The organism is Nocardia sp. NPDC047648, assembly GCF_040642815.1.
Classification (GTDB): Bacteria; Actinomycetota; Actinomycetes; order Mycobacteriales; family Mycobacteriaceae; genus Nocardia; species Nocardia gamkensis.
The window spans coordinates 1-57,671 of the sequence record NZ_JBEYSX010000017.1 but is presented as its reverse complement, the minus strand read 5'-3'; the positions used below and the strand labels follow the sequence as shown (position 1 = coordinate 57,671).

The 57,671-nt window shown below is 70.8% G+C and carries 42 protein-coding genes and 1 pseudogene (1 of these 43 running past the window's edge); 18 read left to right on the top strand and 25 right to left on the bottom strand.

Annotation, left to right across the window (positions count from 1 at the left end; translation table 11 throughout):
* Positions 1–44, top strand: partial view of a hypothetical protein gene (locus ABZ803_RS29290; RefSeq protein ID WP_357044203.1) — the final stretch only. Its footprint begins 763 nt before the window's first position; only the last 44 of its 807 coding nucleotides appear in the window; its start codon lies beyond the left edge, outside the window; its stop codon occupies positions 42–44.
* Between the two features lie 108 nt (positions 45–152).
* On the opposite strand, the gene ABZ803_RS29285 is transcribed toward ABZ803_RS29290, so the two are convergent.
* Together ABZ803_RS29285 and ABZ803_RS29280 are read right to left on the bottom strand one after the other, a co-directional pair.
* On the bottom strand, positions 153–1,487 hold the full coding sequence (locus ABZ803_RS29285) for an NtaA/DmoA family FMN-dependent monooxygenase (RefSeq protein WP_357044201.1): 1,335 nt from the start codon (positions 1,485–1,487) through the stop codon (positions 153–155).
* An 83-nt stretch (positions 1,488–1,570) separates the two neighbouring features.
* Positions 1,571–1,741, bottom strand: coding sequence for a hypothetical protein (locus ABZ803_RS29280; protein ID WP_357044199.1), 171 nt, complete (start codon positions 1,739–1,741; stop codon positions 1,571–1,573).
* Positions 1,742–1,922: 181 nt separating this feature from the next.
* Between ABZ803_RS29280 and ABZ803_RS29275 the strand changes: the two genes are divergently transcribed.
* Entirely contained in the window at positions 1,923–2,186 is a 264-nt protein-coding gene (locus ABZ803_RS29275; protein WP_357044197.1) for a hypothetical protein, read from the top strand.
* A gap of 32 nt (positions 2,187–2,218) precedes the next feature.
* Here the strand turns inward: ABZ803_RS29275 and ABZ803_RS29270 are convergent, their stop codons facing one another.
* The gene (locus tag ABZ803_RS29270) at positions 2,219–2,857 is read right to left on the bottom strand and encodes a TetR family transcriptional regulator (protein ID WP_357044195.1); all 639 of its coding nucleotides are present in this window, start codon (positions 2,855–2,857) and stop codon (positions 2,219–2,221) included.
* A 61-nt stretch (positions 2,858–2,918) separates the two neighbouring features.
* On the opposite strand from ABZ803_RS29270, the gene ABZ803_RS29265 reads away from it, so the two are divergent.
* A complete protein-coding gene (locus ABZ803_RS29265) occupies positions 2,919–3,437 on the top strand; it encodes a VOC family protein (RefSeq protein WP_357044193.1) in 519 nt (172 codons plus the stop codon).
* A 148-nt stretch (positions 3,438–3,585) separates the two neighbouring features.
* Entirely contained in the window at positions 3,586–4,461 is an 876-nt protein-coding gene (locus ABZ803_RS29260) for a TIGR03619 family F420-dependent LLM class oxidoreductase (protein WP_357044191.1), read from the top strand.
* Here ABZ803_RS29260 and ABZ803_RS29255 read toward each other — a convergent pair.
* From ABZ803_RS29255 to ABZ803_RS29245, 3 genes are all read right to left on the bottom strand, one after another.
* Positions 4,439–5,332, bottom strand: coding sequence for a fructosamine kinase family protein (locus ABZ803_RS29255; RefSeq protein WP_357044189.1), 894 nt, complete (start codon positions 5,330–5,332; stop codon positions 4,439–4,441). The two genes, ABZ803_RS29260 and ABZ803_RS29255, sit on opposite strands and share 23 nt — an antisense overlap.
* Complete coding sequence (locus ABZ803_RS29250; RefSeq protein ID WP_357044187.1) at positions 5,329–6,108, bottom strand: helix-turn-helix transcriptional regulator; 780 nt, start codon at positions 6,106–6,108, stop codon at positions 5,329–5,331. The genes ABZ803_RS29255 and ABZ803_RS29250 overlap by 4 nt, the downstream gene beginning before the upstream one ends.
* Before the next feature lie 121 nt (positions 6,109–6,229).
* On the bottom strand, positions 6,230–6,853 hold the full coding sequence (locus ABZ803_RS29245; protein ID WP_357044185.1) for a hypothetical protein: 624 nt from the start codon (positions 6,851–6,853) through the stop codon (positions 6,230–6,232).
* A gap of 168 nt (positions 6,854–7,021) precedes the next feature.
* On the opposite strand from ABZ803_RS29245, the gene ABZ803_RS29240 reads away from it, so the two are divergent.
* Both ABZ803_RS29240 and ABZ803_RS29235 read left to right on the top strand, forming a co-directional pair.
* A complete protein-coding gene (locus ABZ803_RS29240; RefSeq protein WP_357044183.1) occupies positions 7,022–7,450 on the top strand; it encodes a hypothetical protein in 429 nt (142 codons plus the stop codon).
* A gap of 135 nt (positions 7,451–7,585) precedes the next feature.
* Positions 7,586–7,816 (top strand): DUF6480 family protein, encoded by a 231-nt coding sequence (locus tag ABZ803_RS29235; protein ID WP_062970613.1) that lies wholly within the window; start codon positions 7,586–7,588, stop codon positions 7,814–7,816.
* A gap of 60 nt (positions 7,817–7,876) precedes the next feature.
* On the opposite strand, the gene ABZ803_RS29230 is transcribed toward ABZ803_RS29235, so the two are convergent.
* From ABZ803_RS29230 to ABZ803_RS29210, 5 genes are all read right to left on the bottom strand, one after another.
* Complete coding sequence (locus ABZ803_RS29230; RefSeq protein WP_062970615.1) at positions 7,877–8,716, bottom strand: SDR family oxidoreductase; 840 nt, start codon at positions 8,714–8,716, stop codon at positions 7,877–7,879.
* A 40-nt stretch (positions 8,717–8,756) separates the two neighbouring features.
* Positions 8,757–9,317 (bottom strand): hemerythrin domain-containing protein, encoded by a 561-nt coding sequence (locus ABZ803_RS29225; protein ID WP_357044181.1) that lies wholly within the window; start codon positions 9,315–9,317, stop codon positions 8,757–8,759.
* A gap of 19 nt (positions 9,318–9,336) precedes the next feature.
* A complete protein-coding gene (locus ABZ803_RS29220) occupies positions 9,337–11,118 on the bottom strand; it encodes a thiamine pyrophosphate-requiring protein (RefSeq protein WP_357044179.1) in 1,782 nt (593 codons plus the stop codon).
* A 70-nt stretch (positions 11,119–11,188) separates the two neighbouring features.
* A complete protein-coding gene (locus ABZ803_RS29215) occupies positions 11,189–15,835 on the bottom strand; it encodes an HAD-IC family P-type ATPase (RefSeq protein WP_357044177.1) in 4,647 nt (1,548 codons plus the stop codon).
* Between the two features lie 80 nt (positions 15,836–15,915).
* Complete coding sequence (locus ABZ803_RS29210; RefSeq protein ID WP_357044175.1) at positions 15,916–17,109, bottom strand: alcohol dehydrogenase catalytic domain-containing protein; 1,194 nt, start codon at positions 17,107–17,109, stop codon at positions 15,916–15,918.
* Between the two features lie 365 nt (positions 17,110–17,474).
* Between ABZ803_RS29210 and ABZ803_RS29205 the strand changes: the two genes are divergently transcribed.
* Positions 17,475–18,938 (top strand): ornithine decarboxylase, encoded by a 1,464-nt coding sequence (locus ABZ803_RS29205; RefSeq protein WP_357044173.1) that lies wholly within the window; start codon positions 17,475–17,477, stop codon positions 18,936–18,938.
* Positions 18,939–18,971: 33 nt separating this feature from the next.
* Positions 18,972–19,583, top strand: coding sequence for an NAD(P)H-dependent oxidoreductase (locus ABZ803_RS29200; protein ID WP_357044171.1), 612 nt, complete (start codon positions 18,972–18,974; stop codon positions 19,581–19,583).
* Between the two features lie 61 nt (positions 19,584–19,644).
* Here the strand turns inward: ABZ803_RS29200 and ABZ803_RS29195 are convergent, their stop codons facing one another.
* Positions 19,645–20,145, bottom strand: coding sequence for a hemerythrin domain-containing protein (locus ABZ803_RS29195; protein ID WP_357044169.1), 501 nt, complete (start codon positions 20,143–20,145; stop codon positions 19,645–19,647).
* A gap of 135 nt (positions 20,146–20,280) precedes the next feature.
* Between ABZ803_RS29195 and ABZ803_RS29190 the strand changes: the two genes are divergently transcribed.
* Positions 20,281–20,769 (top strand): CinA family protein, encoded by a 489-nt coding sequence (locus ABZ803_RS29190; protein ID WP_357044167.1) that lies wholly within the window; start codon positions 20,281–20,283, stop codon positions 20,767–20,769.
* 7 nt (positions 20,770–20,776) lie between these two features.
* Here ABZ803_RS29190 and ABZ803_RS29185 read toward each other — a convergent pair whose 3' ends face one another.
* The 4 genes from ABZ803_RS29185 to ABZ803_RS29170 form a co-directional block, all read right to left on the bottom strand.
* A complete protein-coding gene (locus ABZ803_RS29185; RefSeq protein ID WP_357044165.1) occupies positions 20,777–20,950 on the bottom strand; it encodes a CDGSH iron-sulfur domain-containing protein in 174 nt (57 codons plus the stop codon).
* Positions 20,951–20,963: 13 nt separating this feature from the next.
* Positions 20,964–21,683, bottom strand: coding sequence for a HemK2/MTQ2 family protein methyltransferase (locus ABZ803_RS29180; RefSeq protein ID WP_357044163.1), 720 nt, complete (start codon positions 21,681–21,683; stop codon positions 20,964–20,966).
* Entirely contained in the window at positions 21,649–22,665 is a 1,017-nt protein-coding gene (locus tag ABZ803_RS29175; RefSeq protein ID WP_357044161.1) for an iron-containing redox enzyme family protein, read from the bottom strand. The genes ABZ803_RS29180 and ABZ803_RS29175 overlap by 35 nt, the downstream gene beginning before the upstream one ends.
* A gap of 126 nt (positions 22,666–22,791) precedes the next feature.
* Entirely contained in the window at positions 22,792–23,127 is a 336-nt protein-coding gene (locus ABZ803_RS29170) for an Lsr2 family protein (RefSeq protein ID WP_357044159.1), read from the bottom strand.
* Between the two features lie 785 nt (positions 23,128–23,912).
* On the opposite strand from ABZ803_RS29170, the gene ABZ803_RS29165 reads away from it, so the two are divergent.
* The 5 genes from ABZ803_RS29165 to ABZ803_RS29145 all read left to right on the top strand — a co-directional run bounded on the left by ABZ803_RS29165 (position 23,913) and on the right by ABZ803_RS29145 (position 39,972).
* Positions 23,913–25,205, top strand: coding sequence for a glycosyltransferase (locus ABZ803_RS29165; RefSeq protein WP_357044157.1), 1,293 nt, complete (start codon positions 23,913–23,915; stop codon positions 25,203–25,205).
* Between the two features lie 88 nt (positions 25,206–25,293).
* On the top strand, positions 25,294–35,367 hold the full coding sequence (locus ABZ803_RS29160; protein ID WP_357044155.1) for an HAD-IIIC family phosphatase: 10,074 nt from the start codon (positions 25,294–25,296) through the stop codon (positions 35,365–35,367).
* 23 nt (positions 35,368–35,390) lie between these two features.
* Positions 35,391–37,640, top strand: a complete 2,250-nt coding sequence (locus ABZ803_RS29155) for a thioester reductase domain-containing protein (protein ID WP_357044153.1) — start codon at positions 35,391–35,393, stop codon at positions 37,638–37,640.
* A complete protein-coding gene (locus ABZ803_RS29150; protein WP_357044151.1) occupies positions 37,640–38,734 on the top strand; it encodes an alpha/beta fold hydrolase in 1,095 nt (364 codons plus the stop codon). Before ABZ803_RS29155 ends, ABZ803_RS29150 begins: the two co-directional genes overlap by 1 nt.
* Positions 38,731–39,972 carry a glycosyltransferase gene (locus ABZ803_RS29145; protein ID WP_357044149.1) on the top strand — a complete coding sequence of 414 codons (1,242 nt, stop codon included), beginning with the start codon at positions 38,731–38,733 and terminating at the stop codon, positions 39,970–39,972. Before ABZ803_RS29150 ends, ABZ803_RS29145 begins: the two co-directional genes overlap by 4 nt.
* Here the strand turns inward: ABZ803_RS29145 and ABZ803_RS29140 are convergent.
* A complete protein-coding gene (locus ABZ803_RS29140) occupies positions 39,955–40,953 on the bottom strand; it encodes a Gfo/Idh/MocA family oxidoreductase (protein ID WP_357044147.1) in 999 nt (332 codons plus the stop codon). The genes ABZ803_RS29145 and ABZ803_RS29140 overlap by 18 nt on opposite strands.
* Before the next feature lie 46 nt (positions 40,954–40,999).
* Positions 41,000–41,644: a TetR/AcrR family transcriptional regulator gene (locus ABZ803_RS29135; RefSeq protein WP_357044145.1), complete on the bottom strand. Its 645-nt coding sequence runs from the start codon at positions 41,642–41,644 to the stop codon at positions 41,000–41,002.
* Between the two features lie 159 nt (positions 41,645–41,803).
* On the opposite strand from ABZ803_RS29135, the gene ABZ803_RS29130 reads away from it, so the two are divergent.
* Entirely contained in the window at positions 41,804–43,216 is a 1,413-nt protein-coding gene (locus tag ABZ803_RS29130; protein WP_357044143.1) for an NAD(P)/FAD-dependent oxidoreductase, read from the top strand.
* Positions 43,209–44,999, top strand: coding sequence for an FAD-dependent oxidoreductase (locus ABZ803_RS29125; RefSeq protein ID WP_357044141.1), 1,791 nt, complete (start codon positions 43,209–43,211; stop codon positions 44,997–44,999). The genes ABZ803_RS29130 and ABZ803_RS29125 overlap by 8 nt, the downstream gene beginning before the upstream one ends.
* A 53-nt stretch (positions 45,000–45,052) precedes the next feature.
* Here ABZ803_RS29125 and ABZ803_RS29120 read toward each other — a convergent pair whose 3' ends face one another.
* Together ABZ803_RS29120 and ABZ803_RS29115 are read right to left on the bottom strand one after the other, a co-directional pair.
* Positions 45,053–45,832 carry an alpha/beta hydrolase gene (locus ABZ803_RS29120; RefSeq protein ID WP_357044139.1) on the bottom strand — a complete coding sequence of 260 codons (780 nt, stop codon included), beginning with the start codon at positions 45,830–45,832 and terminating at the stop codon, positions 45,053–45,055.
* Positions 45,833–46,120: 288 nt separating this feature from the next.
* Positions 46,121–46,534, bottom strand: a complete 414-nt coding sequence (locus tag ABZ803_RS29115) for a hypothetical protein (protein ID WP_357044137.1) — start codon at positions 46,532–46,534, stop codon at positions 46,121–46,123.
* A gap of 225 nt (positions 46,535–46,759) precedes the next feature.
* Here ABZ803_RS29115 and ABZ803_RS29110 point away from each other — a divergent pair, with 225 nt between their 5' ends.
* Both ABZ803_RS29110 and ABZ803_RS29105 read left to right on the top strand, forming a co-directional pair.
* The gene (locus tag ABZ803_RS29110) at positions 46,760–49,378 is read left to right on the top strand and encodes a LuxR C-terminal-related transcriptional regulator (RefSeq protein WP_357044135.1); all 2,619 of its coding nucleotides are present in this window, start codon (positions 46,760–46,762) and stop codon (positions 49,376–49,378) included.
* A 56-nt stretch (positions 49,379–49,434) separates the two neighbouring features.
* Positions 49,435–51,090: an alkaline phosphatase D family protein gene (locus ABZ803_RS29105; RefSeq protein ID WP_357044133.1), complete on the top strand. Its 1,656-nt coding sequence runs from the start codon at positions 49,435–49,437 to the stop codon at positions 51,088–51,090.
* 27 nt (positions 51,091–51,117) lie between these two features.
* Here the strand turns inward: ABZ803_RS29105 and ABZ803_RS29100 are convergent, their stop codons facing one another.
* The 5 genes and pseudogenes from ABZ803_RS29100 to ABZ803_RS29080 all read right to left on the bottom strand — a co-directional run.
* Positions 51,118–52,260, bottom strand: coding sequence for a metallophosphoesterase (locus ABZ803_RS29100; RefSeq protein WP_357044131.1), 1,143 nt, complete (start codon positions 52,258–52,260; stop codon positions 51,118–51,120).
* A gap of 76 nt (positions 52,261–52,336) precedes the next feature.
* Positions 52,337–53,578, bottom strand: a complete 1,242-nt coding sequence (gene trpB / locus ABZ803_RS29095) for a tryptophan synthase subunit beta (RefSeq protein ID WP_357044129.1) — start codon at positions 53,576–53,578, stop codon at positions 52,337–52,339.
* A gap of 168 nt (positions 53,579–53,746) precedes the next feature.
* A complete protein-coding gene (locus ABZ803_RS29090; RefSeq protein ID WP_357044127.1) occupies positions 53,747–54,970 on the bottom strand; it encodes a serine hydrolase in 1,224 nt (407 codons plus the stop codon).
* A 175-nt stretch (positions 54,971–55,145) separates the two neighbouring features.
* Complete coding sequence (locus tag ABZ803_RS29085) at positions 55,146–56,402, bottom strand: hypothetical protein (RefSeq protein ID WP_357044125.1); 1,257 nt, start codon at positions 56,400–56,402, stop codon at positions 55,146–55,148.
* A gap of 561 nt (positions 56,403–56,963) precedes the next feature.
* Positions 56,964–57,671 (bottom strand): annotated as a pseudogene (locus ABZ803_RS29080) (lytic transglycosylase); the annotation flags it as partial.

Below are 57,671 nucleotides of genomic sequence, written 5' to 3'. Positions count from 1 at the left end.
GCGAAACCTCGGCTCACCGTTCGACGCCGGTCCTCACCCGGTAGCGGTCGGCGGCTCGCCTGTCGCGCGGCTGTGCTCGCTTATCAGGCGGCCACAACGGGCGGGATCTCCGGATGAGCCCCACCGCCTCGATGGCGAACACGGCTGTGGGTTCATCTCGCCGAGGGGTGTGAGTGCGCCTCGGGCAGCCGGTCCGGTAGCGGGGGAAGTTCGAGGTTTTCACGGAAGGTCGCGCCGACGTAGTCGGAGCCGACGATGCCGCGGCGGCGCAGTTCGGGCAGCAGTCCGTTGAGGAGGAAGTCACGGGTGCGTTCGTCGGCGAGTCCGCCGAGGGAGATCACGTCGAGGACGCCCGCGTCGTAGCGTTCTTCGATCGCGTCGGCGAGTTGCTCGGGTGTTCCGACGGCCGCCCAGTGGCCGGTGTCCTTGGCGGCGATGATGAGTTCGCGCAGTGTTTTTCCCGATCGGGCGAAGTTGCTGAAGATCTCCACGCGGCCGCGTCTGCGGTGCACGGACGTCACGTCGGGCAGCAGGCTCTCCGGCAGTGGCTTGTCCAACGGCAGGCCGGACAGGTCGACGCCGCCGCCGAGCATGTCGGCGAGGGCGGCTCGCCCGGCTTCGAAGTCGGTGGCCTCCGCTTGTTCCCGCGCCAGGCGCCTGGCTTCGGATTCCGTGGCGCCGTAGGTGGCGTGGAAGGAACTCATGATCAACGGCAGGCCGTCGGCGCGGCCGAGTTCGTTCGCACGGGCGCGGATGCGCTTGGTGTAGGTCACCGCGTCTTCGAGGGTCGGCAGCGAGGTGAACACGACTTCGGCGAATCGCGCGCCCAGTTCGATGCCGCCGGCCGACTGCCCTGCCTGGAACTGGACCGGCCTGCGCTGCGGCAGGGGCGGGATGTTCAGCGGCCCGCGCACGGTGAAGTACCGCCCGGTGTGCTCGATGGGCCGCACTCGGGTGGGGTGCAGGATCGCGCCACCGTGCCCGTCGGCGCTCAGGGCGCCTGGCTGCCAGCTGTCGAACAGGGCGTTGACCACCTCGAGGGATTCGGTGGCGCGGGCATAGCGGTCTTCGGGGCTCGGCAGTTCCTGGTCGCCGTAGTTCTCCTCGCCCACCGAGGAGGTGACGGCGTTCCAGGCCGCCCGGCCGTTGCTGATGTGGTCGAGGGTGCCGAAGAGCCGGGCGAGATTGTAGGGGTGGTGGAAGGTGGTGGTCACCGTCGCGATGAGCCCGACGTGCGAGGTCACAGCGCTCAACGCGGACAGGAAGATCAGTGGTTCCTGCGCGCCGATCGCACCCTGCGCACCGAAACTCAGGAGGTCGGCGGCGAACAGAGCGTCGAACTTGTGACGCTCGGCGATCTTCGCGACCTCGATCGATGACGCGACCGTGGTCGCGTCCGGATCGATGGCCGCCGCGTACACGCCGACCGCGCCGCTGACTCCGGTGACGGTCTTCAGCGGCCGCCGCCGCCCACCAGCATTTACCATTGCGGCGACGCTACCGGCGCGCACCGCCGAGGTAACGGTTTGCGATCAGCGAGATGTTTTCCGCGCGAGCGGGATCCGAAGTGTCATGCCTGCTCCGGCTGGTCGCCGGCGGTGGGTGGCTGCGCGGGCGGCACCCGGACCACGCCGGTGTCGAGATCGATGTCGAACCGCGGCGTGTAGGCCTGTCCGTCGCTGTCCTCGCTGCCCTCGTGGGTCAGCTTCTTACCTGGGAACAGCTCCCCGATGACGCCCATACGATCACGATACGCCGGGAGCGCGATGGCGAGTCGCCACGCGATAGCCGAGAGACGGTTCCATTTCGGCACCTGTGGGGCTGGGGCTCGGTTAGCATCAGTTTGCTCCGATCGGCCGAGGACCGCGGCACGGGAGTACTGGGCGACCGACACCGTAATCGAACGACAGATCGGCCACCGCATGGAACAAGACGCCGACCTCGCCCAGGCCCGGGTCTTCTTGGAGTTGCTCACCCGGCGAGCCCAGACATTGGCGCGGGATATCGAATTCTCCTATCGCGGCGATCCCGCCGCACGTCATGAGTTGCACAGCGAGTTGTGTGCCGTGCGCCGTTTCATCGACCGGTTGCACCGCAGATTCCCGGAAGCCGCGCAGCCGCAAGCCGATCGGCAGCAGGCCGCTGTCGCGGCGAACCGCGCCGGGGCGCGGCGGACGTGGGGTTGAGACAGCCGTGCCGGTATCCGGCCGCGCCGGTGTCAGCGGCGCGGGGCGGCGGCTGGGTGGTCGTGGACGGGCACGGTGAGCATGGCCACGATCATGTCCACGATTTCGGCGGCGTCTGCGGGGTGGGCGGTGCGGACGCCCGATTCCAGGGTGCGCTCGTAGTCGGCGATCAACGCGAACATGACGGTGGCCATGGTCTCCAGGCGCTGTCTGCGCAGGCGCCGCGGCAGCCCGGTCAGCGCGGCGTCCAGGCGGGTGGTGATGATGCGGACGGCGGCGCGGTCGGCGCCCGCGAGGCGGTGGGCGTCCGCCACCACCGGGTGGGTGCGCACGACGTCCAGGAACCGGCCCAGATGGGTCACTCGGTCGTGGCCGAGCAGTTCTAGGATCGGGGTGGCGAGCATGGCGACGAGGGCGTTCACGTCGTTGGCGCGGCCCTCGGCTTCGTGGGCGGCCAGCAATTGCATGCGGCGCTGTTCGAGCCGGTTCATCCGGCGCTCGACAATGGCTTCGATCAGTCCGGTGCGCGATTCGAAGTAGTAGTGCACCGCGGAGTTGTTGCGCTGACCGGCGGCGGCGGCGATGTCGCGCAACGGCACGTCTACGCCGCGTTCGGCGATGAGGCGTTCCCCGGCGTCGAGCAAGGCGGCGCGCGATTCGTCGCTCGGCATATCCGCACTGTACTAAACACGAGCCTTGACGATGTTAAACACAGATGATTAATTGAACGGCGTGGATGATGTGGCGGTGGTCACCGGCGGCCCGATCTTTCAACTGTGCTGGGTGGTGGCCGATCTGGCCGCGGCCACTCGGGCGTTCGCCACTCGGTACGGAGTCGGCGACTGGTTCACCATCCCGGAGGTCCATTTCGGGCCCGGTACCGCCGAACTGCGCGGGGCGCCCGCCGATTACACGATCGGCGTGGCGCTCGGTTACGCGGGCGGGCAGCAACTGGAGCTGATCGAGCCGCGTGGCGGGGTGAGCCTGTATTCCGAGCACCTGGCACGTGTCGGTCCCGGACTGCATCACGCCGCCTGGGTGCCCGACGACTACGACGCCGCGCTCGCCGAGGCCACCGAGGCCGGCATCGAGATCGCCGCGCGTGGCAGGTTCGAGGGCGTCGGGATGGAGTTCGCCTACCTCGACGGTGGGCCGATCGGCTCGTACATCGAACTGCTGCGGCTCTCGCCGGAGATGAGGGCGATGTTCGACCACCTGATTCCGGAAGGCTTCACCAACCCATGGCAGTAGGCGGTGATCCACCGGGCGGCCTCGACACCATCGAGGCGGCCCGGTTCCGCTTGCGGCAGTTCCTCTCACGTCTCGGCGCCGGCCCGATCCCCTGGCACCGGCGCCGGGACCCGCGCGGCGCGCTGGACGCGCCAGGAAGGCGAGCACTATGCGCTTCACCTACGCCGAGACGATGACCGATCCGTCGTATTACCTCGCTCTCGCCAAAGCCGCCGAGGAGGCCGGCTACACCTCCATGGCGGTCGCCGACAGCGTGGCGTATCCGAAGGAGTCCGACGCGAAGTATCCCTACACCCCCGACGGCAGCCGCGAATTCCTGGAGGACAAACCGTTCGTCGAGGCGTTCGTGCTCAGCGCGGCGATGGCGGCGGTCACCACCACGTTGCGTTTCACGCCGTTCGTGCTGAAGCTGCCGATCCGGCCGCCCGTGCTGGTGGCCAAGCAGGCCGCCTCGGTCGCCGCGCTGAGCGGCAACCGGTTCGGGCTGGGCGTCGGCATCAGCCCCTGGCCCGACGATTTCGAGATCATGGGGGTGCCGTTCGACAAGCGCGGCGCGCGGATGGACGAGTGCATCGACATCGTGCGCGGGCTCTCGGCGGGCGGCTACTTCGAATACCACGGGCAGTTCTACGACATCCCGCCGATCAAGATCAGCCCGGTGCCGACCGAACCGGTGCCGATTCTCGTCGGCGGGCACAGCAAGCCCGCGTTGCGCCGGGCCGCGCAGCGCGGCGACGGGTGGATGCACGCCGGTGGCGACGGCGCCGAACTGGACCGGCTGCTGGCCGAATTGGATGTCCTGCGCGCGGAGTACGGCACCCGCAAGGATTTCGAGGTGCATGTGATCTCGCTGGACGGGTTCACCGTCGACGGCATCAAACGCCTCGAGGACAAAGGGGTCACCGACGTGATCGTCGGCTTCCGGCTGCCCTACACCACCGAGCAGGACACCGAGCCGCTGGAGACGAAGATCGCCAACCTGTCGCGCTTCGCGGAGAAGGTCATTGCGCGGGTCGGCGGATAGGCCGGGACGCGAGCGCGGCGGTGGCCGCGGCGAGGGTCTGCGCGCGGTAGCCCGCGCCGAACAGCACGAGGTGCACCAGCAGCGGATGCAGTTGATGCAGCGGCGTGCGGGTTCGCCATCCGTCGGCGAGCGGATGGGTCTCGTGGTAGGCGGCCTGGATGCGGTCCAGGTGTGGAATGCCGAAGAGGGCGAGCATGGCCAGGTCGGTCTCGCGGTGGCCGGCGTGCGCGGCGGGATCGATGAGCATCGCCCGTCCCTGGGTCCACAGGACGTTGCCCGACCACAGGTCGCCGTGGATGCGAGCCGGTGGTTCGGTGGGTCCGGCCAGGTCATCGATGCGATCGATGACGCGCTCGATCAGGCGTGTTCCGTCTTCGCCGAGATGCGGGGCCGCCCGGGCGAGGTAGGGGGTGAGGCGATATTCGGCGTACCACCGCGACCACGGTCCGCTGGTCGGGGTGTTGGGCAGGGGCAGGCTCGCGATCCAGCCCTCCCACAGCGCACCGAACAGCGCGGCTCGGTGGGCGTGCAGTGTGGCCAGTTCGCGACCGAATCGCTCGGCGGCCGCGGGGGTGGGGCCGGTTTCCTCCAGCCACGGCAGCACCAGCATCCGGTCGTCGACGGCCAGCACCTCCGGCAGCATGGCCTGGTTGCCGTCGCCGGCCGGGCCGGGCGCGGTGTCTCGCAGCCAGGTCAGACCCGCCGCTTCCGCCGCGAAGACGGGTGTCGGCTCGGCCGTCGCCTTCACGAACAGCGATCGGCCGTCGGCCGTTTCGGCGCGGTGCAGGGTCCACGCGTGACGGGCGCCGAGGTCGGTGACGGTGCGCACGGGCACGGTCAGCAGCGCCGACAGCTGGGCCGCGCGGCTCACCGGGCGCCCGCGGTGAGCCGCTTCATCGTGTCCTCGTCGGCGGGGAAGAACGACTCGATGGCCAGTTCGGCGACGGTGACGTTCATCGGGGTGCCGAACACCGTGGTGACACTGAGAAACGACAGCTCGTTCCCGTCGTGGTCGATCCGCAGCGGCACCACCGCCTGGTCGGGTTCGGGGACGGCGAGTTCCACTTCGCCGCCGGGATAGGACCGCAACTCCTCGAGCAGATCGGCCAGGTCCGGGGAGCCGGTGACCTCGGCTTGGCGCGCCAGGCGGGCGAAGATGTGGCCGCGCCACTCGGCGAGGTTGCGGATGCGGCCTGCCATGCCGTCGGGATGCAGGCTCAGGCGCAGAGCGTTCACCGGCGGTGTCACCAGCGCCGGATCGATACCCGCGATGAGCACGGACACGCCGCTGTTGGCGTCGACCATCGTCCAGTTCTGGTCGATGGCCAAAGCGGGGTAGGGCTCGTGACCGGCGAGGATCTGGCGCATGGCGCCGCGAACGGCGTCCATCGCGGGAGTGTCCAGGCCGGGTTGCGCGTAGGCGGGGGCGTAGCCCGCGGCCAGCAGGACACGGTTGCGCTCGCGCAACGGGATCTCCAGATGCTTGGACAGGTGCACGATCATGGTGCGGCTCGGGGTGGCGCGTCCGGTTTCGATGAAGCTCAGATGCCGCGCCGAGGTGTCGGCCCGTCCGGCCAGTTCCAGCTGGCTCAGCCTGCGTTCCAGACGCCAATGTCGCAGCAGGTCACCTGCCGTTGGGGTACTCACGCCCCGATCCTACGAACGGCCGGGGGGCGTGGCCATTACCTCTCGGGTAATGACGACTACCCCTGCGCGGCACGCGGATACCCGGCCGGAAGGCTCGTTTTCCGGCCGGACGTCCGTGCTTTCACGCCATCTCGGGTACGCGCAGGTGCGCGAAGGCCAGATCGAACTCCCCCACTTCCAGGACGTTGGCGCCCACCCGTTGGGTCGCCGTGGCCCTGATCTGATTGGTCTGCTCGCGGCTGCCGTCCATCGCCTGCCGGTTCTCCCACACGGTCGCACCCACCGCTCGGCCGCTGTCGCGGTCGATGAACAGGCTCGCGCTGCAGAATCCGTCGAGCATCTCCGTCTGCGGCAGAACTTCCATCTTGAACATGTCGGCCAGCCGGTCGACCTGGGCCGGATCGACCTGGACCCAGGTGCAGCGGGTGCAGGCATCGTTGCCTGCCGGGTGGTCACGGTGCATCACCGCGATCTCCCACTCCTCCACGCGCTCGGCCCGCCCGCCGAGGCGCCGGGCCATGCCCTCACGCAGTTGCTGGACGCGTCCTCTGCTGGCACGCAACGCCTCCTCGCTCTCCCAGGAAGTCGTGGCGATGCAGCGTCCCGTCGACCGGTCGGCCATCAAGGACAAACCGACCCATCCCTGGATCTCGGACAGCTTCGGCATCAGTTCATCACGCAGATATGCGAGCCCGTCGTCCATCGATGACGGTTGCGCCGCGATGGTGCTGGAACGTGCGTACACGGGCCACCTCCTGCCCTGTCAGGGTGGCGCCCCGGTGGCGCCACCGGACATAATTCACCTTCCTCCAGGCCACGCCCGCACGCAATGCCCGCACCCGTGGACGCGGTGCCTGGCCGTATGGGCGGTCCTCTCCCCGACGGCCCGATCGAGCTGCCGTAGCCTAGGTCGATGACCGACCGGGGGATGCTCGAGGATTCGGAGTCGCTGCGCTTGGCGCGCCTATTCCTCGGCGGGACGGTGGATCTGGTCATCGACCGCCCCTACGGGAGCCGTCACCCGCGGTGCGGTTTCCGCTACTTCGCCAACTACGGCTACGTGCCGCTCACCCGTGCTCCCGATGGGCTGGAGCTCGACGCCTACTATCTCGGACCGTCCGAACCGCTGGTTTTCGCGCGCGGGTGTTGCGTCGCGATCGTCCACCGGCTCTACGACGATGACGACAAACTGGTCGTCGTCCCGCCGGGCGGTCCCGTCCCGGACGACGCGGCGATCGATGCGGCGGTCGCGTTCCAGGAGACCGCCGGGCACTATGCCCTCGTGCGGAACCGGCCGGCGATAGCCGGACGCGTGCCGATTGGGCGCGCGGATACCGGGTAGGACCCGGGCATGGAACTGTTGGTGATTCTCGCGCTCGCGGTGCTGGTCGGCGCCGTGATCCTGTATCGGAAGAGGACCGGTAAACGGCCCGGGGCACCCGAGGTGCCGGGCAACGACGGCGAGTAGGGAGCGGCTATGAGTGCGATGGACCCCGATCCCGCGAAAACCCCCGATCTGGAACCGGGCGGCGGAGTGGCGCCGGGCGCGACCCCGCCGGACACCCCGCAGACCTCCGGGCTGTCGGCGCCGGAGCCCAGCACCAGCCATCACTTCCCGGTCACCGGGGTCGTGGCGATGCTCATCGGAGCGCTGGTGATCCTGTTGTTCCTCGCCGTGGCGGTCGGCATCGTGGTGTCGATGCTGTGACCCGCCCCCGCTGCCGGTCGGCCGTCACGGCCGACCGGGCGGGTAAGCGTGCGCGAAACGTCACAGGATCGGCCTGCCACCGGTGACCGCGATGCGAGCGCCGGAGACGTAGCTGCCGTCGTCGGAGGCCAGCATGACGTAGGTGGGAGCCAGTTCGGCCGGTTGACCGGCGCGGCCCAACGGCGTGTCGTCACCGAACTTCGCGACCTTCTCCACCGGCATGGTGGAGGGGATCAGCGGGGTCCAGATCGGTCCCGGCGCCACGCTGTTGACCCGGATTCCCCGTTCGCCCAGCAATTGCGCGAGGCTGGCGGAGAAGTTCGCGATGGCGGCTTTGGTCGCGGCGTACGGTGCCAGGGTCGGCGAGGGCATGTCGGAGTTGACCGAGGAGCTGCCGATGATCGACGACCCCGCGGGCATGTGCGGCAGCGCCGCCTTCACCAGGTAGAAGTAGGCGTTGATATTCAATTTGACGGTGTGCTCGAATTCCTCGTCGCTGATCTCCTCCAGCGTCTGGTGTGTCATCTGGAAGGCCGCGTTGCTCACCAGGATGTCGATCTTCCCGAATTCCCGCACGGCCCGATCGATGACGGCGCGGCAATGGGCGGCCTCCGACAGGTCGCCGGGCACCAGGACGGCTTTGCGTCCGGCCTGCGTCACCAGGTCGGCGACTTCCTTGGCGTCCTCGTCCTCGTCGAGGTAGGAGATCAGCACGTCCGCGCCCTCGCGTGCGTAGGCGATCGCCACCGCCCGGCCGATTCCGCTGTCTGCGCCGGTGATGACGGCGGCCTTGCCGGTCAGTTTGCCGGAGCCACGGTAGCTGTCCTCACCGCAGTCCGGTACGGGGGTCATCCGGGCCTGGATGCCGGGAACTTCTTGCTGCTGCTCGGGAAACCCCATGTCGGTGTTCTCCTTCTCCGCTTCGTGGGCTGGGGGTGATTCACGTGTCCTGGTTGTGCCGCCAGTCGCGCACCGCGTCGCGAGCGCGGTCGAACACCGCCAGCGGCGGGCCCGCCAGCAGGTTCGCGACAGCGGACTCCCCCGTGTGCGGGTGCGGGCGGGTGGGTGCCACGGCTTCGGCGGCGCGTAGCGAGCCCGCCATCCGCTGCAACTGGCTGGTCGAGAACTGCGCGCGCAGCAGGGTGAACTCCTCGGTCTCCTCGTGCGCGGCGTGCTCGGCCACGGCGTCGGCGAACTTCGCGAGCCGGGCGTCGAAATCGGGGTGGTCCACCCCCAGGTCGTAGAGGTCCGCGAGGGCGCGTTTGGCCGCGTTCTCCTCCTCCAGCCGCGGCTGCACGATGTCGGCGTCCGCGCCGAAACGAGCCCGCCCGGCGACCGGATGCACGACCTCCTCCTCGGCGCTCTCGTGCACGGCCAGCAACCGCACCAACTCGGTGAACAGCTCCTGTTTCCCGTTTTCGCCCGCCTTCAGCCGCGCCAGCAACGCGAAGATCTCCTCGTGCTGGGCGGTCAGCAGCTCGACGACATCCTGTTCGGTCATCGCACACTCGTTTCTGTCGCTACGGAATGAACTCCTGGACTTTGGTTTTCGCACCCTGCGCGATCAGATGCCAGGCGTCCGGGTCGCCGCGCAGCACGGCTTCGGCGGTGTCCTTCATCTGATCCCAGGTCGCGTGCGGCGGGATGGGCGGCACGTCGGGGTCGCAGTGCACGTCGAGCACCACCGGGCCGTCGGCGTGCAGGGCGCGGTCCCAGGCAGGCCCGAGCTCCTCGGGAGTGCGCACGGTGATGCCGGTCAGGCCCGCGCTGCGGGCGACTTCGGCGTAGGAGACGTCGGGAAGGGCCTGCGACTGCTCGAATTTCGGTGCGCCGCCCATGGCGCGCAGCTCCCAGGTGACCTGGTTGAGGTCGTTGTTGTGGAAGACGCAGACGATCAGGCGCGGATCGCTCCAGCGGGGGCGGTAGCGGGCGATGGTGAGCAGTTCGGCCATCCCGTTCATCTGCATGGCGCCGTCACCGACCAGCGCGATCGCGGGCCGGTCGGGGTGGGCGAACTTGGCGCCGATGGCGTAGGGCACGCCCGGCCCCATGGTCGCCAGGGTGCCCGACAGCGACCCGCGCATCCGGCCGCGCAAGCGCAGGCAGCGGGCATACCAGTTGGTGGAGGACCCGGAATCCGCGGTGACGATCGCGTCGTCGGGAATGCGCTCGGACAGCTCCCACACCACCCGCATGGGGTTGACCGGGTGGGCGTCCAGCAGGGACTGGCGTTCGACGGTCTGCCACCAGCGGGCGACGTTCTTCTCGATCTTCTCCCGCCAGCCGCGGTCGTCCTTGCGCCGCACGAGCGGAATCAGTTCCGCCAACGTCGATCTCGCGTCGCCGACCAGGTTCACCTCGGTCGGGTACCGCATGCCGATCATGGTGCCGTCGATGTCGATCTGCACGGCGCGGGCCTGCCCGAACTCGGGTAGGAACTGGCTGTAGGGGAAGTTCGATCCGACGATCAGCAGCGTGTCGCAGTCGCGCATGAGTTCGTAACTGGGCCTGCTGCCGAGCAATCCGATCGCTCCGGTGACGAAAGGCAGATCGTCGGGCAGGACGTCCTTGCCCAGCAGAGCCTTCGCCACGCCCGCGCCGGTGCGCTCGGCGAGTTCCACGACCTCCTCGGCGGCCGAACGGGCGCCCTGCCCGATCAGGATCGCGACCTTGGATCCGGCGTCGAGCACCTCCGCGGCACGCCGGATGTCCTCGTGCGCGGGAATCACGCGCGCCGCCGCCTGTCCGGGCGAGCTCGACGGCACCTGCTTGAAGGCGTGCTGCGGTGGCTCGTAGGGCTGCTCCTGCAGGTCCGACGGCAGGATCACCGCGGTCGGGGCCCGCCGCGCGATCGCGACCCGGAAGGCGCGGTCCAGCGCGTTGGGCAACTGGGCGGCGACGTTCACCTCGACCAAGTAGTCGGACGCGACGTCCTTGAACAGGTTCTGTAGATCGACTTCCTGCTGATAGCTGCCGCCCATCGCGCTGCGCGCGGTCTGCCCGACGATCGCCACCACCGGGACGTGATCGAGTTTCGCGTCGTACAAACCGTTGAGCAGATGGATCGCCCCCGGGCCCGAGGTCGCGGTGCACACGCCCACCTTGCCGCTGAATTTGGCGTATCCGGTGGCCTGGAACGCCGACATCTCCTCGTGGCGGGCTTGGATGAACGCCGGATCGTCGTCCGCGCGGCCGAAAGCGGCGATCAGGCCGTTGATCCCGTCGCCGGGATAACCGAAGACCTGCCGCACCCCCCACTCCCGCAGACGTTGTACGACGTAGTCACCGACCTGTCGAGCCATAGGGGTCCTCCTGTCCTGTGCCGGTGGCGGGGTCCGTCGCCAGGCGGGTACCCGGGCGGTGCAGCGCCAATCAGCGCGCCACCGGCGCCGCCACAGGCGCGGGCGCCGGCGCCTGCGGCTGGGGCTGGGGCAGCAACCGAGGAATCAGCACGGCGGCGGCGGTGGCGGTCGTCGCGCAGGTGGTCGCGATCCCCCATCCGACGGGATCCAGCGGGCGGCAACCGAAATAGGTGCACAGCCCCGGCGTCATCACCACCGCGCCGAGCACCGCGCCGCTCGCGGCGGTGGTGAGCCACACCAGCGGGCTGCGGTAACCGGAGACCAGCGTCTGGCCGAGTTGGGTGCCGATGAGCGCGACCAGGCCGATGGTGGCGGCGCGCCGCTGTGTGCCGGTCACGCGGCCGAGGGTCCACGCGACCGACGCGCTGGTGGCCGTCGCGACACCGCGGACGCCGAGGGTGTGCAGCAGATCCGTGCCCAGGTGCGCACGTGGGAGTTCGGCCAGGCGTTCGGCCGCCCGCTCCGCCTGGGTCTTCGGATCGTCGGTGTCGTCGGGATCGACCGCGTCCCCGTCCCGCGACAGCGCCAGCGCCATCGCGGGGAACATGTCGGTGAGCATGTTCACCAGCAGGAACTGCCGGGTGCCCAGCGGCGCTCGGCCGCTGACGGCGGTGCCGTACAGCGTGAAGGCCACTTCGCCCGCGTTCCCGCCGACCAGCACGCCGACCGCGTCGGTGACCCGCTGCCACATGCCGCGCCCTTCGACGAGGGCATGCAACAGCACGAGGGGGTCGGGGCGGGTGAGCACCATGTCGGCGGCATTGCGCGCGGCGATGGAACCCTGTGCGGCCAAACCGATTCCGACGTCGGCGGTGCGGATGGCGGCGGCGTCGTTGCTGCCGTCGCCGGTCATGCCGACGACGTGACCCGCGCGGCGCAGCGCCGCCACGATGCGCACCTTCTGTTCGGGATCGACGCGGGCGAAGACCGTGCCCTGTTCGATCAGTTCGGCTTGGGCGGTCTCGTCGAGGCGGTCGAGATCCGCGCCGGTCACCACCTCGCCCGCCTCGATGCCGAGCTGGCGGGCCACCGCCGCCGCGGTCACCGGGTGGTCGCCGGTGATCATGCGCACGCTGATGCCGTTGCGTTGCAGCGCGGTGACCAGCGGCAGCGTTTGCGGTCGCGGGGCGTCGGCGAGGCCGAGGAAGCCGAGCAGGGTGAGTTCCACGACCGCCGCCTCGACGTCGTCTGGTGGGGTGGAAAGGTCGCGCCGGGCCACCACCAGCACCCGCAGGCCCTGCTCGGCCAGATCGCGCACCGCTCGTTCGGCGCGTTCGCGCATGCGCTCGTCGAAGGGGTGGTCGGTGTCGTTCACCCGCACCTTGGTGCAGCGCGACAGCACGACTTCGGGTGCGCCCTTCACGATCAGCCGCAGTTTGCGGGAGGTGTGGCCGAGGGTGGCGGCGTATCCGCGGTTGGATTCGAACGGGATCTCCTCGATCGCATCCCACTGCCGGGCGTCGTCACCGAGTATCCGGGCCGCGGCGTCGACGACGGCGCGGTCGGTGGCGTGCGCGATCGGTCCCTCGGCGGGATCGGGGCAGGCGCGGGCCGCGGCGCGCAGCAGACGGTGCGCGTCTTCGGAGCCCGCGTCCGGGGACCACTGGTCGTCGAGATCGGCGAGGGTGGTCAGGCGCAGCCGCCCCTCGGTGAGGGTGCCGGTCTTGTCGAAGCACAGGGTGTCCACCCGGCCGAGGGCCTCGACGGTGCGGCTGGCGCGCACCAGCACACCGTGCCGCGACAGCCTGCGGGCGGCGGCGAGCTGAGCGACCGTGGCCACCAGCGGCAGTCCTTCGGGGACCGCGGCGACCGCGACCGCGACGCCGTCGGCGATGGCGGTGCGCAGCGGCCTGCCGCGCAGGATGCCCAGCCCGGTCACGACGCCGCCGCCGGTGAGCGTCAGCGGCAGGGCGCGGTCGGTCAAACGGCGCAGCTGCGCCTGCACACCGGCCTTCTCGGGCGGGATGGCTCCGGCGGCGGCGCGGCCCGCCTGGGTGTCGTGGCCGACGGCCACGACGATCGCCCGCCCGGCGCCGTTCACCACGGTGCTGCCTTCGAAGACCATGCAGGCGCGGTCGGCCACCGACGTGCCCGGGGTGGCGGGGACCTGCTTGTCGACGGTGATCGACTCGCCGGTGAGGCCGGATTCGTCCATCTCGAGGTCGTCCGCGCGCAGCAGCCGCGCGTCGGCGGGGACCACGTCCCCGGCGCGCAGCACGATGACATCGCCCAGTGTCAGCAGGTTCGCGGGCACGCGGGTTTCGCGCGGTTCGCCCGCGTCGAGTTCGGCGCGCTCGATCACCCGGGCGGTGAGCTGCTCGCCTTCGAACAGCCGGTGCAAGGCGCCCTCGGCGCGCTGCCGCTGCCAGGCGGACACCAGCGCGTTCACCGCGAGGACCGACGACAGCAGCACGGCGTCCGAGGGGGCGCCGAGCACGGCGGTGGCGACCGCGCCGACGCCGAGGATCGGGGTCAGCGGATCGGCCAGTTCGCGGCGCAGTTGGCCCGCGAACGACGCCGCCGAGGTGAGCACGCGCACCCCCGGGATGCGGGCAGCGGTGTCCGGCTGGGCACGTTCCCGCACCGGCCCGGGCTGCGGCAACCGGCTCAATACCTCGCCGGGTTCGAGGGCGTGCCAGGGCAGCAACGGGGCGAGGGTGGCCGGTGGCTCGGTGCGCGCGGTGCGCCATCCGGTGTAGGCGCCGCTGAGCAGACCGGTGTAGTGAGCGGCGGTCATGGGCGAGGCCCGGCCCGCGCTGTCGGGGGCGACCGCCAGCAGCAGCCCGCCCAGCGCGGCCGCCGACAGCGCCAGCGAGCGGCCGCGTTCGCTCACCTGCCGGGCCGGGGCGATGGCGGCGAGGACGCGGTGCGCCTGGCCGAGGTCGCGGCAGACCGCGTCGGCGGTCCAGGGCATCTGGAGGGCGTTGTCTTCCCGCATGGCCAGCCCGATTCCGACATCGGCGCAGGCCAGGGCTTTGTGGGCGCGGGGGCTCAGGACCGCGACGACGTGGCCGTCCTGTTGCAGTGTGCGCACCCGCTCGCTGAGCGAATGGGATGGGGAGACGAATTCGTCGGCCATCGACCGCAGTTCGGCGGCGTCGGCGCCCGCGGCGAGGGTGACGCGCAGGCCCGCGCTGCGCGCCCGGCTCAGCAGCGCGTGCGCCCGCCGGTCGAGTTCGCGGCCGACCAGGACTCGTCCGACCGGTTTGCCGTTGTCGTGGAGTTCGCGCCATACGGGGCGGGGTGTGGCACCGTCGTCGGGTTTTCCGGTGGCCGGGTGCACCAGTGTGCGGTGGCCGCCGGACGACAGGTAGCGATCGGTGTCGTCCGGCTGCGTTTCGTTGTTCGCGGCTTCGCCGGCCTCCCGCTCCCACAGCAGGCGCTGGCCCGCGCTCCACACGTCGGCGACCGACCATCTCTGGTCGGTCGTTTCGGCGTCGAGTACCAAGCGGCGGGAGGTCAGCAGCGATTCTCCGTCGATGACCAGGGCGGACAATCGGTCGAGTCGCCGCCAGACCCGTGGGTGCAGCGTCAGCACGCCCGCGCGGCCGAGCACCGTGGAGACGAGGGCGCCGTAGGCCTCCCGGCTGGCCCGCGCCGCCTTGGGTGCGCCGAGTTCCAGCGCGTCGGCGGCGCCGAACAGGCCGCGGCCGCCGAGGACGGAGGTGACCGCACCCACCAGCGCGCCCGCCGCTGTTTCGTCGGCGACCCGCTCGATCGGACCCTGCGGCATCTCGACCACGCGGATCGACGGTGAGAGCGGATCGCACACTTCCGCCGGGCGGCGGTCGATCTCGGTCTCCCAGTTGCGCCACTGCGCGTACCTGGTCATCGACTCGGTCAGGGTGAAACCACGGTGCACCGCGTCGATGACCAGATTCGCCGTGCCCGCCGCCGCGCTGTTGCCCAGGGCGTTGCCGATGGCGTTGGCGGTGGTGAGCACCATGTCCGTGCGTGTACGGCCGAGCTGTTCCTCCAGCCGTTTGCGCAGCCGCGGCTGGGTGTCGACGAAGGCTGCCGCCGCGCGCAACATCCGGGCGGGCCCGCGCAACGGCAGCACGGCGCCCACCGCGGACAATCCGATCGCACCCACGTCGCCTGCGACCTGGATCGCGGCCGCGAGCAGTGGTTCCCGGTCCCCGGGGTGCTCGCAGCCGCGGCTCCAGTCCAGGTCGCCGACCGCGGTGTCCGCCTCGACGGACTCGATGGCCGACACCAGGGCGGGCAGGTCGGCCGCGCCGTGCTCGAGCGCGGCGACGACGCGGCCGGTCACCGCGTTCACCCGCCACCAGCGCACATCGCGGCGCCGGTCCAGCGTCCGGTGCAGCGCCTGCGTGACGTCTCCGCTCTTACCGGAGTCCAGCCCGCGCACCTCGACGGTCGCCCGGTCCTCGTAGAGCGCCACGCGGCGGCGCGAACGCAGCGCGTGCGGATCGATCAGCGCCGCGAACTCGTCGCGCAACTCCTCGTCGCTTCCCAGGTTCAGTAGCGACGCCCCCGCCCGCGCGCCCGCGGCCACCGCCTGCACCGGCGCCTGTGCCGCTTTGGTTCCCAGATCGACGACCTTCTCCACGCCGGCGCGGGCCATCTCCGCCGCCACGGAGGTCGGCGCCTCGAGCCACCACGGTGAGACGAGTCCACGTAGTAAAAAGCTCATACCCGGCAGCTACCCAGGCAAAGACAGAGCAAACCGTCCGCGGCCGCGGTCTCGGACCTCGGCCGGGGCCGGTGCGCCGGTCAGTTCGTGGCGGTCGGGTCGAGTACCACCTTCACCGCACCGTCGGTCTTCTGCTGGAACATCGCGTAGCCCTCCGCCGCGCCGGTCAACGGCAGACGATGGGTGGCGAAGGTGTCCACGCCGAGCGGGTCGCCGTCGCTCAGCAGCGGCATGATGTCCTCGACCCACCGCTTGACGTTCGCCTGGCCCATCCGCACCTGGATCTGCTTGTCGAACAGCACCCGCATCGGCAACGGGTCGAGCATGCCGCCGTAGACGCCGATCACCGAGATCGTGCCACCGCGCCGGACGATGTCGATCGCGGAGTTCAGCGCCGCGAGCCGGTCCACGCCCGCGGTGTCCATCACCTTCTGGGCCACCAGATCCGGCAGGAACGCCGCCGAGCGCTGGGCTGCCGACGCGATCGGCGACCCGTGGGCCTCCATACCCACCGCATCGATCACCGAGTCGGTGCCGCGGCCATCGGTCCAGCCGCGGACGATGTCGCCGACCGGCTCGTCGACGGCGCCGATGTCGATCACCTCCACACCGCGGGCGGCCGCCCGCGCCAGCCGTTCGGGCACCCGGTCGACACCGATGACGCGATAGCCGCGATGCGCCGCGACCCGGCAGGCCATGTCCCCGATCGGGCCGAGGCCGAGCACGGTCATCGACCCGCCGTCGGGCACCGCGGCGTATTCCACCGCCTGCCATGCGGTGGGCAGGACGTCCGACAGGTACAGGAAGCGGTCGTCGGCCGGTCCCTCGGGCACCTTGATATGGGTGGCGTCGGCATGCGGCACCCGCAGATACTCGGCCTGGCCGCCGGGCACCTGCCCGTAGAGCTTGGAGTAGCCGAACAGGGCCGCGCCACAGCCGTATTTGCGGACCTGCGTCGTCTCGCACTGGGTGGGCAGGCCGGTGCGGCACATGTAGCAGGCGCCGCAGCTGATCTGGAACGGGATGACGACGCGATCCCCGCGGGTCAGGCCGGTGACGGCCGAGCCGGTCTCGATCACCCGTCCCATGGGTTCGTGCCCGAGGACGTCGCCGTTGCTCATGTACGCGCCGAGCACTTCGTACAGGTGCAGGTCGGATCCGCAGATTCCGCTGGAGGTGACCTCGATGATCGCGTCCGTCGGGGCCTCGATCCGCGGATCGGGCACCGTCTCCACGGCGACTTTGCGCCGCCCTTGCCAGGTCACTGCCTTCATCCGCGCGCTCCTCCGGTCGAAGTCGGTACAGTCCCCGTCCTACCCGGACGCCTGCGCCCGAAACGACCGGCGACGGGTTCGCCCGTACGAACGCCGGGAGGCGCAGAACGCGACCGCATCCCCCGGGCGCGACCGAATGGTCGCCGCACGCGAGGGGTACCCCGCCGGGACCTGGATCCGGTCGCCGATGCCGAGCGGTGGCCGCCGTCGGGCGGCGGTCCCGCACTCCGACGGACACATTCCCATTGCGCGGCACGCGGATTCGGGACGTTGTCGCAGACCGCGGTGGTGGGGGGGTGCGAGGATGCCATGAGCCGGCGGTGCGCCGAATGTGTGCCGCCGCAGATCCGGGGTAGGCGGTAGCCGTGGACCATACACGAGCTCCTCTCCTGGAAGCGCTTGCCGACTATCACCGGCTGGGCCGCTACGGCTTCACGCCGCCCGGGCATCGGCAAGGACGCGGCACCGACGAACGCGTCTTGGAGGTGATCGGCCGGGACGCCTTCGGCTCCGACGTGCTGGCCACCGCCGGGCTGGACGACCGGCTCTCGCGCGGCGGCTATCTCGCGCGGGCCGAAGCGCTGATGGCCGACGCGGTCCGGGCGGAATCGGCGTTCTTCTCCACCTGCGGCAGTTCCCTGTCGGTCAAGGCGGCCATGATGACGGTGGCGGGCGGCCACGACGGCGGCCTGCTCGTGGCACGCGACAGCCACAAGTCCGTCGTCGCCGGGCTCGTCTTCTCCGGCGTCCAGCCGCACTGGATCACGCCGCGCTGGGATGCCGAACACCATTTCGCGCACCCGCCCTCGCCGCAGCAGGTCCGCGAAGCGTGGGACGCGCACCCCGGCGCCGCGGGGGCGCTGATCGTGAGCCCGAGTCCCTACGGCACCTGCGCGGACATCGCGGGCATCGCCGAGGTCTGCCACGAGCGGGGCAAGCCCCTGATCGTCGACGAGGCCTGGGGCGCGCACCTGCCCTTCCACGAGGATCTGCCGACCTGGGCGATGGACGCGGGAGCGGATCTGTGCGTGGTCAGCGTGCACAAGATGGGCGCGGGCTTCGAGCAGGGCTCGGTGTTCCACCTGCAAGGCGATCTCATCGACCCGATCCGGCTCAGCGAATGCGCCGACCTGCTGATGACCACCAGCCCGAACGTGCTGGTCTACGCCGCGCTCGACGGCTGGCGCAGGCAGATGGTCGAGCGCGGCCACGAACTGCTCGGCGACGCCCTGCGGGTCGCCGAAAAGGCCAGGCGGCAGCTCGCCGAGATACCGGGTATCGAGGTGCTGGAAGACGAACTGCTCGGCGCGGAAGCCTCGCACGACCTCGACCGGCTGCAGGTCCTGATGGACGTCTCCGGCACCGGGGCCAGCGGCTACCAGGCCGCGGACTGGTTGCGCGAGCACCGCCGCATCGACATGGGGTTGAGCGATCACCGCCGCCTGCTGGCCACGCTGTCGATGGCCGACGACAAGGACACCGTCGACACCCTCGTCGACGCCATCGCCGCCTGGCGCGACCAGCTGACCGATCCCCAGCCGCCGCGCATCGACCTCCCCTCACCCGAGGACCTGCAGCTCGAGACCGTGATGCTGCCGCGCGACGCCTTCTTCGGCCCGGTGCAGACGGTGGACGCGCGCGACGCCGTAGGCCGGATCGCCGCCGAGCAGCTCACGCCCTACCCACCGGGCATTCCGGTGGTCGTGCCCGGGGAACGCATCGATGCCGCCGTCGTCGAGTACCTGCGCACCGGGCTCGACGCGGGAATGAACGTGCCCGACGCCGCCGACTCCCGGCTGCGCACGATCCGGGTCGTCGCCCGCGACTGAACCGGACACATGGTGAATCAGGAGGTTTCCTTCATGGCCGGACCGACCGCACTCGCGCTGGTGTGCACGCTGAAGAAGTCGCCCGCCGAATCCAGTAGCGACCTCATCGCCCGCCAGGTACTCGACGAACTGGCCGGGCACGGCGTGCAGGGCACGGTGTTGCGCGTGGTGGATTACGACGTGCTGCCCGGCGTCACCGCCGACGAGGGTCCCGGCGACCAGTGGCCCTCGATTCGCGAGCAGGTCGCGGCGGCCGACATCCTGGTGGTCTCGACCCCCACCTGGGTCGGGCACATGTCGTCGGTGGCGCAACGGGTGCTGGAGCGATTGGACGCCGAGCTGTCCGAGACCGACGACGCGGGCCGTCCGGCGATGGTCGGCAAGGTTGCCACGGTCGCGGTGGTCGGCAACGAGGACGGCGCGCACAAGATCGTCGCCGATCTGTTCCAGGGGCTCGACGACATCGGATTCACCATTCCGGCGCAGGGCTGCACGTACTGGAACGATCAAGCCATGGGCGGCACCGATTACCAGGACCTCGATTCGGTGCCCAAGGCCGTGGCCTCCGCCACCGCCGCGCTGGCCAGGAACGCCGCCCACCTCGCCCGGCTGCTTGGCGCCCAGCAATACCCGCCCGCCGACTGAAGACCGAACGCCCACACGATGGCGCCGGCACCTCCCCTGAGGCGCCGGCGCCATCGTCTGTTCAGGCCAGCACGGCGTCCACGGTCTTCTTCAGCGCCGAGGGCTGGGCCGGCGAGGTCGGCGCCTTCTTCCTGAGTTCCTCCATCCGGGCCCCGATCTCCTGAAGCTGCTTGCGCCCCAGGCTTTCGCGCACCTTCGGGAACCACTCGTTCTCTTCTTCGTCGATGTGGTGGTCGACGTTCTCGATCAGCACGGTGGTCTTGGCGGTGAAGTGCTCGTCGTCGGGCTTCATCGTCGACAGCTCGGTGACCAGCACGTCGGCGACGTGATGCTCCTCGTAGGACTCCAGGATGTCGTCCTCCAGCTCCGGAACGAGTTTGCGGACCTCGGGGTACATGCACTCGTTCTCGAGATACGTGTGCACGGTGAGCGCCTCGATGATCTTCTTCACCACTTTGCCCTTGGTCTGCGTTGCGTCCTCACCCGCCTTCTCGAACTCGCGGAACAGTTTCCGGAGCGCCTTGTGGTCGTCGCGCAGCAGCACGATCGCGTCGGTCGTCATCGCTTTCTCCTTGCGTCAAGGGCCGGTTCTCTGCCGACATTCCCGGCGCCACCGCACCGAAACCGGGTGGCTGCCGTGCGGTCGGACACGGGCCGGGCCGTAGGGTGAGCGGCAGACAGCGCAGAAAGGACGCAGATGCCACAGGCGGACGAGAACGCACACGAACTCGCCGAATCGGCGCAGCAGTCGGAGATCACCGTGGCGGTCGCCGAATCGCTCACCTCCGGCCGGCTTTCTGCCACGCTGGGTGCGGCGCCGAACTCGTCCGAATGGTTCCGCGGCGGCCTCGTGGCCTACAGCACGGAGGTCAAGCGCACGGTCCTGGGTGTGCCCGACGTGCCGGTGGTGTCACAGACGGCGGCCGAAGCGATGGCCACCGGAGTCCGCGGTTTGCTGAAAGCGGCTGTCTCCGTGGCGGTCACCGGCGCGGGCGGCCCGGACCCGCAGGACGGTCAGCCGCCGGGCTCGGTCTGGTTCGCGATCGCCACCGAGCACGGCGTGCGCGCGTGGCACCGTCAGTTCGACGGCGAACCGGTGGAGGTGGTCGAGCAGACCGTCGCCTGCGCCACCGAATCACTGCTCGACACCGTCCGCTCGCTGGGTTCGGACGCTTCCCCGGCGTGACCCGCGGTCACGACGAACGGCGATGCCTGCGGTGGCTGGTGTCGCAGAACGGATAGTTCTTCGAGCGCTTGCACAGGCACAGCGCCACCAGGAACCGGTCGGAGCGCAGCGTCCGCCCGTCCGCGGTGACGAACTCCACCGGGCCCTCGATCAGGGCGGGACCGTCGGCGGTGAGTGTCACTCGCCGCCACTGCTCATTGTCGGATGCGGTCGGCACGGATCACCACCAGATCTTCCATACGCTGACCGGGCCCGATCAGCCCGGCCGATTCCAGCCACTGCGCGCGCCGGCGCAGCACGGGCCCGAACGGCACGGTCGCCCGTGCCACGATCGCGGCCTTGAGTTCTCGCTCCCGCAGTTGCGCCAAGGTCGAATCCGGATCGCTCAGCGCCGAATGCACGATCAACGCTACCCCCCGCGGTTTCAGCAGAGTGGGCAGCGCCGCGCACAACTGGTCGAGGATCGCCCTGCCCCCGGCCCCGGCGTCCCAGGCCCGGGCGATGCCGCGGCTGTCGGTGCCCTCGGGCGCGGGGACGTAGGGCGGATTGGCCAGTACCAGATCGAAACTGCGCCCGCCGAGGACCGCGGCGAAATCACCGCGCAACACCTCCGCGTCGATGCCGCGCAGCCGGCAGTTCAACCACGCGGACACGACGGCGGAACGGGACACGTCCACCGCCGTCACCCGCGCGGCGCCCGTGTACGCGGCGGCGACGGCCAAGGCGCCCGTTCCGGTACACACGTCCAACGCGTGCCCGCCGCGCGGAACGCCCGCTTCGGCCAGAGCACGCACGAGCAACCAGGTGTCCAGCTGCGGCGAATAGACGCCGGGAGGTCGAATCAACATCACATTCGGCGGATAGCCCGCCCAGCGCTGCTTAATCGTCCGCACCGCCACGCCCGCGCCCGCCATCGCGCAACGATCCGCGGCCCGCGCGCCAGGACTCCAGCACATGATCAGCGAATCGGTCCTCCAGCAGATTCGTCACCTGGATACCGAACGCCACCGACTCGGTCAGCTGGGGTTCCCGCCGCAGCAGGTCGCCGATCACCCCGGTGCGCATGATCTGCTCGTGCACCGCGTCGGCTTCGACGTGCTCACGGTAGAACAGCACGCACGCCGGATCGGCGTCCAAACGCTCCAGCGCCTGCACCAACCGCTGCGCGCCGGGCGGGGAGGTGATCTCCACCGTGGCGAAATGGCCCACCAGCGCGCCCCGCCACGACCGGTGCAGCCCGAACAGCGACATCATGTTCACCAGCGCGAGCATCGGCGCGGGAACCACGTCCAGATAATGCAGATAGTCCGGATTCAGGCCGGCGCCGGCCAGCAGGTCGGCGTACAGCTGCGCGTGCACGCGTTCGCCGCGCCCCGCCCCGAACTCGTCGAACTCGACCGCCACCAGCGACGCCTTGGCTTGGCCGCGCAGCCGGGGAATCACCCATGCGTACGGATCGGCCTCTTTGTGGTGATAGATCGAACGGTGCACGAAGTACTCGCGCATCTGCCACCACTCGCCCTCGTCGCGCAGGAAGCGGCTCACTCCGTCCGGGTCGGCCGGGGTGACCAGCAACTGATCGAGTTCCGCGTCGAGATCCCCGCCGCCGGGCACGTCCTCGCGCAGCGCCCGCAGGAACCGCTGCTCCAGCGCGGCGCGCAGACCCAGCAGGCCCGGATCCCATTCCCATCCCGGGTCGACCGCCGGGAAACCGTGATAATGCAGCTCGTAGCAGGTGTGCAGAGCCAGGTGCAGGTCTTCGCCGTACGGATCCGCCGGACCCGGCCGCGGCACCGATCCACCCGGTTCGCCGCGCAGCAGCTGCACCACCGCTTCCGACAGCTCACCACGCGGGCGGGGCAGTTCCTGCTTCGGGGCGCCTAACATGACCGTCATACCGGTCGCTTACCCCGGTGCGGCGCTGTTATCGCGGCCTCGCGCGGAAAAGTACGCACTGTGGCCGTCCCGCGCCGCCGCCGCGGCGCGGGCACTTCAGGCCACCGATCGATGCACTTTCCGGAATTACCCGTTCGCCTTCTTGTACGCCTCGACGACCTCGGCGGAGATCCGTCCACGCGCCGACACATCGATGCCGTTCTTGCGCGCCCATTCCCGGATCACCGTGGCCTGTTCCCGATCGGTCGCCGACCGCAGAACACCGCCGCGGCCGCGGCGCGCGCGACCGACCCTGCGGGCATACGGAACCCATTGCTCGAAGAATCCACGTAACTGACCGGCATTGTCCGCCGACAAGTCCATCTCGTAGGCCACGCCGTCCACGGCGAAAGACACTGTTTCCTCGGCCTGAGACTTGCCGTCGTAGTCATCGACCAGTGTCACGACGACCTTGCGTGCCATAGAGATAATCCCTTCACGGTTACCGAGCGCGTGCAGTCGAAAAAACAATCGTAGCCAGTAGATAACAGATCGGTTCCGCCCCTGGAACGGCGGGGTCCCTTCCGCGGCACGGGATGAGTCGCAGCGAGCGACGCACGCCGACAACCGTCGAGCCTCCACATATTGCCCGCGCATCGGGCGAAGCCGCAAACTCCGCACCCGCATCCACCCGGACGAGCCTCGCTGTGGCACGGACATTTCCGGCGATGCCCCGGATTCCTGGGGCACTGCCGGCGCCCGGCGTCGTGGCCGCGATCACCGCGCTCGACCCGCACGACGGCGGGTCACCGGTGGCGCCGGGCTGGTGCACGGCACCGAAATAGCCGTTCGAACTCCGCACCCGAGCATCCCCGCGCGCCGGAATCGACTGCCGCCGCGAATTTTTCGCCGAGCCGACACGCGGCACCACGGTCGGACCACTCCCACCGGTGAGAAGGGAACGACTCGGCCCGCGCCTAGTCTGGACGGCGCCCGGTCGAGCCGGAATACTGGCGTGCGCCGGTTCCGCAGGAGCCGATCACGCCGGGTATGGCGCGGCCGGTCGGCTCACCTTCGGACGAAAGGATCATCTCCCGATTCTGCGAACAGTGTCGGCCCGTTGAGAACGGCGGGGGGCCGAGTACCGTTCCGAACTCTGTCGAGCGAGCAGGACGTCCGCGGGAGGCGGATCCCTGCAACGAACCAGATATCGGCCGATTCGTGGAATCCGGCCGGACGAGCCCAGTGCACGAGCGGAAGTCGATAGTATGCGTGTGGCCTTGTTGCCCGCAGGTACCAGGGGCGATCATCAACCGTATCTCGCGTTGGCGCACGAATTCCGCGCCCGCGGGCACGAAGTGGAAATCACCGCCACCCGCAATCAAGCGCACATTGTGCGCAAAGCGGGCTTCGATCCTCGGGTGATTCCCTTCGACGCCGCCGAACTGCTCGAGACGACCGCGGCGAAGCGAGCACTGGCCTCCGGAAAGACGCTGCCGTTCATTCGCATCATGCTCGACACGGTGCGGATCATCGAGGGTGAACGCGGTGTGGCGATGCACGAGGTGCTCGCGCGAACCTGCGCGTCCGCCGATGTCGTCGTCGCGTGCGCGTCGACGCTGCCGTGGGCGATGGAGTTCCGCGAGAAGACCGGTACCCCGGTGATCGGCTGCCTGCCCTACCCGCTCGAACGCACCGACGAGTTCCCGTCGTCGTTCATGGCGAAGAACATGACCTCGTCCCGCATTCTGTCGCGGGCGACCTACAGCCTTTTCGAATTCTCCTACACGTTCCTGTATCGCAAGGTCGACCGTCAATTGCGCCGTCAGATGGGTTTGGCGGGCAGGCCGCGCAATCCTTTCCGGCGGCTGCGTGCCGAACGGATACCGCTCGTCCACATGGTGAGCCCCGTGCTGTTGCCGAAGCCGCACGATTGGCCCGAACGCGCCACGATCGTGGGCGCCTCCATTCTGCCCCCGCAACTGCGCGACGCCTGGGGCGAAGCGGTCGTCGACCCGGAACTCGACGCCTGGCTCGACGAAGGGGAACCCCCGATCTATTTCTGCATGACCGGAATGCCCGTGCTCGATCCGGTGGAATGCCGCGAGATGATCGCGACGGTCTGCGCGCGCCTGGGGGCACGGGCACTCGTCACCGTGAAAGGCGAGGGATTCCCGAAAGGATTCAGCGCCGACCGCACCCTGCTGATCATCGATTCGTTCGATTACGACCGCGTCCTGCCGCGCTGCGCCGCGGTGGTGCATCACGGCGGCAGCGGAAATACCCACGACGTGGTGCGGGCGGGGATTCCGGCCGTGGTGATCCCGGTGCACAGCGATCAATTCTTCTACGGCTGGCGGATCGCCGCGCTCGGTATCGGCGCGACATTCCCCTATCGCACGATCACCCCCGATCGACTGCACCAGGCGCTGGCGCAGGCCCTCACGCCGCGGGTGCGGCAGCGAGCGGCCGAGATCGGCCGCACGGTCGCGCAGGAGAACGGCGTACTCGCGGCGGTCGACGCCGCCGAGAAACTCGCCGCCGCGACACCCCGACCATGAGACGCCGGACGGCCGCCGCGCGCGATCGCGGCGTCGTCCGGCGCGCGCACGACCACCGTGACAGTCGAGTTCCGAAGGTTGTTACCGCATGACCGATTACCGTTCGTTCGTCGATGTCCTGCTCGCCCGCGGCGAGACCCTGACCGACACCACGGCCTACCGCTTCCTGCGCACCGGTGACGCCGACGGCGCCATCGACGAGATCACCTACGCCGCCGTGTCGGCCCGGGCGCGGGCCATCGCCGCCGCGTTGCAGGACCGCGGCGTCCGCCGGGCGCTGCTGCTGTATCCGTCCGGATTGGATTTCATCGCGGCCTTTTTCGGCTGCCTGGCCGCGAACGTCGTCGCCGTGCCCGCGCCGCTGCCGCAACTGGACACCCGGTCGCTGCGGCGGTTGCGGCACATGGTCACCGATGCCGACGTCGGCGCGGTGCTCACCACCGGCCAGGTCCGCGTCGACGCGACAGCGGCGGTCGCGGAAGTTCCCGAACTGGGTGCGCTCACGTGGCTGGCGACCGACGAGATCGCCGACGACGCGGCCGCCGCATGGCGACAGCCCGCCGTCGGCCCGGACTCGGTCGCCTTCCTGCAATACACCTCCGGTTCGACCAGCGCGCCCCGCGGCGTCGTGGTCACCCACGCGAACCTGCTGCACAACGAGCGCGCCATCGCCACGGCACTGGGCCATACGCCGGAGGTGCTTGCCTCGCTCACCGACGCGCTGTTCGTCAGCTGGCTGCCGATGTACCACGATATGGGGCTCATCGCGCCGGTTCTGCAGACGATGTTCGTCGGCGCGAACGCGGTGCTGTTGTCTCCCCGGCACTTCCTGCAACGCCCCGAACGCTGGCCGCAGGCGGTGTCGGAGTTCGGCGCGCACACCAGCGGCGGTCCCAACTTCGGCTACGAACTGTGCCTGCGCCGGATGACCTCCGAGCAGATCGACCGGCTCGACCTGCGCGGCTGGAAGGTGGCGTTCAACGGCTCGGAGACGGTGCGTCCGGCCACCGTGCGCCGGTTCGCCGACACCTTCGCCTGCGCCGGATTCCGGGCCGAATCGTTCCAGCCGGTCTATGGCTTGGCCGAGGCGACGCTCATCGTCAGCGCCGCCGAACTCGGCGCGCCTCCGACGGTCGTCCTGCCGCCCGGGCGCTCCGAGCTGGCCGGGGTGGGACGCCCGGTCGAAGGGCTGTCGATCGTCATCGTCGACCCCGAGCGCCGCACCGAATGCGCCGACGGCACCGAGGGCGAGATCTGGGTGTCCGGCACCAGTGTCGCCGCCGGATACTTCGGCAACGAAGCGGCCACCGCCGAGACCTTCCACGCCCGGCTCGGCGACGACGATCGCGCGTTCCTGCGGACCGGGGATCTGGGTTTCGTGTCCGGCGGTGAGCTGTTCGTCACGGGCAGGCGCAAGGATCTGCTGATCATCGACGGCAAGAACCACTACCCGCAGGATCTGGAGCTGACGGCCGAAACCGCGCACGACACCGTGCGCGCGGGCTGCGTCGCGGCGTTCTCCGTAGACGAGGGCCTCGACGGGGAACTGCCCGTGGTGGTCGCGGAGGTACGCACCGAGGACCCGGCCGAACTCGCCGACGCCGAGGACGCGATCCGCGCGGCGATCGGCGCCGAGCACGGACTCACTCTGCGATCGGTGGTCTTGATCCGGCCCGGCGCCCTGCTCAAGACCAGCAGTGGCAAGGTGCAGCGGCAAGCCTGCCGCGCCGCTTATCTCGACGACGCGTTGTCGCCGCTGCTGTCCCTGCGAGGCGAATTCGACGAGATCGGCGTCCCACCCGCCGCGCCGGGCGGTGCGGCGATGAGCGCCGACGCCATGCAGAGCCGACTGGTGGACATCATCGCCCGGCTGGCGTATCTCGATCCGGCGCGCATCGACGTGCACCGGCCGCTGGTCGAATTCGGCCTCGGCTCCGCCGATCTGGTCGAGCTCGTCGTGGAGCTGTCCGACCAGGTCGGGCGGACCCTGGACACCAACCTGTTCTTCGAGCACCCCACCATCGCGCAAGTGGTGGCGGCGCTGCACCCCGCCGAAGCAGAGGCCACGCCCGTCCCGGACCGACAGCACACCGACGGCGAACCCGACGCCGTGTCTGTCCCGACGCAGGCGCGCACCGCAGCCGAGGCCGCACCCGTCCCGTCAGGGCGCACCGACGATGCCATCGCGATCATCGCGATGGCCTGTCGTTTCCCCGGCGGCGCCGACGATCCGGAATCGTTGTGGCGCCTGCTGGACGAGGGACGCGACGGCCTGTCCGAGGTGCCGCCCGGGCGCTGGAGCACCGACGGGCTCTACGACCCGGACCCGGCCGCCGAGGGCAAGGCGTACACCTTCCGCGGCGGGTACCTCACCCGGGTGGACGAGTTCGACGCCGCGTTCTTCGGTATCGGCCCGCGTGAGGCGGCGGTGATGGACCCGCAGCAGCGGCTCATGCTGGAACTGAGCTGGGAGGCGATCGAGCGGTCCGGTCGCGACCCGAGGCGGTTGCAGGGCAGCATGACCGGTGTCTATTTCGGGGTGTACAGCACCGGCTATCTCGCCGACCCGGCTCCGCAGCAGTTGAACGGGCAGGTCGGCACCGGGCTGTCGCCTGCCGTGGCATCCGGACGGATCGCGTACACACTCGGATTGCACGGTCCGGCCGTCACCCTCGACACCGCGTGCTCCTCCTCGATCGTCGCCATGCACCTGGCGGCGCAGGCGTTGCGCGCGGGCGAATGCGATCTGGCCCTGGCGGGCGGCACGACGCTGCTGATGAGCCCGACCGCGCACGTGGAGCTGTGCAAACTCGGTGTGCTGTCGCCGTCGGGGCGGTGCGCGCCGTTCTCGGCGGGGGCGGACGGCACGGTGTGGGCCGAGGGCGCCGGTCTGGTGCTGCTGAAGCGGCTCGACGACGCCCGGCGCGACGGTGACCGGGTGCTCGCGGTGTTCCGCGGCTCCGCGGTCAACCAGGACGGCCGCAGCCAAGGTATCAGCGCTCCCAACGGTTTCGCGCAGGAGCAGGTCATCAAGGCGGCGTTGCGCTCGGCCGGGCTGACGCCCGCGGACGTGGACTACGTCGAAGCGCACGGCACCGGCACCGCCCTCGGCGATCCGATCGAAGCCCGCGCCCTGGCGCGCGTCTTCGGTCCCGGCCGCGAACCAGGGCGCCCGCTCGGCGTGGGCTCGCTGAAGTCCAACGTGGGCCACACCCAGGCCGCGGCGGGAATCGGCGGGGTCATCAAACTGGTCCTCGGGCTACAGCACGAGCGGATACCGGGGATGGCCCACGACGGGCCGCCGACCTCGCAGATCGACTGGGCCGGTAGCGGTTTGGTTGTGCACACCGATTCGGCGCCATGGCCTCGGGGTGCCCGGCCCCGCCGCGCGGGCGTCAGTGCGTTCGGGCTCAGCGGAACCAACGCCCACCTGATCCTCGAGGACCCGCCCGCCGTCGACGACACCTCAGGCTCGTTCGACGACGCTCCGGACGACCGCCGGGTCGCGCTGCTGCCGATCTCGGCCCGCAACCGGGCCGCGCTGCACGGTCAGGCGCGTCGCCTGCTCGAGCGCGTCACCGGCGACCCCGCGCTGGACCCCGCGCCGGTGTCGCGCTCGCTGGCGTTGCAGCGCACACCGTTCGAATGGCGCGCCGTCGTGGTCGCGGGCACACGCGACGAAATGCTGTCCGGCCTGGGCGATCTGGTCGAGGAGCGGGCGGTGCCCGATGTCGTGGCCGCCACGGACGCGGCGCTCACCGCGGGCAAGACGGCGTTCGTCTTCCCCGGGCAAGGCGTGCAGTGGGCGGGGATGGCGCGCGACATGCTGGCCAGGTCGGAGGTGTTCCGCGCCGAGTTCGCCCGCTGCGACGAGGCGTTCCGGCACCGCACCGGCTGGTCGCTGGCGACCGGGCTGTTCACCTTCACCGCGGCGCAACTCGGCGACTTCACCCTCGTGCAACCGCTGCTGTTCGCGACGATGGCGGCGCTCGCGGCCACTTGGCGGGACGCGGGCGTCACACCGGACGCCGTGATCGGGCACAGCCAGGGCGAGATCGCCGCGGCCTACGTCTCGGGTGCGTTGAGCCTCGACGACGCCGCCCGCGTGGTCGTGGCACGCAGCCGCCTGATGGCGGACATCACCGAGGAAGGCGCGATGGCGATGGTCGGCCTGCCCGCGCACCGGCTCGCGGAACGCTTGGCGGCCGACGAGGCGGTGTCGGTCGCGGCGATCAATGTGCCCGGCTCGACGATCGTGGCCGGAGCCCGCCACGCGGTGGAGACACTGGTGCGTGCGCTGCGGGACGACCAGGTCGAGGTCCGGGTGCTGGCCGCGGGACCGGCGCTGGCGGGGCATTCGGCGCTGCTGGAACCGATCCGGCAGCGACTGCTGGACGAACTCGCCGGGTTGAGCGCGGCCCCACCGGACGTCGCGTGGTACTCCACCGTGCTCGGCGAACAGCTGGCGGACGACTCCGCCGACGGCGGCTACTGGTACCGCAACGCGCGCGAACCGGTCCGGTTCGCGAGCACGATCGAGCGCATGATCGGCGACGGGTTCCGGTATTTCGTCGAGCTCGGGGTGCATCCGCTGCTGACCACGGCGGTGCGCGCGGTCGCGGAGGACATCGGCGGCGAGGTCGTGGCGGTCGGTTCGCTGGTGCGCGACGAGGACGGGCCACGCAGTCTGGCCCGCGCCCAGGCCGCGCTCTGGGTGGCGGGCCGCGACCTGGACTGGTCACGCCTTGTGCCCGCACGCGGCAGCGTCGAGCTGCCGACCTACGCCTTCGACCGGCGGCGGTTCTGGACCGAGCCGGTGTCCGAGGACGCCGCGGCACTGGGGTTGCGGCCCGCGGGTCATCCTTTCGTCGGCGCGGTCGTGCCGCACCCCGATTCCGGCGGTGTGACGCTGACCGGCCGGATCTCGCTGCGGACGCATCCGTGGCTGGCCGAGCACGCCGCGCCCGCCGCGGTGGTGCTGCCCGGCACCGGGCTGGTCGAGCTCGCGGTCCGCGCCGGTGACGAGGTGGCCGCCGGACACGTGCGCGAACTCGTGCTGCACGCGCCGCTGGTGCTCGCGCAGGATGCCGCGACGCAGATCCAAGTGGTGGTCGCCGACGCCGACCCCGATGGTGACCACCCGGTGTCGATCCACTCCCGGCTCGAGCGCGATCTCGACACCTCGTGGACGTTGCACGCCCGCGGGGTGCTGGCGGCGACCCACGGAACCGAGACCAGCGGCGGCGACACCGCGCAGTGGCCTCCGGCGGGTGCGACGGCCGTGGACGTGGCCGACATGTACGCGCGGCTGTCCGATCGCGGACACCGGTACGGGCCGCTGTTCCGGTCGGTGCGCGCGGCATGGCGGCGCGGGGAGGAAGTCTTCGCCGAGGTGGCGCTTCCGGAGTCCGCGCACGGCGACGCCGCGCGGTTCGAGATCCATCCCGCATTGCTCGACTCCGCCCTGCACGCGGCGCTTCTGCTCGGCGCGGACGACAGTGGTTCGGCGCTGCTGCCGTTCGCCTGGGCGGGGGTGAGCTTGCATGCCTCCGGCGCGACGGCGTTGCGCGTCCGGATCACCCGTGACGGCTCGGACGGGGTGCGTGTCCTGGCGAACGATCACACCGGCCGCCCGGTCGTGTCGGTGCGGTCGCTGATCCTGCGGCCCGCGCCCGCCGCGCAGGTGCTCGACGGGGCGCTGTCCGCCGCGCATCGCACGTTGTTCCGGCCGGAGTGGTCGGCGCTCGCGGCGCCGGCGGCGGTCCGGCCGGTCGTCGCCGTGCCCTGGTCGCTGCTCGGCCCGCACGATCCGGCGCCGGAGGCGGTGCTCATCGACGTCGCCGAGGGTGATTCGATCGACGCCGTGCACGCCGCGGTCCGGCGCACGCTGGAAGCCTTGCAAGCGGCACTGGACGATCCGCGCCTGACGGCGGCGGCCATCGTCGTGCGCACCCGCCGGGCGATGGCGCTGCCCGGCGAGGACGTCCCGAACACCGCGGGAGCGGCGGTCTGGGGCTTGGCGCGGGCGGCGCAGTCGGAGAACCCGGATCGCATCGTGCTGGTCGACAGCGCCGACGCCGAGGTCGATATCGCGACCGTCCTGGCCTGCGGGGCGGCGCAGGTTCTCGTGCGCGACGGCGCCCTGTCCGCGCCGCGGCTCGCGCGAGCGCCCATGGCCGAGGCCGCGCGGGGCGGCGTGGAGTTCGGCGACGGGTACGTGCTCGTCACCGGAGCGCCGGGACGGCTCGGCTCGCTGCTGGCCCGGCATCTGGTGCGAGCCCACGGGGTCGGCAAGCTGCTGCTGGTCAGCCGCCGGGGCGCCGACGGTCCCGGTGCCGACGAGTTGCGCGCCGAACTCACCGGTCTGGGAGCGGAAGTGGTCTTCGCCCGCTGCGACGTGGCCGATCGCGCCGCGCTGGCCGAGGTGCTGCGCGGACGCACGCTCAGCGGCGTCGTCCACGCCGCGATGGTGCTCGACGACGGCACGCTGGGCTCGCTGACTCCCGACCGGCTCGCCGCGGTCCTGCGCCCGAAGGTCGACGCGGCGCATCACCTGCACGAGCTGACCGCGGACATGGACCTGTCGTGCTTCGTGCTGTTCTCGTCCGTGGCGGGCGTCCTCGGCAATCCCGGACAGGCGAACTACGCCGCCGCCAACGCCTACCTCGATGCCCTCGCCACCCACCGCGTCGCCCGAGGGCGCACCGCTCAGTCGCTGGCGTGGGGTCCGTGGAGCCTGGACATGCACGAGGTGATGGCGGCGGCGGACATCCGTCGCATGGAACGCTCCGGCATGCGCCCGCTCAGCGCGCGGGACGGTTTGGCCGCGTTCGACGCGGCGCTGCGGCGGGCCGAGCCGGTGCTAGCGCCGATGCGGATCGATGCCGACGCGATGCGGCGCGCGCCGTACGTGCCGTTGCTGCTGCGCGGGCTGGTCCGTCCGCCTGCGCGCCGCACGGCCGCGCACCGCGACGTGGCCGACCCGTCGGTACGGTCGCGCTTCGCCGAGCGGCTGCGCGGATTGCCGCCCGGTGAGGCGACCGCGGTCGCGGTCGACGTGGTGGCGCGCGTCGCCGCCGACGTGCTGGGACATACCGGTGCGGACGCCATCGCACCGGACCGGTCGTTCCAGGGGCTGGGCATGGATTCGCTGATGGCGGTGGAACTGCGCAACCGGTTGCGCGACGATACCGGCATCCTGGTCCCGCTCGGCGAGATCCTCGCCAACCAGAGCGCCGCCGCGCTGGCCGAATACCTCGTCGCCGAGGCGGCGCACACGGACACCGCCGTGCCTGCCGCGCGTCCGGCCGAGCAGGACGTCCCCGAGGTCGTCACCCTGCCCGTCACGCGAGACCTGATGCGGCTGCTGCGCACCGCCCAGCAGGGCATTCCGAGTGTCGCCCAGACCGGCGGACTGGCCATGCGCCTGCCCAGGGCGATCGGCCACACCGACGCGGAAGCGATGCTCGCCCGCCTCGCCGGACGCCACGCCGCGCTGCGCACGGTGATCGTGCCCAGCGACGAGCACGGCACCCGGCTGCAGGTGCGGTCCCGCCCGGGCGGGCCGCTGCTGCGCAGTTCGGCGGTCGACCGGCTCGACGACGCCGTGGCGCGCACCCGGTTCCGTGAGCTGATGCGCGAACCGTTCGACCTGGCGCAGGGGCCGCTGTGGCGGTTCGAACTGCTGACGTCCGAGTCCGGCGAACAGACCCTGATCTTCGGTGCCCACCACGGCATGTGCGATGTCCAATCGATGATGCTGGTCGCCGGGGAGATCGGTGCCGAGCTGTCCGGCGCGCACTACCCGGAAACACTGTCCAACAAGGACATCCACGATCTGCTCGCCGCGCAGGCACCGCAGGCCGAGCCCGACGCCGCATGGCGCAGGGAGTTCACCGGCTGCCGCCGCCTCGACCTCACCCTCGCCCGCCCCCGGCCCGCGCAGCGCAGTCACCGAGCCGGGGAGGTGCTGCTGGAACTGCCCGAGGGGCTGCAGGACCGCGCGGCGTGGCGGGCCCGGGAGCTGGGCATCACGCCGGCGGCGCTGTTCCTCGGCACCCTGACGGTGCTGCTGGCCCGGCGGCAGGACACCGATCGTTTCGCGCTCGCCGTCCCGGTGGACACCCGCATCCACGCCGACGCGCCGACAGCCGTCGGCTATTTCGGTGTGCCGGTGCCCTATCCGGCGACCGTCGAGCCCGGCGAGTCGATCGATGACCTGCTGCACCGGACCGGCGACCGGCTACGGCGGCTGCTGGTGCCCGGAGCCGGTTTCTCCGACGTCCTCACCACACTCGCGGCGGAGGGCCTGTATCGGGACAACGCGCCGCTGGTCGAGGTGTACTTCAACTATCTGCGGGCCAATTCCGCCGTCCACCGCGCGGACCTGGTTCCGGTGGGGACCGGTTACTCCGATCTCGACCTCATGGTGGCCGTGCTGGCCGACGCGGATCAGATCTGGTTCACCTACAACGCCGACATCATCGACGACGCGACCTGCACCCGTCTCGGTCAGGACTACCTGGCACTGCTCGGCGAGGTGGTCGAGCACTCCGGGCTGCCGGTGCGCCCACCGCGCACGGACACACCGCGAGGCGTCGCGTTCGGGGCCACGTTCGCGCTGGGGAAGCTGCCGGATCTATACAGCGCGGCCGCGCATGCCCACGGCGCGGACGGGCGGACCGTGCTCGAAGCGCCCTACCATCACGTCCTGGCCGGATTGCGCGACCCGTCCGGGGTCTTCGCCCAGCCGTCGACCGCGCTGGGCATCGTGCTGCTGCGGGCGGCCGACCTGGAGCGATTCGGTCCGCTCACCGACGACTCGCTCACCGAACTGGCCGAGCAATACCCCGCCGCCGTCCGGGAGGCCGCCGAGCGTGCCCGGGTGCCGATCATCGTCGGCCTGCTTCCCGCTCCCGGCCTCGACGAGCGGTTGCTGCGGTGGGAGCGGTTGACCGCCGAACGGCTGCGGGAGATTCCCGGCGTCGCGGTGCTCACCGAAGCCGACTGGACCCGTGACCACCCGGTGGCACACCGTTTCGACGAGCAGACCGACGCGCTGGCGCACCTGCCGTTCACCGAGGAGTTCCAGGCGGCGGTGGCGCTGACGCTCGCCGCCGTCGCGCGCGTCGCGTTGCTGCCCGCCCCGAAAGTCATCGCCGTGGACGGCGACGACACCTTGTGGAGCGGCGTCGTGGGCGAAATCGGGCCCGCGGCGGTCACCTTCGACCCGCCGCGGATCACGCTGGCGCGGCGGCTGCGGCAGTGGCGTGCCGCGGGCACCCTGCTGGTGCTGATCAGCAACAACGACGATGATTCCGTGCACGCGGTCCTGGACCGTCCGGACAGTCCGCTGCACGCCGCGGACTTCGCCATCGTCTCCACCGGATGGGACAGCAAAGCCGAACGGCTCGAGGAGGCCGCGCGCACCTTGGGTCTGGCATCGGACGACGTGGTCTATCTCGACGACAACCCGGTGGAGATCGCGAAGATGCGTTCCCGACTGCCGGAAGTGCTCGCGGTGACCTGTCCGCCGATCGAGGAACTGGAGGCCTTCCTGACCCGATTGTGGCCGGTTACGCCGGTGGCGGTGACCGAGGAGGACGCCGAGCGGGCGGAGTTCTACCGGCGCGAACGCGAACGCGACCTGGCCCGCGAACAACTGGACTTCGCGCGGTTCCTCGAGAGTCTGCACCTGGTGGTGACCGTCGAGCGGCTCTCCGACCGAAGCCGGGCGCGCGCCGCTCAGCTGATCCGGCGCACCAGCCAATTCGTTCTGGGCCCGAGCACCGAGCAGGATGTCGACCGCTGGCAGGAGGACGGCGAGGTGTGGACCGCGGCGGCGCGCGACCGGTTCGGCGACTACGGAACGATCGCCGTGCTCGCGCTGCGCGCCGAGGGGACCGCGCTGGGTGTGCGCGGATGGCATCTCAGCTGCCGCGCCCTCGGCCGCGGCGTCGAGGAACACCTGCTGGGCTGGCTGGCCGACCGCGCGGCCGCGCTGGGTTGCACGACGGTGCGCATGACCGTCCACCGCACCGAGCGCAACGTGCCCGCCCGCCGGTTGGCCGCCGCCCTGGGCGGTGGCGCCACCGATACCGAGCGGCTCGATGTCGAGGTGCCGCTGGATCGCCTGCGGACGTTCCGGTCCTGGGCGCGATGATCATGGCCGACAAGGAGTTTCCCGTGCGCAGTCCGAACGGCGAGCACCCGCCGCGTCTCGAGCGAGCCGATCGCCGCGACCTCGCCGAGGCCATCGAGCGCGGTGGCGGCCTGGACGTGTCCGCGTTGCTCGCGCGCGCGGGTGGCGACGCGCCCCCCGCGACGGCGGCGATCGAACGTCGCGAACAGTGGGATCCGGAGTCGCTCACGGCGGCGGTCACCCGGCTGGCGAACCGATTCACCGCCGAAACCGTCGGCCCGGACACGGATTTCTTCGACGGCGGCGCCACCTCCGTCGCGGCGGTGCAGTTCGTGGCGGCGCTCGCCCGCGAACTCGACGTGCACCTGGAGTTGGACGACGTGTTCGCCGACGCGCGTCCGCGCAGGCTCGCGCGGCGCTGGCTGGGCACCGGTACGGACGCCAGGGACCACGAGAGCATCGCGCCGGCATCCGATTCGGTGGACGACGAGTTCGCGCAGCTGATGTCCGATGTCGCCGGAGCCGACCGGTTGCCGCTGGTCGACCCGCCGGAGCGGGTGGCGCCACGCCGTGTGCTGCTCACCGGCGCCACCGGTTTCCTCGGCAGCCATCTGCTGCTGGACCTGTTGCGCGGCAGCGACGCCCACGTCGTCTGCCTGGTTCGCGCGCGGGACGAGACCGACGGCCTCGACCGGCTGGCCGCCGCGCTGACGCGGTTCCTGCTGCCGTGGTCACCGGAGGTGCGCAGGCGGGTGACGGTGCTGGCCGGCGACCTGCGGGAGCCGAACCTCGGCCTGTCCGAGCAACGCTGGACCGCGCTGGCGGACGAGGTCGACGCGATCGTCAACGTGGGCGCCGCGGTGGACTTCCTGCGCGGCTACCGATCCCTGCGCCGCGGCAACGTGCTCGGCCCGCTGACCCTCGCCCGGCTGGCCGCGACCGGCAGACCGAAACCGCTGCACCACATCTCCTCGATCGCGGTGTTCAACGAACTCGGCATCGCCTCGATGGGCGAGGACGATCCGGTGGCGAATATCGGCAAGCTCGTGATCGGCTACGACCGCACGAAGTGGGCGGCCGAGGCGGTGATGCGGCGGGCGCGTGAGCACGGACTGGTGGTCACGGTGCTGCGACCCGGTGGAATCGGCGGACACCGGGAGACCGGTGCGCACAACCCCCGCGACCTCAACAGCGGCATCATCGCGGCCCTGTCGCGGTTCGGCACCGTCCCCGCGCTGCGCAATCTCCATGTCGCCCCGGTGGATTGGGTCAGCAAGGTCGCGGCGGCCATCGTGTGCGCGCCGGGGGCGTGGGGCCACAACTACCATCTCACCGGCACGCCGACCACGCTGGAGCAGATGCTCGGCGAGTCGGCGGCGCTGGGCATGGACATGCGGGTGCAGCATTGGGCCGCCTGGTGTGACGAGGTGGTGGAACGGATCCGCACCGAGCCGGTCCCGGAGCTGGAATCGCTGGCGCAGGTGTTGCAGAGCCCGGTCGCGCGCCACCCGCTGGAGACGATGGCCTCCGTTCCCGCCGCCACCGACGACCGAACCCGCGCCTTCCTGCGCGCCCACAACCTGCCCCAGCCGGTCCGCTACGGCGCTCGGTCACAAAGCAAGACGCTGGAAATGCTCGCGGGCACCGGTCTGGCCCGGCTGCCGCAGCCGCGGGACGCACCGTATCTGTGGTTCGCGGAAACCCTGGCGGGCACCCTCGGAGCCGTGGACGGGGCGGCCGACACCTCCTGCACCCTGAATCTGCGCTTGTCCATCGCGAGCACCCACCAGCTGGTGGCCGGGCGCACGGTCGATGTCGGTGGCGAACTACGGTGCGCACGCCTGCACGACGAACCCCTCACCGTGTCCGGTGTGCTGTCGGTGCGCCCGCACGACGGCATCCCGATCCGGCACGGACTGCGGCATCCGCTGATGCACTACCGGCTGTCGCTGCGCGACGCCGACGGCGGGCGGTGGTGGCTGTCCGGTTACAAATACGCCGAGGCGCGCCGCACCCTCATCAGGCAGGCGCGCACGCTGACCGTGGAACTCGGCCGCGAGGGCGAACCGGCGAGCCTCAGCGGCGAAGTCGCCGTGCCGCTGGAGACCTATTTGCGCGATCAGATCGATGGCATTCAGGTCGATCCGCGATTGTCCGAGCGCCAGCGGCGGACCGCGAAATTGTTGTGGCTGAGCTGGTTCGGTTCCCAGCTCGGTAAGGGCCTGCTGGAACCGGCGTTGCGCGTGGGCACCGAGCTGCTGGATCTGCGCCGAAACGCGAAGGAGTCGCGCTGATGCTCACCCCGATCCGGCCGGGCGCCGCCCCGACGCTGGAGGAGATCCCGTTCCGTGCCGCCGACGGTCTGCGGCTGGGCTTGCGCCGCGTCGTCGCCGCCGAGGCCGACCGGCCCGCGGTCCTGCTGGTCCACGGCCACGGCGTCTCCTCGGAGATGTTCCTGGCGCCGGAGATCCGCACGGTCGTCGACGCGCTGCTCGACGCGGGATACCAACCGTGGCTGCTGGACTGGCGCGGCAGCTCCCGACTGCCCTACAACGCCGCCGGGCCGCGTTTCAGCTTCGACGACGTGGCCCTCTACGACCTCCCCGGAGCCGTCGAGGAGATCCGCCTGCGCATCGGCGACCGGCCACTGTTCGTGGTCGCGCACTGCGTCGGGGCCTTGGCGCTGTCGATGAGCATGGCCGCGGGACTGCTGCCCGGCTTGGCCGGCGTCGTGGCCCAGGGGGTCTTCCTCACCCCGAAAGTGAGCAGCGCGGTGCGGATGCGCGTGCTCGTGGGCGGCGAACTGCTCGGCTCCCGCGTCCACCACCTCGAGTCCGACTTCCGCAGAGTCGGGCTGTGGTCACGCAAAACACTGCTCTACGCCCTGCTCACCCGGAAAGGGGAATGCACCGACCCCACCTGCCGGATGGTGCACGGCAGCTGGGGCATGGGCGCGCAGCTGTTCGTCCACGACCACCTCGATCCGCGCACCCACGACCGTTTGGCGGAACTGTTCGGGCCGATCCCGGTTCATGTGCTGCCCCAGCTGCGGCGGATGGAGCTGGCGCACGCGGTGCAACGCTGGAACGACAACGACGACCGCTACCGCGTGCTCCCGGAGAACGCCCTCGACCACGCCGACCGGATCGATTGCCCGGTGCTGCTGTTGTCGGGCAGCCGCAACGAGGTCTGGCTCGACTCCAACAAGCTGTGCCACGACGTGCTCACCACCCGCCATCCCGGGCTGGACGTGCGCTACATCGAGATCCCTTCCTACGGCCACCTCGACACCTTCCTCGGTCGCGGCGCCGCGCTCGACGTATACGGGCACATCCTCGAATTCCTCGACGGCTGTGCGCCTTCCGCGGCCGGACGGGGCACCGCGTGAGCGCGGACGACCGCTCGTTGCGCATCGCGATGTTCGCGGACTTCCATCCGGCCACCCTCGGGGGAATCCAGACGTCGATGCGCGCGCAGCGCACGGCCTTGGAACGACTGGGGCATCGCGTCACCGTGTTCACCATCCCCCCGCCGGATCCCGTGCCGCCGGATCCCGGGATCGTCGTGCTCGCCACCACGGCCGGATTGGCCGTGAACGGCTATCCGGTCGCCCTGCCGACCCGAAGGAATGCCCGCCTCATCGACGCGGTGTTCGCCGAGCGCGGTTTCGATGTCGTGCACGCGCAGACCACCTACGGAGCGGGCATCGCCGGATTGCGCGCCGCGCGCCGCCACGGCCTTGCGGCGGTGCAGTCCATGCACAGCCGCGACGACTCCTTCATCGAACGCAATTCCCCGTTTCCCTACCTCGCCGCGCTCACCATGCGCGTGCTGCACGGCAGCTTCGTCGGCCTGCGCGGGACGATGCCGAAGTCGGCGGAAAGCCGCATGGCACGCCACGCCTGGCGGCCGCTGGTCGCGCAGGCGCGAGCAGCCGACCACGTCGTGGTGCCGACACGGCATTTCGCCCAGCGGTTGGCCGCGCACGGGGTGGATCGGCCGATGCACGTGGTGTCCAACGGAGTCGACGACGATCTGGTGCGCGCTCTCCCCGAGCGGCCCCGTGGCCGGGACCCGTTGCTGCGCGTGCTGTGGTGCGGCAGGTTCTCGGCGGAGAAGCGGCCGCTGGACGCCATCGAGGCGGTGCACCGGGCCGAGGGCTGCACCCTCGACATCTACGGTGCGGGAGCGTTGGAGGCGCGCCTGCGCGCGGCCGTCGACCGGCTCGGGCTGCACGAGCGGGTTCGGCTGCACGGCGAGGTGAGCCAGGCGCAGTGCTTGGCGGCCATGCGTGCCCACGATGTGCTGCTGTTCCCCTCCGCCGGGTGTGACACGCAAGGCATGGTTCTGCTCGAGGCGGTCGCGGTGGGCCTTCCCGTGCTGCACTGCGACCCCGACGTCACCGAAACCGTGCCCGAGGGCGGCGAATTCCGGGCCCGCGACGCCTCGACGGCCGCACTCACCGAAGCGCTGCGGCTGCTGGCGGCTCAACCGGACCGGCTCACCGCCATGCGCGAGGTCTTGGCACGCCACGCGGGCCGAACGCTGCAGTCGCGGTTCACCGAACGACTGGTCGCGGTCTACACCGAGGCGATCGCGACCGCCGCGTCAAGCCGGTTGCCGTAGCGGCAGGCCCGCGGCCGCGTAGATCGCATCGATGACGGTCATCGTCGCCACCGCGTCCTGGGCGGAGGTGAGCACCGGCTCCCCGTGCCGCACCGCCGCGACGAAGGCGTCGAGCTGATAGGCGTAGGTGCTGCGGCGCGAGATCTTCTCCGTGCGCCTGCCGCCCCGCGAACGCACCGACAGCCTGCGCGGCAGTTGCGGCGCCACCGGATTGAGCAACCGCAGTTCACCGCGTTCGCCCACCACGCGCGCCCCGATGCGCAGCAGGTCCGACGACCACATCGAGCAGCGCACCCGCCCGGTATGCCCGGAGGGGAAGCGCAGTTCGGCGCTCATCGCGCGGTCGATGTGCGGGCCGCGCAATTTCGCGGTCGCGGCGATGACCTCCGGGTTCTCGCCGCCGAAGACCCGGGCCATGTGCACCGCGTAGCAGCCCGCGTCCATCAGCGCCCCGCCCGCGAGGGCGTAGTCATAGCGGATGTCGGAGAATCGCGGCAGCGGAAAACACATCGCGGTGTCCACCCGCACCAGCTCGCCGAGTTCGCCGGAGGCGATGATCTCCTCGGCCCGCCTGGTCATCGGGTGGTAGCGGTAGTGGAAGGCCTCCATGACCACCCGGTCCGACCTCGCGGCCAGCGCCGCGATCTCCTCGGCCTCGGCGGCGTTGGCGGTGAACGGTTTCTCGCACAGCACGTGCTTGCCCGCGGCGAGCGCCTCCTTCGTCCACCGGCCGTGCAGACCGTTCGGCAGCGGGTTGTAGACCGCGTCGATGTCGGGCGCGGCGATCAGCGCGGCATAGCTGTCGAAGACCTGCGCGATACCGTGTTCGCGCGCGAACGCCCGCCCGCGTTCCGGCTCGCGGGCAGCCACGGCGGCGACCACCGTGTCCGCGTTCGCCCCTGCGGGTCGCACGACGGCGGCGGGCGCGATGCGGGCGGCGCCCAGGATGCCGATCCGCAGGGGCTGTCCGGATGGTGTCATGGGCGCGACTGTAGCAATGGATCCGCTTGCGGCGCCGGGTGTCCCGTCAGGCAGACGGGGCGTCGCCGTACACCGTCAACCAGATCGCCCGGCCCAGCGCCTCCGCCAGCGCGTCGTCGGTGACCCCGGAGCCGGAGGAGAAGCTCACCGCGATCGCGCGTTCCACCATCGAGGTCAGCACGACGGCGGTGGCCTGCGGATCGATCGCCGGACTGATCCGGCCCGCGGCACGGTCGGTTTCCAGCCGCGAGCGCACCACCGCCACGAACGAGGCGACCCGGCCGCGCCAATACGCGCCGACGTCGCGGTCGTAGGCGGCGACTTCGCTGAGCGCCAGCAGCAGCGACCGGTGCTCCCGGAACCCCGCGATCATGGTCCGCACGGCCGTCACCACACCGGCCTGCCGCCCGGTGTGCTCGGTGATCCACCAGCGCTCCGCCGCCTCGAACAGATCCGCGGTGGCCAATTCGGCCATGCGGATCAGCAGCCGGCTCTTGTCCGGGAAATACCGGTAGAACGTCGACCTCGCCGACTGCGAGGCGGCGGCGATCCGGTGGACGGCGATCTCGGTGTAGGGCGTGCCGTCGGCGAGCAACTCCTCCACCGCGGCGAGGACGCGTCGCTCGAAATCCGCGCGCCGATCGTCGACCGGTTTGCGTGCGTTTCTGGGGACACGGGTCAGCGAGGGCATCCGGGTCCTCTCTGCGGCGCGGCGGCCGCGTGCTCGGCTGTGCCGGTCGGGTGCGTCCCCCCATTCTGCCGACACGGCACCGATATTGACATTCGGGCACCCACCGCTCACCATCGATCGGACACAGTGTCCGAGACTATGCGACCGAGGTGTTCGGGCATGCGCGGTTCTTCTCCCCCGGCAATCGAGTACACCGACGTGGTCGTGGTGGGCGCGCGGTGCGCGGGCTCCGCGACCGCCATCGCGTTGGCGCGAGCCGGGCGCGACGTGCTCGCGCTGGACTCGGCGCGCTTTCCCTCCGACACCCTCTCGACGCACCTGCTGTGGCCCGGCGGCCTGGCCGAACTGCATCGCACGGGCGCCCTCGACCGTGTCCTCCGGCTCGGCGCGCCCCCGCTGACCACGGCCTTCGCCGACGGCGGCGGCTACGCGGTCCGGTCGTCCTTCACACCGGTGGACGGCGTCGACCACGCGATGTGCGTGCGGCGGACCGGACTGGACGCCGCGCTCGTGGCCACCGCCGTCGAGGCGGGAGCACGGATCCGCGAGGGCGTGCGGGTCACCGATCTGCTGTGGTCGGGGGATCGCTGCGCCGGCGTTCGCTACGCCGACGGAAGCGGCGAACACGAGGTACGTGCCCGCCTGGTCGTCGGCGCGGACGGTCGCCGCAGTACGGTGGCCCGGCTCGTCGGCGCCACCCGGCCCCGATTGTCCGCACCGAGCGGACGGGACTGCTTGTTCGCCTACTGGCACGACGGCGCGGCCGACCAGCGGCACATCGCGGCCCAATGGCGGAACGGTCCGGATCTCGGCACCGCGTTCCCCTGCGACGACGGCTTGCTGCTGAGCCTCGTCCAACCGCCCGCGCAGCCCGCCGAACCGGGTGGCGGGCGCGCCGAGCGCAGGTATCAGGAGGCGATCGAGCGCCTGCCCGGACTCTCACGGCGCCTGCGCGTTTGCCGCCGCGTCGGGCGGGTGCGTTCGGCCACCGGACTGGCGTCCTACTTCCGGCGCTCGACCGGGCCGGGCTGGGCGCTGCCCGGTGACGCGGGCCATTTCAAGGATCCGGTGACCGCGCAAGGCATCCGGGATGCCTTGCGCTACGGCCGGCTGCTCGGCGAACTGGCCGCCGCTGCCCTCGACGACACCGAGCACCTCGACACCGCCTTGGCCGCGTGGGAACGGCTGCGCGATCGCGAATGCCTGAGTGTCTACCAGTGGACCAATCGGCTGGCCCGGGGTACGGCGATGCGCCCTGTGGAAATCGAGCTCTACCGCAGGGCCGCGGCCGACCCCTCGCTGGCCGACGCGGTCACCGAGATCTTCTCGCGCACCGTGGCTCCCGAAGACGTCTTCACTCCCGCACGCGCGGCGGCGCTCGCGGCGGGAGCATTGCGCGCATTGTGGCGCGCCCCCTGGCCGGTCCTCGCGAATCTGGCGGACGAATTCCGCGACACAGTCTCCGAACGGAGGGAAGCGTGCGCCTTCACGCGCTCCGATCCCGCCGACGCCATCCAGTCCCGGCCGCCGCGGCGCGTTCTCGCGGCATCTTCAGGAGATCGACATGCATGACCCGCGTCCTCGGCCGACCATCGACCTCACCCGCCGCGACCTGTTGCGCGGCACGCTCGCGGCCGGACTGGCCCTCACCGCCGCCCCGGCGCACGCCGCACCGCCCGGACCACGCCGAACGCCCGCGCTGCGCACCGGAGGAAAGTCGGTCGCGGTGCTCGGCGGGGGCGTCGCCGGGCTGTCGGCGGCCCACGAACTGATCGAGCGGGGATACGCGGTCACCGTGTACGAACCGGCGTTCCTCGGCGGCAAGGCGCGCAGCATGGGTGTGCCGGGCACCGGCACCGACGGCCGCTCGGACCTGCCCGGCGAGCACGGCTTCCGGTTCTTTCCCGGCTGCTATCAGAACCTTCCGGACACCATGCGGCGCATTCCCTTCCCCGGCAATCCCGATGGCGTCGCGGGCAACCTCGTCCGCGTCGAGGGCACCGTCGCCGGTTTCCGGGGCAGGCCGCCGATCTACGCGCCGGTCGAATTCGGGGGTCTCGACCAGATCAACCCGCAGCGGTTGCAGAGCACGCTGATCGGCGCGTTCGGCTTCATTCCGGAACTGCCACCGGCCGAACTCGCGTTCTTCGCCAAACAGATGGCCGTCTGGTTCACCTCTTGCACCGAACGGCGTTTCGGGCAGTGGGAATACGTCACGTGGGAGCAGATCCTGCGGGCCGAAGGCAAGTCACCGGCTTATCGCGAATACCTGGTCAGCGCCCTCACCCGGATCACCGTGGCGGCCAAACCCCAGCTGAGTTCGGCGCGCACGATCGGCACCATCGGGGAGGCCCTGGTGCTGGCGGGGACCGGGGCGATACCGCAGTACTCCGCGGGAATCGACCGTATTCTCAACCGTCCCACCAACGAAGCGTGGATCGACCCCTGGGTCACATATCTGCGCTCGCGGGGCGTGCAATTCGTGCCGGGCCTGCGGGCGACACGGCTGCAGCTTCGCGATGGCCGGATCGCCTCGGCGACGCTGACGGATCCCGGCGGCCGCTCCACCGTGGTCACCGCGGACTGGTATCTGTGCGCGATGCCGGTGGACAAGGCGGTCACGCTGCTGACCGACGACATCCTCGACACCGACCCGCATCTGGCGGGCATGCGGGAGCTGCGGACCGACTGGATGGTCGGTATTCAGTACTACCTCGCCAACCCCACCGAGTTGCCGGAAGGCCATATCGCCGCCCTCGGCTCCCCGTGGGCGCTCACCGCCTTGCGCCAAGCGCCCATGTGGGTCGGCGACTTCGCCACCCGTTACGGCGACGGCACGGTGCGCGAATGCCTTTCGGTGGACATCTCCGACTGGGATTCCCCCGGCATCCGCTTCGACCGGCCCGCCAAACAATGCTCCGCGGAGGAGATCGCCGAAGAGGTGTGGGCACAGCTCACGGAGTGGCTCAACACCGGGACGGGATGGCTGCGTCCCGAGGACATCCGCTCCTGGCATCTGGACCCCGGAATCACCTGGACCGCGAACGGCGTGCGCAACGAGACTCCGCTACTGGTCAACACCGTCGGCTCCTACGATCACCGGCCGCAGGCCCACTGCGCCATCCCGAACTTGTTCTTCGGCGGCGATCACGTACGCAACCACATCGACCTCGCCACGATGGAAGGCGCCAACGAATCCGGGCGCGCCGCCACCAACGCGATCCTCGACGCCGCCGACGACCCGGCCCCCCGCGTACCGATCTTCCCGCTGGTGTCCCTGCCGGTCTTCGAACCGTGGAAACACATCGACGCCGATCGGTATCGCGCCGGATTGCCGCACCTGCTCGACGTGTGACCGGGCGGGCCCATCGCCGTCCGCCGGGCGCTACGCCGCGGAACGCGCGGGGCCTAGGGCGCCTCGGCGGTGGTGACGCTGGTGGTGGTCAGGATCGTCTGCGCCACCAGCCGCGGGTCATCGATCATCGGAACGTGACCGGTGTCCGGCAGGATGGTGTACACGGCCTCGGGCAGCCGCGTCCGGGCGATCGGCCCGTGAATGTGTTCGGGAAGAACACGATCGTGTTCCGACCAGGCCACCGTGATCGGGCACGGCAACGGGTCGAACGCGGCGATCTGCTCGTCGGTGCCGAGCAGATCGGCGGTGACGGTGCATTCCAGCAGGTCGCGTAAGCAGGTCAGGGCCTGCGCCGAGCTGATGCGATCACCGTGCACGGCGATGTTGCGCAGAGCGATGCGCCGGGCCGACGCACTGCGCAGCGCCAGCGGGGCGGCAAAGCCCAGCAGCCGCCCGGTGACCGCCTCCCGGGCGATGCGGCGCGTCGCGGCCGACCGGCTTCCGTCCCCGGCTGCCCAGAACCCCGCCGGTGAGAGCGCGCAGACGGACTCCGCTCGACCGCGGCGAGCCAATTCGATCGCCATCCAGCCACCCAGCGAATTGCCCGCGACATGCACCCGGCGCAGCCCCAGCGCGTCCAGCCGCTGCTCGATGTCATCCACCAGATGCTCGACCCGCGCCGGGCGCCGCAGGGCGGGCGGCCCGCCCCGATGGCCGACGGCGGTGGGCGTGATCACCTCGTGCCGGGCGGCGAGCAAGGGGGTGACGTCGTCCCACACCCGTTCGGACATCGTGACACCGTGCAGGAGAACGAGCGGGGGCTTGCTGGGCATTGGCGTCCCTTCGAGTTCGTAGTGCGATCTCGAAGGTGGATACCACAACCTCACCTATGGTGGCAGCGGAAACCCCGACTTCTGCGAGAGTTCACCAAGTTTGCTCGCCGGAATGCTGCCGGCCGCAACGGTTCGCCCTACCACCCGCGCCGAGCCACCCCGGCCGGAAGACGCCGGATCCCGCCGACCGGCGCCGCCCTGCTTCAGGTGCGAGGCGCACCGAAGATCGGATCGGCGCAGTTCGCCCCGGCCGAGAGCAGAGGCGCGCGGCCGCGAATGCCCGTCCGCTCAGACGGCTTCCGGCCGCCAAGTGGCGACCGCCCAGATCACGACGATGTTCAACGCGATCACCAGAACCGACCATGCCGGGTAGTACGGCAACCACATGAAGTTCGCGATGATCGACAGAGCCGCCAGGCAGATCGCCACCACCCGCGCCCAGGTGGCGCCGGTCATCAAACCCAGCGCCGCGACGACCAGGAGAATGCCGACGACGATGTGGATCCAGCCCCAGGTCGTGGTGTCGAACTTGTAGACGTAGTCGGCGCCGACGACGATCAGATCGTCGTCGGCGACGGCGGAGATCCCCTCGAAGATCGACAGCACGCCGACGGTCAGCAGCAGGATCGCGGCCGCTATGGACGTACCCGCCGCGATGCCACGGCGGACGGGGTGTGGCTCCGGTTCGGTCATGTGCGTCATCGGGCGCCCCCTTTCTCGGGGAATAGTGGACAGGCGTCTTCCGAATGTCCACCAGTCCCACCGTCCGGCACTTCACCCGTTTCGGGTGACTCCGGTATTTCGCGGTCGCCCGAAATGAAAATTCCATAACGACCACACACGATCTGATCGAGCGGACTACACACCGGGTAAGTTCCGCTACCGAGGCGTGGTAGTGATCTGTCAGCACACGGCCCGGGAGGCACGGTGACCACCTCGCACGTCCCCGCTCTACGCCCTGTCCCCGCCGCGGCGCAATCCATCACCGACATACCGGCGTTGCCGTTCACCCCCATCCCCCGGTTCGATCTGCACGCCGCCGCCGACGGCGTCTCCGGCACCCGCGACGGACACGTGCTGCTGCTCTGCGCACCGGCCGGGGCCGGGAAGTCGGTACTGGTGGCCGATTGGGCCGCCCGGCACGCCGCGGGTACGTCCGACGTCGCCTGGGTGACCGTCACCGAGCAGCTCGACGACCCGACGACGCTGTGGACCGTGCTGCACGCCCGCTTCGAGATCACGAACCCGACCTGCCCGGGTCCGCCCGCCGCGCAGGCCGCGGCGCTCGCCGACACGCTGGCCGCGCGCACGACGCCGACGGTTCTCGTGCTCGACGACGCCCATCTGCTCACCGATCCGCTCGCGCTCGCCGGCATCGAGTACTTCCTGCAGCATGCCCCGCCGAACGTGACGACGGTGCTGTGTGCCCGCTTCGCTCCGCCGCTGCGCTGGCACGTGCTCGAGCTGCATTCGCGACTGACCCGGTGGGGTCGGAGTGAACTCGCCTTCACCCCGGCGCAGATCGATGCGCTGTGCCGTGACCACGGCTGCGAGCTCACCGGCGACGAACTCGCGACACTGCACGCCATGACCCGGGGCTGGGCCGCCCTCGTGCGCATCGCCGCGACCCATCTGGCCGCGAGATCCGACGACCGAGCCACTGCGCTCACCGTTCTCGCCCGCCCGGCGCGCGCGGTCGCCGATTTCCTGATGAGCGAACTCATCGAGGCGCTGCCGCCCGCGCTGCGCCGGTTCCTCACCTACACCAGCCTGCCGGTTTCCTTCACCGAGCAGCTCGCCGACGAACTCCTCGACGGTGGCGCGGGGCACTGTCTGCACGAACTCGATCGGATCGACTTCCCGATCGACTCCGACGTGCGCGACGGCGAGGTCTGGTTCTCCTGTCATCCGCTGGTGCGCGCCCACTTCCTCGCCGAAGCCCGCCGCCTCGGACCGGACCTGTGCGCGGAACTGCATCGCCGGGCGGCTCGCTGGTTGCGGTCCGCGGGGCAGCCCTCCACCGCGCTTGCGCACCAGCTCGCGGGCGCGGACCGCGATCAGCTGTGCGAATTCCTGTCCACGTGTGCGCTGCGCATGGTTCTCGACGGCAAGGGCGCGACGCTGTTCGATCAACTGGCCCGTTCGGCGCCCGCTCTGCTCGACGATCCGTTCCTGTGGCTGGTGCGCGTCGTCGACGCCCTCGTCACGGGCAGCTCCGCCGCCGCGGTGGCGTGCCTGGACACCGCCGCGGCGCGGCGCGCCGCCAAGATCTCCTTCGCCTCGCCCGAACGGCTGGACGCACTCACCCTCGCCGCGACGATCGACGTCGCGGCGACCACCGGGGCCGGCCTTCCCGGTTTCCCGGACCGCGTCTCCCCGACCGGCGATCCCGATCTCGACGCGTACGCCGAGATCCAGATCGCCACCGCCTTCGTCGCCGGTGGGGCCGTCGCTCGCGGCGAACAGCTGCTGCACTCGGCGCTCGCACTCGCCGAGCACGCGGGCCGCCCCCGCTTGGTGCTGCGTGCGCTGACCCGGCTGGCCTTCGCCGCCGACGCCGTCGACGCCGCCACCGCGATGCGCGAGCGCGCGGCGCGTGCGCTGGCGATCGCCGAGGAACACGGACTGCTGGGGACGACCGACGCCGTCCAGGCGACGTCGGTGGCCGCCTACGGCGCCTACCTGCAAGGCGAGACGCCCGAAGCGGCGCAGATCGCGTCCGTTCTCACCGAGCGGGCCGATCACGACGGATCATGCGGCCCTGCCGCCGGATGGCGCGGCCACGTCGTGGGCCGCTTGCTGGATCTCGAGCGGGCCGAGGAGCAGTCCGCGGCGGTGGATGCGCTGCGTCGCAGCCTGCTGGTCCTGCTGGAGCACAAGACGGTCCCCGCCACGACGGGCAGCCTGATCCTGCCGGTGGTGTGGGCGCTGCTGCGCGTGCACGACGCGAGGACCGCGCAACTGCTGGTCGAACGCGCCCGCGGCATCGTCGGAGAGCTTCCCGAGGTGCGGTTGGCCGATGCGGCGCTGCACGCCGCGGCCGATCGCCGCAAGGCGACCTGCGCCGTCCTCGAACCGCTGCTGGAGCGGGCCGACGACCTGCGCCCGGTCAGCGCCGTCACCGGGTGGCTGCTGTACTCCGCGGCGCAACACGAGTCCAGGGCCCCGACCAAAGCCCTCGCCGCACTGGAGAACGCGCTCGGCTCCGCCACGCCCCACCGGCTGTTGCGGCCGTTCCTCGATGTGCCCGCCGCGATGCCCTTGCTGGACAGTTACGCGGGCAGGCTCGGCCGGGCGGAGAGCTTCGCGGCGACGATCCGGCGGCACCCCGCGGCGCGCCGCAGGCCCGCCTACCCCGCTTTGACCCACACCGAGATGACCGTGCTCAAGCAATTGCCTTCCGGCCGCACCGCACAGCAGATCGCCGCGGACCTCGGCGTCTCGGTCAACACCGTCAAGACGCACCTGCGCGGTATCTACGGCAAGCTGGGCACCAATTCCCGCGTCGACGCCCTCGACCACGCGCGCCGGGGCGGGCTGCTCTGACACCGCAGCGCCGCTCGGGCCCCTTCCCGTCCCCGGGCGCGGCCTTACGCTGATGTATGGCTCTCTCACGTCGGGAACTGTTGCGAGTCGGCGCCGCGGGGTCGGCCGCGGTACTGGCGGGAACCGCGGCGGCGAGCAGTGCCCGGTTTCCGGCCCCGCGCCGGCTCGGCGATCCGTTCGCGCTGGGCGTCGCCTCCGGCGATCCCGCACCCGACGGTGTGGTGCTGTGGACGCGGCTGGCGCCGGACCCGCTGGCGCCCGACGGCCTCGGCGGCATGCCGGTGGATCCGGTCACGGTCGATTACGAAGTGGCGGACGACGAGCAGTTCCGCCGGGTGGTGGCGCGCGGGTCGGCGGTGGCCAGCCGCGCACTCGGCCACAGCGTGCATCCGGAGGTGCGCGGATTGGCGCCGGATCGCTGGTATTTCTATCGGTTCCGGGTGAGCTCGGCGGTGTCGCCGGTGGGGCGCACGCGCACCGCCCCGGCGCCCGGGCAGGCCCTGGCGCGGCTGCGCTTCGCCTTCGCCTCCTGCCAGTCGTGGAGTTCCGGCTACTACACCGCCTACGAGCACCTGAGCCGGGAAGATCTGGATCTGGTCGTGCATCTGGGCGACTACATCTACGAGCGGGCGTGGGTGCGCGGGCGGGCGGGTGTCGCGATGGGGCCGAACTTCCGCGACGAGGCCGTCGACCTGCCCGGCTACCGGCTGCGGTACGCGCTGTACAAATCGGAGCAGCCGCTGCGCGCCGCACACGCCGCGTTCCCCTGGCTGGTCACCATGGACGATCACGAGGTCGACAACAACTGGGCCGCGGACGCGCCCGGCATCGGTCTCGACATCTGGCGCGTCCCCGCCCTGTTCCGCCGCCGCCGCGCCGCCGCCTTCCAGGCCATGTACGAGCACCAGCCACTGCGCCTGGCGCAGCTGCCGTCCGCCGCGGGCATCCGGCTGCATCGCCGCTTCCGGTTCGGCGATCTGGCCGAGATCACCATGCTCGACACCCGCCAATACCGCACACCGCAGGCATGCGGCGGCGCCGTGGTCGACGGCTGCACCGATCGATTCTCCTCCGGCCGCACCATTCTCGGTGCGCAGCAACGGGATTGGCTGATCGACGGCCTGACCCACTCCCCCGCGCGCTGGCAGGTCCTCGGCAACCAGGTGGGTATGAGCCAGAACGATTCCGACCCGGGCCCTCGGGTCAGCGTCTCCACCGACGCCTGGGACGGCTACGTCGCCGACCGCAACGCCGTACTGGACGCCGCGGCGACCCGCGGCGCCGCGAACCTGGTGGTGATCACCGGCGACCGACACGAGAACCAGGCCGCCGACCTGCGGCGCGACTACTCCGATCCCGGATCACCGGTCGTGGCGGCGGAATTCACCGGCACCTCGATCACCAGCAACGGCGACGGAACCGATCTGAGCGACAAAGGCCGCCGGCTGCTCGCGGCGAACCCGGACGTCAAGTTCTTCAACGCCCAACGCGGCTATGTCCGGGTCGAACTCGATCACAAGATATGGCGCAACGACTTTCGCGTCGTTCCCTACGTCCGCCATCCCGGCGCGCCCATCCACACCCGAGCCGGTTATGTCGTCCAGGACGGCATTCCGGGGGTCGTCGAGGCGTGGAGTCCCGGCCATCCACCTGCGCCGGCGCCCGCATCCGACGCCGCCGGTCAGGCAGGCGCCGACCGCGGTCACCGTTGACGAGGTCGCCCCGGCAGCCGAAAGCGCTCAGGCGCTCGCGGGCTCCGAACGCAGGACCAGCACGGTGATCTCACTCGGGGCGAACACCCGCAGCTGCGGCCCCCAGAAGCCCGTCCCCCGGCTGGTATAGAGCTGCGTGCGCTCGCCGTGGCGGCTCAGCCCGGCGACCACGGGCTGATCGAGGCGAACGAGATAGTGGAACGGCCAGATCTGGCCACCATGGGTGTGACCGGAGATCTGCAGCGCCACACCCGCCGCCGCGGCCTCCGCGATCTGCTTGGGCTGGTGGGCGAGCAGCACGACCGGCGCGTCCGGGTCCGCTCCCGCGAGCGCGGCGGGCAGGTCGGGACCGTGCCCGGGCAAGGCGATGCCGGTGGGATCATCGATGCCCGCGATCACCAGCCGATCGTCGCCGCGGCGCACGATCTCGTGCCGGTTGTGCAGCGGTTGCCAGCCGAGCGAGGTCATGTGGTCGATCCAGCCCTGGGCGTCACCGAAGTACTCGTGATTGCCGGTGATGTAGAACCGGCCGAGTTCGGCCTCGACCTTGCCGAGCGGGTCCACCTGCGCGTGGCGCTTCGCCACCGATCCGTCCGCGAGGTCGCCCGCGTGACAGGCGATGTCGGGCCGCTGCGCGTTGACCACCTCGACCACCCGTTCCGACCAGCGCAGCCGGTCGAGCGCGGCGTAATGGGTGTCGGTCACCACGACCATGCGCAGTCCGTCCAGCGCGGGGCCCAGCCCCGGAATGGACACTTCCACGGTACGCACCCGCGGTACCCGGCGCGCCTCGACCACACCCCACACCACCAGCACCGTCGCGGCCGCGAGCACACCCACCGCGACGATCCGGGAACGAGCCGGGTCGGCCACCCCCGCGACGGTCAGTCCGGCCCGCGCGAGATTGCCCAGCACCGACCAGCTGAACAGCACCCACATCACGCCGAGCAACGTGTCGCCGACGATCGAGGCCGCATCCGACTGCGCCGGTCCGTGACCGAGGAACATCGACGCGGGCAAGCCGACGAATCCGAGCAGGAACAGCGCGGAACCCAGCCAGAACAGCGGGCCGGATTCCGCGGTGGGTGCGGCTACCAGCGTCCACCAGGGCAGCAGGAACAGCACGGCGGGAATCGCCAGGAACAACAACAGGCGGGGCACATACTTCAAGAGGGTTCGTCCTCGGGCGCGGGTGTAGCGCGCGGTCCCTCTCCGGCGCCATGGGCGTTTCCGACGATAGCAGCGGTCACGCCACACCGAGCCGGTCGGCGGCGACGGCGAGATCCTTGTCACCACGGCCGGACAGGCACAGCACGATCAGCGAGTCCGCGGGAATCTCGCCGCGCGCCGCCATCTCCATCAGATAGCCGACGGCGTGAGCGGATTCGAGTGCGGCGAGGATCCCTTCGGTGTGGCTGAGTGCTTGCATGCCGCGTAGGGCGACCGCGTCGGTGGCGGCCCGGTAGAGCACCCGGCCGCTGTCCTTCAGGTGACTGAGTTCGGGACCGACGCCCGGATAGTCCAGTCCGGCGGCGATGCTGTGGGTGCGCGCGATCTGGCCGTCCTCGTCCTGCAACAGATAGCTGTATGAGCCGTCGATCTCACCCGGGCTGCCCATGCAGAGGGTCGCGGCGTGCTCGCCGGTCTCCACCCCGAGCCCAGCGGCCTCCACACCGATCAACGCCACCCGCGGGTCATCGGCGAACGGATGGAACACCCCGATGGCGTTGCTGCCGCCGCCCACACAGGCCAGCACGTAATCCGGCATCCTGCCCTCGGCGCGTGCGATCTGGTACCTGGTCTCCGTCCCGATCACCGTCTGGAAATCACGCACGATCCGCGGATACGGCGCGGGCCCCGCCGCGGTGCCGAACAGGTAGTGGGTGGTGTCCACATCGGCCACCCAATCGCGGACCGACTCGCTGATCGCCTCCTTCAGCCGCCGCGAACCGCTGTCCACCGGCCGGACTTCGGCGCCGAGCAGCTTCATCCGCATCACGTTCGACGCCTGGCGCCGCATGTCTTCGGTGCCCATATAGACCACGCAGGTCAATCCGAGCATCGCCGACACCGTGGCCACCGCGACGCCGTGCTGGCCCGCGCCGGTCTCGGCGACGATCCGCTTCTTGCCCATCCGCCGGGCCAGCAACGCCTGCCCGAGCGCGTTGTTGATCTTGTGGGCGCCGGTGTGGGCCATGTCCTCGCGCTTGAGATACACCCGCGCGCCCGGCACACCCAGCAACTCCCCGAACCGCGGGACCCGGTGCAGCAACGTGGGCCTTCCGACCCGGTCGCGCAACAGTTCCCGGTATTCGGCGACGAAACCCGGGTCGGCGCAGGCAAGGCGGTAGGCGTCCTCCAAGGCCAGGAGCGCGGCCATCAGGCCCTCGGGAACGAATCTGCCGCCGAACACGCCGAACCGCCCGCGTTCGTCGGGAAACATCTCGTGGCGGGATCCGCTCACCGCCACGTCGTGGTCAATCCTCATCAACACCAACGCTTTCACCGCCCAAAGAGCCGACGGGTCAGTCTGTTCCGCTAGCGCTAGCACGACCCGACGGGTCGGCAACAAGCGAGTTAACAGACTAAATCGTTCGGATGGCTAAGGTGTTCTCACTGGTGGAGGCGATCGATCCGGCCGGGCGCCTCGCCCTGGCTACCGGTCGGCAGGCACCGTGGCGGAGACCTGGGCGACCAGCCGCCACGGTCGCTCGGTATCGGTGGTGGCCTTGCCGCTGGTGAGGATCGCACCGGACAGCCCGCGAGCCGGGTCGGCCCAGCCGTACTGGGTGGTCAATCCGCTACGCCCGAAATGCGATCCGGTGTCGCGGCCGAATTTCGACCTGCGCCCACCGAGTTCGAAGCCGGCTCGGCTGACGCGTCCGGCGACACCGGGTATCCAGCGCGCCGGGCGCACCGCCTCCTCCAGCGTCTCCGTCCGGATGATGCGGCGGCCGTCGGGTGCGCCGTGGACGAGAATCTCGTAGAACCGCGACAACTCGGACGCGGTGGTGATCAGATTCCCCGAGGGCAACTCGGCGGTGAGGAACGCGTCGGTCGCGGCGCGCGACGCGCGGTCCATCCGCCCGCCGACCGCCTTGCGCGCCAGATAGCTCGCCGTCCGAGAGGGAGCCGGACCGGTTTTCACGCTCGGCACGACCTTGCCGAGGTCCTCGGGTCGCACGCCGAAGTTGGTCCAGCGGAATCCGAACGGCTCGAGCACCTGCTCGGCGAGATGCTCGCGCATCCGCTTGCCGGTCGCGCGCCGCACCAGCAGGCGCAGCACCAATCCCAGGGTGAGCGCGTGGTACACCCGGAAACGTCCCGGCTTCCAGCTCGGGACCAGGTCGGCCAGCGCGCGCACGGCCAATTCCTCGTCGAGTACCAGGTCGACGCCCTGATACGGAGCCGGGACGAAAGGGATCCCGGCGGAATGCGAGAGCACCTCACCGATCGTGATGGCGGCCTTGCCGTTCGCCGCGAACTCCGGGATGTAGCCGGACACCGGATCGTCGAGGGCGAAAGCACCCTGCTCGACGAGCATGAACATCAGCGCACCGGCCACGCCCTTCGCGGTCGAGAAGCCGCAGAACGGCGTGTCGGGAGTGGCCGGGACGCGCACCGCCTCCGGCCCGTCGCCCGGCGCGTTGCCCCAGCCGTGGCCGATGGCGCGGTTCAGGGCGATCTTGCCGTCGCGGCGCAAGCAGACCTGGATCGCGGGCGTGGTGCCCAGGCGGTACCACGCCTGCACCGACTCCCACAGGGACTCCACGTCGGCGCGGCCGAGGCCGATCGCCGCGGGATCGTCTTCCGGACCTCGGGTCGTGACGGTCTCCAGGTCGTCGACGATAGCGACCGAGCCGGCCGTTGGTGCGCTCACCCGGCCAGCTTATCCACCGTCGGCGGGAGCCGCCGGTGCCCGGCGCGGCTCACGCGGCGCCGCTTGCCACCACTGGTCGAAGAGGTCGTCGACAGTGTGGTGATCCCAGGACACGTCGATGCCGGTGCAGCGCGCCCTGATATCCGGCCCCCAAGGGCGTCTCAGGGGAGATGTATCAGCGACCGTGCAGCCAGCTCTCCTTCAATTTCCAGTGGTTGTCCCACCACGCCTGCACGGTGGCCTGGTCGGCGTTCCAGGGAGGCGGCGGGGCCTCGCCCGGGAAGAGATAGGTGTCGTCGGGCGCGGCGGCGGTGGCCGGCGCCGGAACGGCCGGTTCGCGCGATTGCGTCGGGGTGGGATTGCGCGGATGCGGCGGCGGTTGCTGCTCCGCGGGCGGTGGCACGGGAGGCGGGATCGGCGGGATGGGCACCTGAGCCTCCGCCGCCGGGTGCGGCGGAGGTGGCGGTGGGATCGGCGGTTCGGGATACGGCTCGGGAGTGGATGCCGGTTCCGGCAACACGGCCACCGGGGCTTGCTCGGCCGCGGGCGCCGGGGCCACCGCGGCCGGATTCGGTTCGGCGAGCTGAGCGGCGGGAACGGGCGCCTGCGCGGGCGCACCGATCGCGGCATCGGCCGGGCGGTCCCCGCGCGCCTGCACGACGGCGACCGCCGCTCCACCCAGTAAGGCGGCCGCGGCCGCTCCGGCCAGGATCACACGGCCGCCATGCCGGCGACCGGCCGCCGCCGGTGCCACCGGTCCGCTCCGGAACGGAGCGGCCGCGACCAACGCCGCGCCGTAAGCCGCGGCGTTGGCATGGTCGGGCGCCGCCATGACGGGTACGTCGAGCGCGAGCCGCACCGCGGCGACCACGTCCGGGTCGCCCGCCGACGAGCCGCACACGACCACGGCGTCGGGCAGCAGCCCATCCGCCGCTACCGCGGAGCGGATTCGATCGATCGCCAGGCCGGCGGTATCGGCGTCGACGACACCGGACGACCACCCGCCGCAGCTGAGAATTCCGTTACGTTCCGGACCGGTCACGAGATAGGACGTGTGGTAGCCGACGAACTCGAGCACCAGCACGGTGCCGTACTGCGCCAGGCCGGGGATGTCCTCGATCATCGCCAGCAGCGCTGCCTTCGCCGATACGAGCGACGACGATCGCCACGATGCCGATGACAGTTGCGACACGATTGCTCGCCGCTCGGCCACGGTTCGATACGCCACGGCGACGTCATCGATTTCGGTGCCGGCCTCGGCCTCTGCCGTCAACGCCTCGAGTGTGGCGGCCACCGATGCTGCGGTCGAGTGCTCGACCGGCTGCTCGATCGCCCGCAGCACGTCCGGCCTGGTGCCTCGTTGCGCCGTGGACGAGAGCATCACCCCGCGTACCACGGCCTGTTCTGCTGATATTCCGACTGTGGCCCTCATGGGATCACCTCTGCTCGACCGGTCTCGGACGGGGTTCGGCACGGCGGTCGCCGACGATCGGCCCGGGTTCTGATCCGGGCCACACGCTCGCCGAACGTCCGCCGCACGAGATGACGCCCTCGGAGACCACGACGGCAAGCCCTGACCGGTAGGCGCGGGCGTGCCCGGAGGTGGATGGCCTCCTCGGCGCCGCTGGCAGATGCCACGCGATAGCTACCGATCAGAATACGTCCGTTCGCGCGGTCCGGATATGGCTTCGAGGCAGCGTGGCGCCCGATATGGGCACAATCGTGACGAAATCATTCGACGCCCTTTCCGGGACGATCCCCACGCGACGGCGAGGTCCCTGTGCCTCCGCCCGACGACCCGCGAGAACTACGGCGGGGTCAGGCCGGGTGGCATCGCACGCAGATGTTTGCGAACGGTCGCGGCACAGCCCGCCCCGGACCAACGCCTCTTCGCCCCTGCGACCGGAGCCGCGGTCCACCGTGGATGGACATGTAGCGGGACGCGGAGCACGCGCCCGAATGCGAGAACCCGCGGTTACCGGCGGGGACGGAGTCAGCCCGCCGGTGGGGGCGGGGGCGGGCCCGGAAGAGGAATGACGATGCCGAACGGCAGGGTGATCCCGGGCGGGGGTGTCGGTGTGGGTTCGGCGGCGGGCACCGGCTCGGGCTCGAGTTCCGGCGCGGGCGGTGTGGTGACGGCCGGTTCGGGGTGGCGCGGTCCGGTGTTCGGCTCCGGGGCGACAGGTGCGGGGCCGATGGCGGCCTCGGTCTCGGGTTGCGTGCACTCGGCGGCGCGGGCGTCGGCGGGTCCGGCGTCGGCGGCCAGGTTGCCGTCCGCTTCGGGGCTGTTCGCGCCGGGGTTCGGTAGCTGTCCGGGCGCCGCGCCGTACGGTTGCCCGGGCGCGAGCGGGGTGCGCGCCATGCCGGGCTGCCCCGGTTGCGGCATCGGCGCGGGAACAGGTTGCGCGACGCACGGATTCACCGGGGGCGGCGGCGGGCAGAAGATGCCGCACGGAATGGGCGGTAGACCGGGAAGCGTGATCATCACCTGCGTCGGCGCCTGCTGCCGCGGCGCGGGCACGGGCGCCCGCGGCGACTCGACGGGTGCGGGCACCGCCGTGGTCACCGCAGTCATCGGGGAACCGGGATCCACCGGGGCTGCCGCACCCGGCGGTATCAGGTCCGGCGAGATACGCACCTGCGTAGGCGAACCCCCGGTCCGATACGCCGCCGCCCAACTCAGCACATTCGCCGCATACGC

Coding starts and splice junctions, on each gene's coding strand:
- ABZ803_RS29105 (WP_357044133.1), top strand. CDS start 49,435: ATGGCTCTCTCACGTCGGGAACTGTTGCGAGTCGGCGCCGCGGGGTCG.
- ABZ803_RS29135 (WP_357044145.1), bottom strand. CDS start 41,644: ATGCCCTCGCTGACCCGTGTCCCCAGAAACGCACGCAAACCGGTCGAC.
- ABZ803_RS29170 (WP_357044159.1), bottom strand. CDS start 23,127: ATGGCACGCAAGGTCGTCGTGACACTGGTCGATGACTACGACGGCAAG.
- ABZ803_RS29200 (WP_357044171.1), top strand. CDS start 18,972: ATGGCCGGACCGACCGCACTCGCGCTGGTGTGCACGCTGAAGAAGTCG.
- ABZ803_RS29225 (WP_357044181.1), bottom strand. CDS start 9,317: ATGACCGAACAGGATGTCGTCGAGCTGCTGACCGCCCAGCACGAGGAG.
- trpB (WP_357044129.1), bottom strand. CDS start 53,578: ATGAGGATTGACCACGACGTGGCGGTGAGCGGATCCCGCCACGAGATG.
- ABZ803_RS29230 (WP_062970615.1), bottom strand. CDS start 8,716: ATGGGGTTTCCCGAGCAGCAGCAAGAAGTTCCCGGCATCCAGGCCCGG.
- ABZ803_RS29285 (WP_357044201.1), bottom strand. CDS start 1,487: ATGGTAAATGCTGGTGGGCGGCGGCGGCCGCTGAAGACCGTCACCGGA.
- ABZ803_RS29190 (WP_357044167.1), top strand. CDS start 20,281: ATGCCACAGGCGGACGAGAACGCACACGAACTCGCCGAATCGGCGCAG.
- ABZ803_RS29180 (WP_357044163.1), bottom strand. CDS start 21,683: ATGGCGGGCGCGGGCGTGGCGGTGCGGACGATTAAGCAGCGCTGGGCG.
- ABZ803_RS29260 (WP_357044191.1), top strand. CDS start 3,586: ATGCGCTTCACCTACGCCGAGACGATGACCGATCCGTCGTATTACCTC.
- ABZ803_RS29275 (WP_357044197.1), top strand. CDS start 1,923: ATGGAACAAGACGCCGACCTCGCCCAGGCCCGGGTCTTCTTGGAGTTG.
- ABZ803_RS29220 (WP_357044179.1), bottom strand. CDS start 11,118: ATGGCTCGACAGGTCGGTGACTACGTCGTACAACGTCTGCGGGAGTGG.
- ABZ803_RS29130 (WP_357044143.1), top strand. CDS start 41,804: ATGCGCGGTTCTTCTCCCCCGGCAATCGAGTACACCGACGTGGTCGTG.
- ABZ803_RS29215 (WP_357044177.1), bottom strand. CDS start 15,835: ATGAGCTTTTTACTACGTGGACTCGTCTCACCGTGGTGGCTCGAGGCG.
- ABZ803_RS29280 (WP_357044199.1), bottom strand. CDS start 1,741: ATGGGCGTCATCGGGGAGCTGTTCCCAGGTAAGAAGCTGACCCACGAG.
- ABZ803_RS29160 (WP_357044155.1), top strand. CDS start 25,294: ATGACCGATTACCGTTCGTTCGTCGATGTCCTGCTCGCCCGCGGCGAG.
- ABZ803_RS29270 (WP_357044195.1), bottom strand. CDS start 2,857: ATGCCGAGCGACGAATCGCGCGCCGCCTTGCTCGACGCCGGGGAACGC.
- ABZ803_RS29210 (WP_357044175.1), bottom strand. CDS start 17,109: ATGAAGGCAGTGACCTGGCAAGGGCGGCGCAAAGTCGCCGTGGAGACG.
- ABZ803_RS29235 (WP_062970613.1), top strand. CDS start 7,586: ATGAGTGCGATGGACCCCGATCCCGCGAAAACCCCCGATCTGGAACCG.
- ABZ803_RS29085 (WP_357044125.1), bottom strand. CDS start 56,402: ATGAGGGCCACAGTCGGAATATCAGCAGAACAGGCCGTGGTACGCGGG.
- ABZ803_RS29115 (WP_357044137.1), bottom strand. CDS start 46,534: ATGACGCACATGACCGAACCGGAGCCACACCCCGTCCGCCGTGGCATC.
- ABZ803_RS29195 (WP_357044169.1), bottom strand. CDS start 20,145: ATGACGACCGACGCGATCGTGCTGCTGCGCGACGACCACAAGGCGCTC.
- ABZ803_RS29240 (WP_357044183.1), top strand. CDS start 7,022: ATGACCGACCGGGGGATGCTCGAGGATTCGGAGTCGCTGCGCTTGGCG.
- ABZ803_RS29150 (WP_357044151.1), top strand. CDS start 37,640: ATGCTCACCCCGATCCGGCCGGGCGCCGCCCCGACGCTGGAGGAGATC.
- ABZ803_RS29140 (WP_357044147.1), bottom strand. CDS start 40,953: ATGACACCATCCGGACAGCCCCTGCGGATCGGCATCCTGGGCGCCGCC.
- ABZ803_RS29120 (WP_357044139.1), bottom strand. CDS start 45,832: ATGCCCAGCAAGCCCCCGCTCGTTCTCCTGCACGGTGTCACGATGTCC.
- ABZ803_RS29125 (WP_357044141.1), top strand. CDS start 43,209: ATGCATGACCCGCGTCCTCGGCCGACCATCGACCTCACCCGCCGCGAC.
- ABZ803_RS29165 (WP_357044157.1), top strand. CDS start 23,913: ATGCGTGTGGCCTTGTTGCCCGCAGGTACCAGGGGCGATCATCAACCG.
- ABZ803_RS29175 (WP_357044161.1), bottom strand. CDS start 22,665: ATGACGGTCATGTTAGGCGCCCCGAAGCAGGAACTGCCCCGCCCGCGT.